Annotated in this window: 42 protein-coding genes and 1 tRNA gene (1 of these 43 only partly in view); 20 read left to right on the top strand and 23 right to left on the bottom strand. The window is 76.3% G+C overall.

The features are described 5' to 3' along the window. Positions 1 to 340 precede the first annotated feature (340 nt). The 6 genes from Q0848_RS13315 to Q0848_RS13290 all read right to left on the bottom strand — a co-directional run bounded on the left by Q0848_RS13315 (position 341) and on the right by Q0848_RS13290 (position 7,187). Entirely contained in the window at positions 341 to 826 is a 486-nt protein-coding gene (locus Q0848_RS13315) for a hypothetical protein (protein WP_299038328.1), read from the bottom strand. Between the two features lie 163 nt (positions 827 to 989). Then, positions 990 to 2,231, bottom strand: a complete 1,242-nt coding sequence (locus Q0848_RS13310; protein WP_299038326.1) for a DUF4032 domain-containing protein — start codon at positions 2,229 to 2,231, stop codon at positions 990 to 992. A gap of 182 nt (positions 2,232 to 2,413) precedes the next feature. Further along, positions 2,414 to 3,484, bottom strand: a complete 1,071-nt coding sequence (gene ugpC / locus Q0848_RS13305) for an ABC transporter ATP-binding protein (protein ID WP_299038324.1) — start codon at positions 3,482 to 3,484, stop codon at positions 2,414 to 2,416. Positions 3,485 to 3,877: 393 nt separating this feature from the next. After that, on the bottom strand, positions 3,878 to 4,717 hold the full coding sequence (locus Q0848_RS13300) for an SDR family oxidoreductase (RefSeq protein ID WP_299038323.1): 840 nt from the start codon (positions 4,715 to 4,717) through the stop codon (positions 3,878 to 3,880). 158 nt (positions 4,718 to 4,875) lie between these two features. Then, the gene (gene otsB, locus Q0848_RS13295; RefSeq protein ID WP_299038321.1) at positions 4,876 to 5,679 is read right to left on the bottom strand and encodes a trehalose-phosphatase; all 804 of its coding nucleotides are present in this window, start codon (positions 5,677 to 5,679) and stop codon (positions 4,876 to 4,878) included. Continuing rightward, on the bottom strand, positions 5,676 to 7,187 hold the full coding sequence (locus Q0848_RS13290; protein ID WP_366146604.1) for a trehalose-6-phosphate synthase: 1,512 nt from the start codon (positions 7,185 to 7,187) through the stop codon (positions 5,676 to 5,678). The genes otsB and Q0848_RS13290 overlap by 4 nt, the downstream gene beginning before the upstream one ends. 443 nt (positions 7,188 to 7,630) lie before the next feature. Here Q0848_RS13290 and Q0848_RS13285 point away from each other — a divergent pair, with 443 nt between their 5' ends. The 3 genes from Q0848_RS13285 to Q0848_RS13275 all read left to right on the top strand — a co-directional run bounded on the left by Q0848_RS13285 (position 7,631) and on the right by Q0848_RS13275 (position 11,069). After that, positions 7,631 to 9,772, top strand: a complete 2,142-nt coding sequence (locus tag Q0848_RS13285) for a serine/threonine-protein kinase (RefSeq protein WP_299038318.1) — start codon at positions 7,631 to 7,633, stop codon at positions 9,770 to 9,772. Positions 9,773 to 9,839: 67 nt separating this feature from the next. Further along, the gene (locus Q0848_RS13280; protein ID WP_299038316.1) at positions 9,840 to 10,181 is read left to right on the top strand and encodes a hypothetical protein; all 342 of its coding nucleotides are present in this window, start codon (positions 9,840 to 9,842) and stop codon (positions 10,179 to 10,181) included. Between the two features lie 135 nt (positions 10,182 to 10,316). After that, positions 10,317 to 11,069, top strand: a complete 753-nt coding sequence (locus Q0848_RS13275; RefSeq protein WP_299038314.1) for a thioredoxin domain-containing protein — start codon at positions 10,317 to 10,319, stop codon at positions 11,067 to 11,069. Positions 11,070 to 11,611: 542 nt separating this feature from the next. On the opposite strand, the gene Q0848_RS13270 is transcribed toward Q0848_RS13275, so the two are convergent. The 7 genes from Q0848_RS13270 to Q0848_RS13240 all read right to left on the bottom strand — a co-directional run bounded on the left by Q0848_RS13270 (position 11,612) and on the right by Q0848_RS13240 (position 19,608). Beyond that, entirely contained in the window at positions 11,612 to 12,640 is a 1,029-nt protein-coding gene (locus Q0848_RS13270) for an Lrp/AsnC family transcriptional regulator (RefSeq protein WP_299038333.1), read from the bottom strand. Continuing rightward, positions 12,640 to 14,904 (bottom strand): M20/M25/M40 family metallo-hydrolase, encoded by a 2,265-nt coding sequence (locus tag Q0848_RS13265; protein WP_299038312.1) that lies wholly within the window; start codon positions 14,902 to 14,904, stop codon positions 12,640 to 12,642. The genes Q0848_RS13270 and Q0848_RS13265 overlap by 1 nt, the downstream gene beginning before the upstream one ends. Next, a complete protein-coding gene (locus Q0848_RS13260) occupies positions 14,901 to 15,671 on the bottom strand; it encodes an SDR family NAD(P)-dependent oxidoreductase (protein ID WP_299038311.1) in 771 nt (256 codons plus the stop codon). Before Q0848_RS13260 ends, Q0848_RS13265 begins: the two co-directional genes overlap by 4 nt. Beyond that, positions 15,668 to 16,993 carry an MFS transporter gene (locus Q0848_RS13255; RefSeq protein ID WP_299038309.1) on the bottom strand — a complete coding sequence of 442 codons (1,326 nt, stop codon included), beginning with the start codon at positions 16,991 to 16,993 and terminating at the stop codon, positions 15,668 to 15,670. Before Q0848_RS13255 ends, Q0848_RS13260 begins: the two co-directional genes overlap by 4 nt. Next, a complete protein-coding gene (locus Q0848_RS13250) occupies positions 16,990 to 17,901 on the bottom strand; it encodes a polysaccharide deacetylase (RefSeq protein ID WP_299038307.1) in 912 nt (303 codons plus the stop codon). Before Q0848_RS13250 ends, Q0848_RS13255 begins: the two co-directional genes overlap by 4 nt. Before the next feature lie 125 nt (positions 17,902 to 18,026). Further along, positions 18,027 to 18,767 (bottom strand): PIG-L deacetylase family protein, encoded by a 741-nt coding sequence (locus Q0848_RS13245; RefSeq protein WP_299038305.1) that lies wholly within the window; start codon positions 18,765 to 18,767, stop codon positions 18,027 to 18,029. Between the two features lie 70 nt (positions 18,768 to 18,837). After that, the gene (locus Q0848_RS13240) at positions 18,838 to 19,608 is read right to left on the bottom strand and encodes an SDR family NAD(P)-dependent oxidoreductase (RefSeq protein WP_299038303.1); all 771 of its coding nucleotides are present in this window, start codon (positions 19,606 to 19,608) and stop codon (positions 18,838 to 18,840) included. A 235-nt stretch (positions 19,609 to 19,843) separates the two neighbouring features. On the opposite strand from Q0848_RS13240, the gene Q0848_RS13235 reads away from it, so the two are divergent. Together Q0848_RS13235 and Q0848_RS13230 are read left to right on the top strand one after the other, a co-directional pair. Further along, complete coding sequence (locus Q0848_RS13235; RefSeq protein WP_366146603.1) at positions 19,844 to 21,325, top strand: GntP family permease; 1,482 nt, start codon at positions 19,844 to 19,846, stop codon at positions 21,323 to 21,325. A gap of 87 nt (positions 21,326 to 21,412) precedes the next feature. Continuing rightward, positions 21,413 to 22,072, top strand: a complete 660-nt coding sequence (locus Q0848_RS13230; RefSeq protein WP_299038299.1) for a hypothetical protein — start codon at positions 21,413 to 21,415, stop codon at positions 22,070 to 22,072. Here Q0848_RS13230 and cynS read toward each other — a convergent pair. Both cynS and Q0848_RS13220 read right to left on the bottom strand, forming a co-directional pair. Beyond that, the gene (gene cynS, locus Q0848_RS13225) at positions 22,060 to 22,512 is read right to left on the bottom strand and encodes a cyanase (RefSeq protein ID WP_299038297.1); all 453 of its coding nucleotides are present in this window, start codon (positions 22,510 to 22,512) and stop codon (positions 22,060 to 22,062) included. The genes Q0848_RS13230 and cynS overlap by 13 nt on opposite strands. Before the next feature lie 107 nt (positions 22,513 to 22,619). Then, the gene (locus Q0848_RS13220; RefSeq protein WP_299038295.1) at positions 22,620 to 23,909 is read right to left on the bottom strand and encodes an endonuclease/exonuclease/phosphatase family protein; all 1,290 of its coding nucleotides are present in this window, start codon (positions 23,907 to 23,909) and stop codon (positions 22,620 to 22,622) included. 221 nt (positions 23,910 to 24,130) lie between these two features. Here Q0848_RS13220 and Q0848_RS13215 point away from each other — a divergent pair. Next, positions 24,131 to 24,203 (top strand) — tRNA-Thr (locus Q0848_RS13215). 23 nt (positions 24,204 to 24,226) lie between these two features. Here the strand turns inward: Q0848_RS13215 and corA are convergent. After that, positions 24,227 to 25,243: a magnesium/cobalt transporter CorA gene (gene corA, locus Q0848_RS13210; RefSeq protein ID WP_299038293.1), complete on the bottom strand. Its 1,017-nt coding sequence runs from the start codon at positions 25,241 to 25,243 to the stop codon at positions 24,227 to 24,229. A gap of 139 nt (positions 25,244 to 25,382) precedes the next feature. Here corA and Q0848_RS13205 point away from each other — a divergent pair, with 139 nt between their 5' ends. Further along, entirely contained in the window at positions 25,383 to 26,243 is an 861-nt protein-coding gene (locus Q0848_RS13205) for an aldo/keto reductase (RefSeq protein WP_299038291.1), read from the top strand. A gap of 3 nt (positions 26,244 to 26,246) precedes the next feature. Then, positions 26,247 to 27,179, top strand: a complete 933-nt coding sequence (locus Q0848_RS13200; protein ID WP_299038289.1) for an aldo/keto reductase family oxidoreductase — start codon at positions 26,247 to 26,249, stop codon at positions 27,177 to 27,179. A gap of 63 nt (positions 27,180 to 27,242) precedes the next feature. On the opposite strand, the gene Q0848_RS13195 is transcribed toward Q0848_RS13200, so the two are convergent. Then, positions 27,243 to 27,854 (bottom strand): hypothetical protein, encoded by a 612-nt coding sequence (locus Q0848_RS13195; RefSeq protein ID WP_299038287.1) that lies wholly within the window; start codon positions 27,852 to 27,854, stop codon positions 27,243 to 27,245. 241 nt (positions 27,855 to 28,095) lie between these two features. Between Q0848_RS13195 and Q0848_RS13190 the strand changes: the two genes are divergently transcribed. The 6 genes from Q0848_RS13190 to Q0848_RS13165 all read left to right on the top strand — a co-directional run bounded on the left by Q0848_RS13190 (position 28,096) and on the right by Q0848_RS13165 (position 36,491). After that, a complete protein-coding gene (locus tag Q0848_RS13190; RefSeq protein ID WP_299038285.1) occupies positions 28,096 to 29,466 on the top strand; it encodes an MFS transporter in 1,371 nt (456 codons plus the stop codon). 80 nt (positions 29,467 to 29,546) lie between these two features. Continuing rightward, positions 29,547 to 31,823 (top strand): molybdopterin-dependent oxidoreductase, encoded by a 2,277-nt coding sequence (locus Q0848_RS13185; protein WP_366146602.1) that lies wholly within the window; start codon positions 29,547 to 29,549, stop codon positions 31,821 to 31,823. Further along, positions 31,820 to 32,167 (top strand): molybdopterin oxidoreductase, encoded by a 348-nt coding sequence (locus tag Q0848_RS13180; RefSeq protein WP_299038283.1) that lies wholly within the window; start codon positions 31,820 to 31,822, stop codon positions 32,165 to 32,167. Before Q0848_RS13185 ends, Q0848_RS13180 begins: the two co-directional genes overlap by 4 nt. Then, positions 32,167 to 34,836, top strand: a complete 2,670-nt coding sequence (gene nirB / locus Q0848_RS13175) for a nitrite reductase large subunit NirB (RefSeq protein ID WP_299038280.1) — start codon at positions 32,167 to 32,169, stop codon at positions 34,834 to 34,836. The genes Q0848_RS13180 and nirB overlap by 1 nt, the downstream gene beginning before the upstream one ends. Next, positions 34,833 to 35,237, top strand: coding sequence for a Rieske (2Fe-2S) protein (locus Q0848_RS13170; protein WP_299038278.1), 405 nt, complete (start codon positions 34,833 to 34,835; stop codon positions 35,235 to 35,237). Before nirB ends, Q0848_RS13170 begins: the two co-directional genes overlap by 4 nt. 78 nt (positions 35,238 to 35,315) lie before the next feature. Further along, complete coding sequence (locus Q0848_RS13165; protein WP_299038276.1) at positions 35,316 to 36,491, top strand: uroporphyrinogen-III synthase; 1,176 nt, start codon at positions 35,316 to 35,318, stop codon at positions 36,489 to 36,491. 96 nt (positions 36,492 to 36,587) lie between these two features. Here Q0848_RS13165 and Q0848_RS13160 read toward each other — a convergent pair whose 3' ends face one another. The 4 genes from Q0848_RS13160 to Q0848_RS13145 all read right to left on the bottom strand — a co-directional run bounded on the left by Q0848_RS13160 (position 36,588) and on the right by Q0848_RS13145 (position 39,972). Further along, positions 36,588 to 37,814 carry a phytanoyl-CoA dioxygenase family protein gene (locus Q0848_RS13160; RefSeq protein ID WP_299038274.1) on the bottom strand — a complete coding sequence of 409 codons (1,227 nt, stop codon included), beginning with the start codon at positions 37,812 to 37,814 and terminating at the stop codon, positions 36,588 to 36,590. Positions 37,815 to 37,914: 100 nt separating this feature from the next. Beyond that, positions 37,915 to 38,085 carry a hypothetical protein gene (locus Q0848_RS13155; protein ID WP_299038272.1) on the bottom strand — a complete coding sequence of 57 codons (171 nt, stop codon included), beginning with the start codon at positions 38,083 to 38,085 and terminating at the stop codon, positions 37,915 to 37,917. 55 nt (positions 38,086 to 38,140) lie between these two features. Then, positions 38,141 to 39,172, bottom strand: coding sequence for a Gfo/Idh/MocA family protein (locus Q0848_RS13150; protein WP_299038271.1), 1,032 nt, complete (start codon positions 39,170 to 39,172; stop codon positions 38,141 to 38,143). 14 nt (positions 39,173 to 39,186) lie between these two features. After that, positions 39,187 to 39,972, bottom strand: a complete 786-nt coding sequence (locus Q0848_RS13145; RefSeq protein ID WP_299038269.1) for an SDR family oxidoreductase — start codon at positions 39,970 to 39,972, stop codon at positions 39,187 to 39,189. 173 nt (positions 39,973 to 40,145) lie between these two features. On the opposite strand from Q0848_RS13145, the gene Q0848_RS13140 reads away from it, so the two are divergent. Further along, a complete protein-coding gene (locus tag Q0848_RS13140) occupies positions 40,146 to 41,297 on the top strand; it encodes an alkene reductase (protein WP_299038267.1) in 1,152 nt (383 codons plus the stop codon). 120 nt (positions 41,298 to 41,417) lie between these two features. Further along, positions 41,418 to 42,155, top strand: a complete 738-nt coding sequence (locus Q0848_RS13135) for a DsbA family oxidoreductase (protein ID WP_299038266.1) — start codon at positions 41,418 to 41,420, stop codon at positions 42,153 to 42,155. Between the two features lie 207 nt (positions 42,156 to 42,362). Here the strand turns inward: Q0848_RS13135 and Q0848_RS13130 are convergent, their stop codons facing one another. Then, a complete protein-coding gene (locus tag Q0848_RS13130; protein WP_299038264.1) occupies positions 42,363 to 43,625 on the bottom strand; it encodes an MFS transporter in 1,263 nt (420 codons plus the stop codon). Between the two features lie 137 nt (positions 43,626 to 43,762). After that, positions 43,763 to 43,984 carry a hypothetical protein gene (locus Q0848_RS13125; protein ID WP_299038261.1) on the bottom strand — a complete coding sequence of 74 codons (222 nt, stop codon included), beginning with the start codon at positions 43,982 to 43,984 and terminating at the stop codon, positions 43,763 to 43,765. A 190-nt stretch (positions 43,985 to 44,174) separates the two neighbouring features. On the opposite strand from Q0848_RS13125, the gene Q0848_RS13120 reads away from it, so the two are divergent. The 4 genes from Q0848_RS13120 to Q0848_RS13105 form a co-directional block, all read left to right on the top strand. Beyond that, complete coding sequence (locus Q0848_RS13120) at positions 44,175 to 45,578, top strand: FAD-dependent oxidoreductase (RefSeq protein ID WP_299038259.1); 1,404 nt, start codon at positions 44,175 to 44,177, stop codon at positions 45,576 to 45,578. A 225-nt stretch (positions 45,579 to 45,803) separates the two neighbouring features. Next, positions 45,804 to 46,565 carry an SDR family oxidoreductase gene (locus Q0848_RS13115; RefSeq protein ID WP_299038257.1) on the top strand — a complete coding sequence of 254 codons (762 nt, stop codon included), beginning with the start codon at positions 45,804 to 45,806 and terminating at the stop codon, positions 46,563 to 46,565. Between the two features lie 101 nt (positions 46,566 to 46,666). Next, the gene (locus Q0848_RS13110) at positions 46,667 to 47,557 is read left to right on the top strand and encodes an alpha/beta fold hydrolase (RefSeq protein ID WP_299038255.1); all 891 of its coding nucleotides are present in this window, start codon (positions 46,667 to 46,669) and stop codon (positions 47,555 to 47,557) included. A 41-nt stretch (positions 47,558 to 47,598) separates the two neighbouring features. Further along, positions 47,599 to 47,810: the beginning of a RimK family alpha-L-glutamate ligase gene (locus tag Q0848_RS13105; RefSeq protein WP_299038254.1), read on the top strand. Its footprint extends 700 nt past the window's final position; only the first 212 of its 912 coding nucleotides appear in the window; it begins with the start codon at positions 47,599 to 47,601; its stop codon lies beyond the right edge, outside the window.

The following is a 47,810-nucleotide window of genomic DNA, read 5'->3' as shown; positions in this document are numbered from 1 at the left end:
CCCCAGCCCGGGGGGGGGGCGCGGGGGGGGCCCCGCGCCGGGGGGGGGGGGGCCCGGGGCCCCGGGGCCCGGGGGGGGGGGGGGGGGGGGGGGGGGGGGGGGGGGGGGGGGGGGGGGGGGGGGGGGGGGGGGCCGGTCCCGCGGGGCACTGCCTCCGCGCTGCCGCGGGGTCTCCGCCCCGCGGCATCTGCTCGGCTCACGTGCCCCGCGGGCCGCCCACCCCGCCCGCCGCGGGCGCACCTCGGACGCGGGTCCTGTCGGTCCTGACCTCGGACGCGGGTCCTGCCGGTCCTGACCTCGGACGCGGGTCCTGGCGGGTGGTCGCGGTGCCGGGATCCCGTCAGGCTCGCGCCGCCTCGTGCGGCGGCCCGTCGTCGGGCGCCTCGCGCCGCTGCGCCCGCCGCTGGAGGACCCGGTGCAGGACCGCGGCCAGCGCGAGCGTGACGAGGGCGACCAGTCCCAGGTAGACCGGCAGGAAGAGGAAGAGCAGGCCTGCGGTCGAGGACTCGCTCGTGACGAACGAGACCAGCAGCACGGCGGTGAGGGCGGCCAGCGCCACCACCCCGAGCGCGGCCGCCGGCGCTCCTCGCTGGAGGACGCGGGCGACGAGGACCACCACGGCCGCCATCGCCGCGAAGGGGGCGAGGTTGAAGGCCGTGAGGCCCACGCTGAACAGCAGGCTCCCCGCGCTCCACGCGCCCTGCGTCCACATCCCGGTCCAGACCATCACCGCCAGGAGGCCGGCTGCGGTCAGCGCCACCACGAGGAGCAGCCCCTGCGTGAGTCGTCGGGGCGGGCGGGTCGGCGGGGCCGCATCCGTGCTCATGGACGGATCATGCTCGCGCACCGGGGGACGCGTCATGCAGATCATCACCACACCCGGCTGCGCTGGCCTGCAGCGCGGAGGCAGTGCCCCCAGAGGCTCCCGCCCCACCCGTCCCAGCCACAGCTCCAGCCCGGGCCCGGCGCTGACCCGAGGACCCGGCGACTCAGCTCTCGACGGAGTCCAGCGGCGAGGTGTCCTGCCCGAGGAAGGCGGCCTCGTCGCGGCGGTGCACCAGGACGCCGGCGACGTAGGCGCCGACGGCCTCCAGGAGCGGGACGTCGCGGCGCTGCTGCTCGCTCATGAACCAGCGGTGCTCGAGGACCTCGTGGAAGACCTCGGCCGGCTCGAGCTTGCGGCGCAGGTCGCGGGGGACGGCGCGCACCACCGGCTCGAACACCGAGCTCACCCACTCGTGGGCGACGATCTCCTCGTCCTCGTTCTGCTGGTCGGTGGCCGCGCCGTAGCCGTCGAGGTCGTTGAGCAGCCGGCGCGCCTGGTTCTCCTGCGCGTCGATGCCGGTGAGGCGCAGGAGCCGGCGGCTGTGGTGGCCGGCGTCGACGACCTTGGGCTGGATGCTGACCCGGGTGCCGTCGAGGTCGGTGGAGATGGAGAGCTCGTCGACGTCGAAGCCGAGGTCGTTGAGGCGCTCGATGCGCGCGGCCACCCGCCAGCGGTCGCCCGACTCGAAGGACTCGGTCTCGGTGAGCTCGACCCACAGGGAGCGGTAGCGGCTCATGATGTGCTCGCTGATCGACAGGGGGTCGACGTCGATCTCGAGCAGCTCGCCGGCCTGCAGGTCCATGAGCTCGCCGGCGATGTTCACGCGGGCCACCTCGAGGTCGTACTCGCGCTGGCCGGTGGAGAGCTCCTGGTGCAGCTCGCCGGTCTCGGCGTCGACGAGGTAGGCGGCGAAGGCGCCCGCGTCCCGGCGGAACAGGGTGTTGGACAACGAGACGTCGCCCCAGTAGAAGCCGGTGAGGTGCAGGCGCACCAGGAGCACGGCGAGGGCGTCGATGGCGCGCGTCGCGGTGTCCGGGCGCAGCACCTGGCTGAACAGGGCGCGGTAGGGAAGCGAGAACTGCAGGTGGCGCGTGACGAGCGCCGCCTCGAGCGGCTCGCCGTCCCGCCCCTCACGACCGGAGATCACTGCGACCGGGTGCACGGAGGGGACGTCGAGCCGCCCCAGCATCCGCAGCATCTGGTACTCGCGGCGGGCGACGTGCTCGGAGATCTCCTTGATGGCGATGACCTGGTCGGACATCCGCACGAAGCGCACCACGTGGCGCGAGATGCCTCGCGGGAGGGCGGCGATGCGGCTGGCCGGCCACTCCTCGAGCGGCAGCTCCCACGGGAGGTCGAGCAGCGCCGGGTCGGGTGCCGCGGCGGTGATCTGCAGGCCGGCCATGGCGGGATCCTCCCACTGCTTCGGACGGGGACGGGACGCCCTCGGCGTCCTGGTCGGGTGGTCGCGCACGGCGAGCGTCCGCGCCCGCCGGGAGGGCGGGCGCGGACGGCTCCCGACGCGGCGGAGGGGCCGGCCCGACGAGCGGACCGGCCCCTCCTGGTGCGGCGACGGCCGCGCTCGGCTCAGCCGAGGCGCTCGCCGGACGAGGCCGAGAACAGGTGCACGTGGTCGGCCTTGGGCGCGAGCCGGATGCTCGAGCCCTTCTCCGGGGGACGGCGGCCGTCGACGCGGGCGATGATCTCGCCCTCGGTGCCGTCCATGAGCGCGCGGCCGTAGATGTAGGCGTCGGCGCCGAGCTCCTCGACGACGTCCACCTCGACCGGGAGGCCGACGTCGGCGATGTCGAGGTCCTCCGGGCGCACGCCGACGACGGCGCGCTGGCCGGCGCCCGCGAGCAGGTCGCGCGGCACGGGGAAGGTGTAGTCGCCGAAGACGATGCCGCCGTCGGTGACCGGGACCTCGATGAGGTTCATCGCCGGGGAGCCGATGAAGCCGGCCACGAAGACGTTCTTCGGGCGGTCGTACATCTCGCGCGGCGTGGCGACCTGCTGCAGCAGGCCGTCCTTCAGCACGGCCACTCGGTCGCCCATGGTCATGGCCTCGACCTGGTCGTGGGTGACGTAGACCGTCGTGACGCCGAGGCGGCGCTGGAGCTGCGCGATCTGCGTGCGGGTCTGGACGCGGAGCTTGGCGTCGAGGTTCGACAGCGGCTCGTCCATGAGGAAGACCTGGGGCTGGCGCACGATGGCGCGGCCCATGGCCACGCGCTGGCGCTGACCGCCGGAGAGGGCCTTCGGCTTGCGGTCCAGGTACTCCTGCAGGTCGAGGATCTTGGCGGCCTCCTCGACGCGGGTGCGGATCTGGCCCTTGTCGACGCCGGCGATCTTCAGGGCGAAGCCCATGTTGTCGGCGACCGTCATGTGCGGGTACAGCGCGTAGTTCTGGAACACCATCGCGATGTCCCGGTCCTTCGGCTGCACGTCGGTGACGTCGCGGTCGCCGATCATGATCCGGCCGGCGTTGATGTCCTCGAGGCCCGCGAGCATCCGCAGGGACGTGGACTTCCCGCAGCCCGAGGGGCCGACGAGGACGAGGAACTCGCCGTCCTCGATGTGCAGGTCCAGCGCGTCGACGGCCGGCTTGTCGCCGCCCGGGTAGATGCGCGAGGCCTTGTCGTAGGTGACCGTTGCCATGGTGTGTCCTCCCACCGGCAGGTACGTGCCGGACGATCCGTCGTAGGGGTTGGCGGCGACCTGCGGAGCGGGTGCCCTCGGTGCCGTGGTGCGCAGTGGTGTGCGGCTGCGCGGCTCTGCTCCGAGCGCGCGACCGCGACCGGTCCGGCGGGCGCCTCGACCTCGAGGCGGTGGTGCCGGGCGGGCACGACGCCGTGCAGTCCACCAGGGACGGACGGCAGCGTCGCCGTGCGGGCTCATCATGCACCACGGGAGGGGCCCGCGGGGCGCCTCACGACGAGCTCGTGCCAGGGCGCCCGGTGGGGGCACCCGGTCACCCGGACGTGGGGGCGTCACCGGGCCGCTCCCGCCCCCGGGCCGGTGGCGCCGGGGGAGGGGCGGTCGGGGAGGGCGTCAGAGGATCGGCTTGCCGCCGGTCACGGCGATGCGGGCGCCGGAGACGTAGCTGGCCTCGTCGCCCGCGAGCATGACGTAGACGGGCGCGCACTCGGCGGGCTGCGCCGGACGGCCCATCGGCACCTGCTGGCCGAAGGTCTCGACCGCCTCGGCCGGCATCGTCGCCGGGATGAGCGGGGTCCACACCGGGCCCGGGGCGACGCTGTTCACGCGGATGCCCCGCTCGGCGAGCATCTGCGCCAGGCTGGCCGAGATGTTGGCGATGGCCGCCTTCGTGCCCGCGTAGGGCAGCAGCTGCGGGCTCGGGTTGTCGGAGTTCACCGACGAGCTGTTGATGATCGAGGCGCCCTCGCCGAGGTGGGGCAGCGCGGCCTTCGTGACGTGGAAGAGGGCGCTGAGGTTCACGGCGAGCGTGTGGTCCCACTCCTCGTCCGGGATCTCCTCGAGCGTCTCGTGCGACATCTGGAAGGCGGCGTTGTTGACCAGGACGTCCAGCTTCCCCAGCTCGGAGACCGTCCGGGCGACGACGTCGCGGCAGTGCTGGGGGGAGGCGAGGTCGCCCGGCAGCAGGACGACCTTCCGGCCGGCCTCCTCGACCCAGCGGGCCGTCTCCCGGGCGTCCTCGTGCTCGTCGAGGTAGGAGACGGCGACGTCGGCGCCCTCGCGGGCGTAGGCGATGGCGACCGCCCGGCCGATGCCGCTGTCGGCGCCGGTGATCAGGGCCACCTTGCCGGCGAGGCGCCCGGAGCCGCGGTAGCTCTCCTCGCCGTGGTCGGGCTGCGGGTCGAGCTCGGCGCTCGAGCCGGGGGGCGTCTGCTGCTGGGGGGGCTGGCTCACGGGAGGTCTCCTCTGGTTCGCGGAGGGACGTCGCCGGGCCCGCTGGCCCGACGGGGCCGGTGCTCGACCGCCTCCACCCTGGCGCTCGCCGCCGGCCCCCGCATCCCCGGGCGAACCGGGCGGGCGCCCGCCGTGAGGCGCCCGTCCGGGGACCGGGCTCAGGCCCGACGCGCCCGCAGGAGGTGCTCGAGGAGCGCGCTGACCGCCTCGGGGCCGGCCACGCGGAAGCCCGCGGCCGTGGCGCCCGGGCCGACCTTGACGCCCACGTCACCGGCCGCGCCGTCCAGGACGGCGAAGGCGTGCTCGTCCGTGACGTCGTCACCGACGTACAGGACGGCGGACGCGGCGACGGCCTCGCGCAGCATCTGCACCGACCGGCCCTTGTCGACGTCGAGCACGGCGAGCTCGACGACGTCCTTGCCGCGCAGGGCGCGCACGCCGGGCAGCCGCCCCGGGCCGTCGTGCACGGCGCGCTGGGCGGCGGAGGCCGTGGCGACGTCCGCGCGGCGGGTGTGCAGCACGGCGCCGGCGGGCTTGGTCTCCAGGTCGGTCCCCGGGTGCTCGGCCACGACGGCGGCCACCCGGTCGACGACGTCGCCGAGGAGGGCCTGCTGCGCGGCGTCCAGCGGCGCGCTCGTGTCGTCCGCGCCGGGCAGGCGCACCTCCGCGCCGTGGCTGCCGACCAGGCCCGCCCGGTCGGGCGGCCCGGCGAGCCGGACGAGGGAGTCCAGCGGGCGGCCGGAGACGAGCGCGACCTCGAGGGCGCGCTCGCCCTCGAGGGCGGCCAGCGCCGCCACCGCGGCCGCCGAGCGCTCCAGCGGTCGCGCGGCGTCGCGGTCGTCGACGAGGGGAGCCAGGACCCCGTCGAAGTCCAGTGCGACGAGCGGGCGCGGCGACGCGGCGAGGGCGTCCAGCGCCAGGACCAGGGCACCGTCCAGGGGGGCGGGGGGCGGCGTCGTCACGACGATCCCTCCTGGGCCGCCGGGGCGTCGGCGTCCGGGGCGGCCTCGCCGCCCTCGGGGACCTCGGCGCCCACGTCCGGCCGCAGCGCCCGCAGGAAGTCGCGGGCCCAGCGCTGGACGTCGTGCTCGAAGACGCGCCGGCGCATCGAGCGCATCCGGCGGCGCTGCTCCTGCGGCGCCATCACGACGGCCTGGACGACCGCGGCCTTCAGCCCGTCGATGTCGTGCGGGTTGACGTGCAGGGCCTGGCCCAGCTCGTCGGCGGCGCCCGTGAACTCCGACAGCACCAGCGCGCCGCGCTCGTCGTGGCGGGCGGCGACGTACTCCTTGGCGACGAGGTTCATGCCGTCGCGCAGGCTCGTCACGAGCATGACGTCGGCCACCTGGAAGAGCGCGGCCATCTCCTCGCGCCCGTAGCTGTGGTGCAGGTACTGCACGACCGAGTGCCCGAGCGTGCCGTGGTCGCCGTTGACGCGCCCGACCTGCAGCTCGATGTCCTCGCGCAGCAGCCGGTACTGCTCGACGCGCTCGCGGCTCGGGGTGGCCACCTGGACCAGGACGGTCTCGTCGGCGCGCAGGAGGCCGTCGTCGAGCAGCTCCGCGAAGGCCTTGATCCGGTGGCCGATGCCCTTGGTGTAGTCGAGGCGGTCCACGCCGAGGACGACCGTGTCCGGGTCGCCGAGGTCGGCCCGGATCTGGCGGGCTCGCTCGCGCACCTCGGGGCTGCGCGCGAGCTCGTCCATCGCCGCCGCGTCGATCGAGATGGGGAAGGCCGTGGCGCGCACGCGGCGCCGCCCCCCGGTCGGGTCCTGGACCTCGACGGCCTGCTGGCGGGGCACGAGCTGCAGCGAGCGGCGGCACGCGCGCAGGAAGTTCTGCGCGTCCGAGGGCCGCTGGAAGCCGAGCAGGTCGGCGCCCAGCAGGCCCTCGAGCACCTGCCGGCGCCAGGGCAGCTGCGCGAAGATCTCGTACGGCGGGAAGGGGATGTGGTTGAAGAAGCCGATGCTCAGGTCGGGGCGCGCGGCGCGCAGCATCGCCGGCACCAGCTGCAGCTGGTAGTCCTGCACCCACACCACGGCCCCCTCGGAGGCCACCGCCGCCGCCGCCGCCGCGAAGCGCTCGTTGACGGCGACGTAGTCCTCCCACCAGTTGCGGTGGTACTCCGGGGCCACGATGACGTCGTGGTAGAGCGGCCACAGCGTGCCGTTGGAGAAGCCCTCGTAGAAGCCCTGGACCTCCTCGGCCGACAGGCCCACCGGCACCAGGTGCATGCCGCCCCAGTCGAACGGCTCGCTGACGGCGTCCTCGGCGTCGCTGGGAGCGCCGGGCCACCCGACCCAGGCGCCGTCCTGGGACTGCATGACCGGCTCGAGGGCGGTGACGAGCCCGCCGGGCGAGCGCTTCCAGCGCGGCTTCCCGTCCTGGCCGGTGCCGTCGCGGTCCACGGCCAGGCGGTTCGCCACGACGACGACGTCGTACCCGTCGGCCGGGACGGGGGTCCGCTCCACCGGGGTGGGCAGGTCGTCCGCGGCGGCCTCCGGCACGTCGTCGGGGAGGCCGTCGGGGAGCCCGGCACCGGCGGTCGCGGGCTCCTGCTGGTCCGTTCGCGCGCTGGGCACCGGGGCCTCCTGGGGTCGTGGTGCGCGCCGCGGGGCGCGCAGCGGCGCCGGTGGGGCCGGCCCCGCTCGTGTCTGGCGACTGCGCTCGAACCTACTGCCCGGACCCCGTCGTCGGCATCCCGCCGCGGCCGCGCTGCGCGGCGGCGGGACGGGCGCGAGCCGGTCGTCCTGCGGCCCGGTCCCCGTGCCCGCGCGGACGTCGAGAGGGACGCGTCGTCGTCCGCCCACCGGTCTCGCGCGCGCGCACGGCTCCCGCAGCCCGAGCCCGTACCGTGGCGGGCCGGTGACGGCGCCGCGGCCGGCCAGGTCGCGGCCGGGTGGGGAGGGCGTGCGTGGAGCAGCGGGGTCCGGGGGCGCGGCTGGGGCCCTACCGGCTGGTGCAGCAGATCGGCGAGGGCGGCATGGGTGTGGTGCACCTGGCCCTCGACCCCACCGACCGCGCCGTCGCCGTGAAGGTGCTGAGGCCCCACATCGCGGGCGACCCCTCGGCGCGCGAGCGGCTGCGCCGCGAGGTCGCCGTCCTGCAGCGGGTGCGCCACCGCCTCGTCGCCGAGGTGCTCGACGCCGACCCCGACGGGCCGCAGCCCTACGTGGTCACCCAGTTCGTGCCCGGGCGCAGCCTCGAGGAGCACGTGCGCGAGGAGGGGCCCCTGGCCCCCGCCGCCCTGGCCCGCCTCGCCGACGGCCTCGGCCAGGCGCTCGCGGCCGTGCACGACGCGGGCGTCGTCCACCGGGACCTCAAGCCCGCGAACGTGCTGATGCTGGACGGCGACCCGGTCGTCATCGACTTCGGGATCGCCAAGGTCGCCGACGACCCGCGGCTCACGAGCGCCGACCTGGTGATGGGGACGCCCGGGTACCTGGCGCCGGAGCTGGTCGAGGGCGCGGAGGTGGGTCCGGCGGCCGACTGGTGGGGCTGGGCGGCGACCACCGCCTTCGCGGCCACGGGGCGCCCGCCCTTCGGCCGCGGCCCGTGGCCCGTCGTCCTGGACCGGGTCCGCCGCGGTGCGGCCGACCTCGAGGGCGTGCCCGCCCCGCTCGTGCCCGTGCTCACCGCCGCCCTCTCGACCGACGTCGACGCGCGCCCCCGGGAGGGCTGGCTGCGCCGCGCGGTGCAGGACCTGGCCGCCTCCGCGCGGGCCGGCGCCCCCGACCGGGCGGGCGCCTCCGTCGGCGACGCCGCCGCCACGTCGGCCCTGGCGCGCATGGCCGGGACCGGGCTCGACGACGACATGGCCGCCGCGCCGGCGGCGCCAGCCGGGGTCGAGGGGGCGCCGGCCCCGGACGAGCACGAGGCGACCCCGGCAGGAGGCGCCAGGGACGCGCCGCGCGGCGACGACGCGGCCACGACCGTCGTCCCCGCGGTCGGTCGGGTCGACGACGCGGACGACCAGCTGGACGACGGCGCACCGGACGACGGCGAGCCGGACGACGACGACCTGGACGACGGGCTCGACGACCGGGAGGGCGGCCGCTGGTCCGCCGACGAGCAGGCCACGTCGGCGCTGCCCCCCGCGGCGTCGTCCCGGGACCGCTCCGCCCGCGAGGGGCACGACGAGCCCACCTCCGCGCTGCACGTGGGCGCGACGAGCGCGCTGCCGCGGCGCGAGGAGCCGTCGGGACTGCGGTGGGAGCAGCCCTCGGGACTGCGGGGCGACGGGCCCTGGGGGGACCCGTACGTCGCGCGGTCGGCGGAGTCCTACGCCCAGCCCGTCGCCGAGCACCCCGCGCCGCACCACCTCGACCAGCGGGCGGCGACGGTCCCGCAGCGGCACGTCCCGCAGGACCCGTGGGGCGCCGGGGGCTCCCAGCCCGCGGAGTGGCACCTCGGGCGCGGCGGCGCCGGGGACTGGCCGCCGGGCCCCGGGGCGTCTGCGCCGCACGGCGCGGCGCCGGCCGTGGTGCCCCGCCGCCCCGACCGCCCGGGGCTCCGGGCGGCCTGGGCGGCGGCGCTGGTGGGCACGACCGCGCTCGCCCCGGTCGTCGGCGTCCTCGTCGGGCTCGTCGTGGTGGTGCTCGCCCGCACCGTCGAGCGCAGCCACCGCTGGGTGCTCCGCCGCCGCGAGCTCCTCGGGCCGCGGCGCGGTGACGTCCCCCTGGCGGTGCTGCGCTCGCCGCTGCCCCTGCTCGCGGGGCTCGTGACCGGCGTCCTCTCCCTGCTGCTGCCGCTCGCGGTGGCCGCCGCCGTCGTCTTCCTCACCGGCGTGCTGCTCGCCGACGCCTCGGTCGTGCCGGGCGACCCGGTCTCCCTCGCGGCCGGCGGGGCGGCCGGCGTCGTCACCGCCTGGTGGGGCCCGGGGGGCGCGCGGCTGCGCCGCGGCTCCGTCGTCGTGAGCCGGGCCGCCCCCCGAGGGGTGGTCGGCACGGTGCTCGTCGTCGCGGGCCTGCTCGTGGTCCTCGCCGCCGTGTGGCTGGCCGTGAGCGGCACCGCGCCGGACTGGAGCCCGCTGCCGAGCCCGCCGCTCGACCTCTGAGGCCCCCGGGCGACTCCTCGCTCCCCGTCCCCGGGAGCGCCCAGGGACGCGACGTAGCCTCGTGGACGTGCCCGCCGCCCCGCTCGCCCGCCGCGCCCTGCTCCTCCTCGGAGCCCTGCTGGTCGCCGGAGCCGTGCTCCTGGGCTCCCCGCTCCCGAGCCCCTCGGGCTCGACGGCGGCCCCTCTCGGGACGAGCCGGGCAGCCGCCGCGCCCCCGGCCGCTCCCTCGCCGTCGCCCACGCCGGCCGTGACCCCGTCCAGCCCCACGGGCGAGATGGTCGTCCGGGACGAGACGGGCACGGGGCTGGTGCTGCCGATCCTCCTCGGCACCGTCGTGGTGATCCTCGGCGGGGCCGCGCTCTTCGCCTCGGCCGTCACCCGTCGCCGGTCCGAGGAACGCCGGCTGTAGCCCGACCGTCGGAGAGGGCGGGGGCACGCCGGCTCCGCCGACCGACGGCGAGGGCGGCGCCGGCCCCGGCGGCGCGCGCCCCGTGCTCCGCGCCCGCGACGACCCGCCACCGACCCGCCCCCAGGAGCAGCCCCGATGAGCCCCGACCCCCGCAAGCCCACGAAGGCGCAGCGCCAGGCCGACGCCCGCACCAGGGCCCGTGCCATGCGCGAGCAGCGCGAGCGCGCCGAGCGCCGCCGCCGCGCCGGCCTGGTGACGGCGGCCGCGCTCGCGGCGGTCGCCGTGGTGAGCGTGGTCGTCGTGGCGATCCTGGCGGGCGGCGACGACGAGGTGCCCCAGGCGGTCCCGGCCTCCTTCTCCGAGAGCGGGGGCTTCACCGTCGGGGACCCGGGGGCCCCCGTCGCGGTGAGCATCTACCAGGACTACCAGTGCCCGTTCTGCGCCCAGTTCGAGGCCGCCAACACCGACTTCCTCGAGGAGCGGCGCGAGGCCGGCGACGTCGCGGTCACCTACTACCCGCTGGACCTCCTGCGTCGCCTCGGCGACTACTCCGAGCGCTCCGCCAGCGCCGCGGTCTGCGTCGCCGAGGAGGCGCCCGAGCAGTTCCCCGCCTTCAACGACGCCCTCTTCGCGAACCAGCCGCAGGAGGGGGCCGGCGGTCTCACCGACCAGCAGGTCGCGGCCCTCGCGGCCGAGGCGGGCGTCCCCGACGAGGTGGAGAGCTGCATCACGAGCGGCCGGTACACGGACTGGGTCACCCAGGTCACCGACGCCCGCGACGAGCGGGTCGAGGGGACGCCGACCGTGCTCGTGGACGACGAGGTCGTCCCGGCCGACCAGTTCCAGGCCGCCGTCGACGCCGCCCTCGCGGGAGCGCCCACCTCCTGAACGCGTACCGCCGACCCGGGGAGGTCACGGCGTGGGCCTGAGCGGTCGTGTCGGGCGCGCAGGGTGGCGAGCGCGGGCGTGCGCCCCACCTCGCTGCCTCGCCGCGGGGCACGGCTCCCGCTCCGCGCGCTCCCGACGCCCCGCGAGGGGGTCTCCGTGGCCCCCACCCCGCTCACGGAGGCCGAGCGGCACACCCGCGCGGACGGCGCAGGACACCGAGCACGAGGACGCCGTCCGTCCCGCGCCTGGCCGCGGTGGTCTTCCTCCGCCACCGCGGGTCCCGGCGAGAGGTCCCTCCGGCACGCGATGCGCGTCGTCCAGGTGCATCAGTCACATCGCTGACGACGGTCGGCACCGGCCTGCGGACCTGTGCAGGTTTTCGGTCGTCCGACCTCCCGGCAGGGTCGGGCGGCACCGACAGCCGTCGCCGACGGGCGCCGCTCTGCTCTCAGTGCCGCACGTCCGGCTGCGCGCGCCGTAGTCAGCGCTGTCTCCGGGCTCGCGCGAAGCGGGCTGACGTGCGGCGGGGGAGGGCCCCGGCCTCACCCGGCCAGCCAGTCGAGGGCGCGCGTGACGCCCGTGATGCGTCCGTCGGTGCGGCGGACCCAGTAGCGCTGCAAGACGTCCACGACGACGGAGACGCCTACCCCGTCGACGCCCGGGAGGGCGGCCAGGTCTTCCTCGAGGAAGGCGGCGAGGTCCTCCGCGCCCGTGAAGGCCCCCTGGTGGATGACGGAGGACGAGCCCGCTACCACCGAGACGTACCGGGCGGAGCGATGGCGCGCGAGGTGGTCCGACACCTCGGCCGTGCTCCCCGGGCGGACTTGCAGGGCGACGATGACCTCGAGGGCGAAGCCGACGACCGATGGCTCCACCTCCACGCGGGGGGCGACGGCGCCACGGCTCAGCAACGAGGTGACGACGCGGTGCGCCGTGGAGCGGCTCACGGACAGCGCCCGGCTCATCTCCGCCGCGGAGGCGCGACCGTCGACGTGCAGTAGGCGGACGGCGGCGCCCTCGAGGTCGCTCAGGCGCCACGTGTGCGGAGCGCCGGGTGCCCCGGGGGGGACCACCTCGGCCTCCAGGGCCCGGACCTGCTCCTGCGTGAGGCGGTCCAGGCGCCAGCGGTCGGCCTTGCTCGTCGCGCGCAGGACGAGCTCGGTGTGGGTCGCCACGACGCCCGGCGTGCGGGGGACGGTCTCGGTGAGCAGCACCCCTGCCCCGCGCCGCGTGCGCGCCTGGACGGTGAGGTGCACGTCGGCGCGGCCGGTCGTGACAGCGGTGAACTGTGCCTCGGGGAGCTCGGCGAGCCGTTCGGCGACCTCCCGGGCCGCTCCCGGAGCGGTGGTCACCCACACGTGGTGCGGGTGGCTGTCCGAGAGCAGCGACCAGTCGACCTGGCCCACCACGCGGAGGAGCTGGCGCCCGAGCAGGCGGTCGATCCGCCGGCCCACCGTGCTGGGCGAGGTGGACAGCACCTCGCCGAGGGTCGCCAGGCTCGCCCGCGGGGACACCTGCAGCGCCGCCACGAGGTCGAGGTCCGCCTCGTCGAGCAGCGCCGCCGTGCTCATCACGGACGGCCACCACCGGCAGCCGCGAGCAGCAGCGCGAGCAGAGCCGTCCGCTCCAGCAGTCCGCTGACTGTGGCGTGCTCGTGGCGGGCGTGCGCGCCGCCACCCACGGCGCCGAGCCCGTCGAGGACGGCGGCACCCACCGCTGCGGCGAAGTTGCCGTCGCTCGCGCCGCCCACCGACGTCTCCTCGAGCTCTAGCCCGAGCGCCGCACCGGCCGCCCGCGCTCGGGCGAAGAGCTCGCCCGTCGCGGCGCTGCGCTCCATCACCGGGCGGTTCCACCCCCCGCGCACCTCCAGGGCGACCCGGGGGTCGCCGGTGTCGAGGTCGGCGAGGACGCCCTCGACGCGCCGCTGCTCGGCCTCGCCCGTGACGCGGACGTCCAGACGTCCCCACGCCCGCCCGGCCGTCACGTTGGAACCGGTGCCGCCGCCCACGAGACCCACGTTGATCGACGTCCCCGCCTCCAGGTCCACGGCGTCGTCGAGCTGCGCCACCACGCGCGCGAGGGCGCTGACGGCGCTCGCCCCGGCGGTCGGGTCGAGGCCCGCGTGGGCCTCGACCCCGGTGAGGTGGACCTCGAAGAGACCGACGCCCTTGCGCGCCGTCTTCAGCGCGCCGCCGGCGCTCGCCTCCAGGACGAGGACCTCGCGCGCCAGCCGGGCCTCCTCCTCGATGACCGGGCGGCTCGCGGGCGAGCCGATCTCCTCGTCGCCGTTGAGGAGCAGGCGCAGCGGCGGGTGCGGCACGCCCAGGTGCCGCAGCGCGCGGACCGCCCAGACGAGCTGCGCGAGACCCGACTTCATGTCGAAGACGCCAGGGCCGGTGATGATGTCTCCGTTCACGGCGAAGGGCATGTCCGCGAGGGTCCCCCGCGGCCACACGGTGTCGTAGTGCGCGAGCAGCAGGACCGGTGGCCCCTCACCGGCACCGGCGACGTCGCGGACGAGGACGTCCCCGTGCTCGCCGCCGTCCACCCGACGGGGCGTCGTGGCGGTGGGCCCCAGACGGGCGTCGAGCCAGCGCTCCACGTGGGTCAGGCCCGCGTTGAGCGCCGCCCGGTCCTGGCTGGGCGTCTCGACCTCGACGTACGCGCGCAGGTCCTCGAGGACCTCGGGGAGGTGGTCCTCGAGCCAGCAGCGGAGGTCGGCGACGACCTCTCCGTCGTCCGCCCTCTCGGTGGCCTCGGTGACGAGCGCGTCGAGCCGCTCCAGCCGCGCCGGCGACATCGACGACGGGTCGTCCTCGACCTGGGCGAGCTGGTCCAGCAGGGCGCGCAGCAGCGGGATCGCGAGCCCATGCGCCTCCGCCGCCGCGAGCACGGGGGCGTAGTGCGTCGTGACCTCCGCCGGGCGCCGCCGCACGGCGATGTCACGCCAGATGCCGCTGCGGTCCTTGCTCTGCATGCGCAGCCACGCGACGAGGGCGTCCGTCGCGGCGTCCGCCCGCCCGGGCTGCTCCGCCTCGGGGGCCTCGTAAGCCTCGGGGTCGAAGGCGTCGAAAGGGGCGGGGGAGACGCCCTGCGCCCGCGCGACCGCAAGCACCTCCCGCACGAGCGCGTGGGCGCTGGGGCGGTGGCGGTCGAGGAGGTCGGCCATCGGTGCGTCGGCGAGCGCCGTCTCGGTGAGGACGGCGCCGAAGGCGAGCTTGGCCCACAGGAAGGCTGCGACGTCGTCGGTCTCGCGGGCGTCGCCCCAGGCGCGCAGGTCGGCGACCACCCGGCGGACGCGCTCGCTCGCACGGCCGTCCACCTCGCCGACGACGAGCGCGCCCGCGCCCCCGTCGCGCACGACCCCCGGAGCGACGACGTCGGCGAAGAGGTCGACGAACGCGCCGACCGTCCGCCCAGCGCCCACGTGCCGGGCGATGAGCTCCTCGTTGAGCCCGTTCTGGAGGCTGACCACGAAGCCGTCCTCGGCCAGGCGGGGGGTGAGCCACGCCGCCGCCGCATCGGTCGCCTGCGCCTTGACGGCCAAGAGCACCGGACCGAGCTCTGCGCCCTCCGGCACCTGCACCGGGAGAACCGCGCGGACGGCGACCGACTCGCGCGAGGCGCCCCGCTCGAGCGCGAGCCCGTCGCGGTTGATGGCACGCACGTGCTCCTCGTCGGCGTCGACGAGGAGCACGTCGCAGCCTGAGCGCACCAGGTGCCAGGCCAAGGTGCCGCCGATGGCCCCCGCACCGACGATCGTGTAGCCCACCCGGCCCGCTCCCCGCACCTCGCGCACTGCGTCCTCCTCGCTCGTCGACCTCTCCCGGCTCACGCGGCCCCCGTCCCGTTCGCCGCGGACCAGTGCAGCGGCAGGGTGGTGCTTCCCGCCGACGAGCCGCCGTCGACGCGCAGGACAGTGCCGGTGATCCAGGAGGACTCCTCGGAGAGCATGAACGCCACCGCGGCCGCGACGTCCTCTGGGGTGCCGGCTCGCTCGAGCGGCGCCCGGGAGACCTCCGCGGCGTACTCGGGCGTCACGGGGTTGACGTCGCTGTCGACGCGGACGAAGCCGGGGCTCACGGCGACGACGCGGATGCCGTGCGGGCCCAGCTCCAGGGCCGCCGATCGGGTCAGGACCTCTAGGGCCGCCTTCGCGGTGGAGTAGTGCGCGGCCCCGGGCCTCGAGCGCAGCGCCGCGCCCGAGCTGATGTTGACGACCACGCCGCCACGACCCGCCGCCACGGCGGCCGCGGCGAAGGCGCGCGTCAGCAGCATCGGCGCCCGTAGGTCCACGGCCATGACGTGGTCCCACGCCGCGGCGTCCAGGTCGAGGAAGGGACGTGCGGGGTAGACGCCGGCGGCGTTGACGACGGCGTCGAGCGGGGCGGGGGCAGCCGCGGCCGCGAGAAGCTCTTCCGGCCCCTCGACGGTCGCGAGGTCGACGACCTCGGCCCGTGCCGACGGCAGGGGGGCCATGGCCTGCGAGAGGAGCTCGGCGCGGGAGTCGGCCCCCGTCACCGTCCACCCGTCCCGGCTGAGCCTCTCGGCGACGGCGCGGCCGATGCCGCCCGCCGCGCCCGTGACGAGGACGTGCCTCACGGCATCTCACCGTCCTTGGTCTCAGGCATCGTCGCGTAGACGGCGATGCCGACGACGGCAGCCGCCGCGACGTACAGCCAGATGAGGTCGCCGTAGCCGCTCGTGGTCATCCATGTCGTGATGTACGGCGCCGTGCCCCCGAAGAGGGCCACGGACAGGGCGTAGGGCAGGCCGATGCCGGTGGTCCGCACCTCGGCGGGGAACTGCTCCGCCATGACGACGGCGCAGTTCGCCGAGTACCCCACGAGGAGGACGACGCCGACGAGCTCGACGGCCAGCAGGGTCCAGAAGTCCGCCGTCTGGAGCAGGCGGAAGGCCGGCCAGGCGATGACGAGGAAGCCGATGGCGAAGGCGAGCATGGTCGGGCGTCGCCCGACCCGGTCCGACAGGCGGCCGCCGAGGGGCAGCAGCACGAGGAAGACGGACACCGCGATGGTGTTGGCCAGGAAGGCGTCGGCGAGGGGGATGCCCGAGGCGCTGTTCGCGAAGCCCGGCATGTAGCTGACCCAGATGTAGTACGTCAGCGTGCCGGCCACGGTGATGCCGGCCACGCGCAGGGCGGCGCGCGGGTGGTCCCGCAGCATCGTGACGATGGCGCCGCGACGGCGCCCGCCCTGCTCCTGCGCCGAGGCTGCCTGCACCTGCGTGAAGGCGTCCGTCTCCTCCACCGAGATCCGCAGCCAGAGGCCGACGAGGCCGAGGAGCGCGCCCACGGCGAACGCGATGCGCCACCCCCACGAGCTGAGTGCCTCCTCGCTGAGGGTGTTGGTGAGGAGCACGCCCATGAGCGAGGCGATCAGCACCCCCGCACCGACGGAGACCTGCTGCCAGGAACCGGCGAAGGCCCGCCCGCCCCGGGCCGCGGACTCCACGAGGAAGGCCGAGGACGCCCCGAACTCCCCTCCCGCGGAGAAGCCCTGGACCAGCCGGGCCAGGAGCAGGACGAGCGGGGCCGCCAGCCCGATGACGGCGTAGGAGGGCACCACCGCGATGACGGCTGCGGAGCCGGCCATGAGGCCGATCGTCAGCGTCAGCCCGGCCTTGCGGCCGTGCCGGTCGGCGTAGGCGCCCAGCACCGCCCCTCCGACGGGACGCATGACGAATCCGACGGCGAACACGGCGAGCGTGGCGAGGAGGCTGGCGGCGGGGTCGTCGGAGGGGAAGAACTGGCCGGCGAACACGGCGGAGAACGTGCCGTAGACGGCCCAGTCGACCCACTCGACGGCGTTGCCGACGGCGCCCGCGACCAGCGCCTTGCGCTGGCGGGGCGTGAGCCGTTCGCGGACGGGCGCTGCGGGGGTGGGGCTGCTGGACGCGCTCATGCCGGCGCTCCTTCGTGCTCGGGGGCGAGTGCGGTGGCGACGTGCTGAGCCACCTGGGCGTGGGTGGCGAGCCACACGTCGTCGTGGGCTGTGATGTGGTCCAGCAGCTCGGCCAGGACCACGAGCCGGGAGCGGTGGCCGATGACGTGCGGGTGCATCGTCAGCTGGAAGAGGCCGCCGGCCTCGCGCGCGGCGTCGAACTCGTCGCGCCACATGCCCAGCACCGCCCGCGGCGGCGTGTGGGGGCGCACGGCGTTGAAGCGCTCCATCGTGAAGTAGGGCGCGTCGTCGCGGATCCACTCGACGGGGATCTCCACCATCCCGGTGGCCCGCCCGTCCTGGACGAGCTCGTAGCACTCGTCGTCGGCCATGAGGGAGGAGTCGTAGGCGAGGCCCGCGTCGAGGGCGAGGTCGAGGGTGGCGTCCGAGAAGTCCCACGACGGCGTGCGCATCCCGGTGGGCCGGGTGCCGGTGAGCTCCTCGAGCGCGTCCAGGCTCCTGTGCAGCAGCTCCCTCTCGTCCTTGCGCGCCAGCAGGGCGTTGCGCTCGTGGATCCACCCGTGCGCGGCCACCTCGTGGCCGGCGCGGGCGACGTCGCGCACCTCCTCCGGGTGCAGGAGGGCCGAGACGGCGGGGACGAAGAAGGACGCGGGCGCCCGGTGCCGCTCGAGCAGGTCGAGCACCCGGGGGGTGCCCACCCGCGAGCCGTACTGGCCCTGGGAGAGGCGGCCGGGCCTCGTCTCGGCGTCGCGCAGGGGGATCGTCTCGTGGTCGGCGTCGAAAGACAGGGCTACCGCCACGCGCGCCCCGTCCGGCCACGGGGGCGCCAGCGTCCGCCCCGCCCGAACCCGTTCGACGTGGGTCCTCCACGTCTGCTCCGTCCACTGCCACGGCTCTGTCTCGCTCATGCCACCACCAGTGCTGGTTCGTCCCATCCAGCGCCGTCAAAGCGCTCGATCGTGTCAGGGCGAGACGGTAGGGGGTGTCGCGGCCGAGCGGAAGGGGGGTGCGGCGCGCTGGGGCGAGGAGCCGCTCAGCCGCCGACGACCTCGAAGCGGACGACGCCGCGGCCGTCGAGCTGCTCGCCCGCGCCGGTCGACATGGCGACGACGGCGCGGGCCTGCTGCTCGACCGGGTCGTCGGAGAGCGCCTCCAGGTACCGGCGGTGCTCGCGCAGCGAGGCGACGGCGTCCTCCAGGTGCGCGGTGACGTCGACCTGGTGGGTGGCCCGCGGCGACGCCGCGACGGCGGTCCGGCGGACGCCGCGCCACGGCGCGAGCCCGGCGGCGGCGAGGTCGCGGTGGACCCACTCGTTCGCGGCGTCGGCGACGGCGTCCAGCACGCAGCGGCCGAGCGCGCGGTGGTCGGCGGTGTTCCAGCCGCCGAAGGGCCAGGAGTCGTGGTGGTTGAGCGTCACGACCAGCTCGGGGCGGTGGCGGCGGATCGCCGAGGCCACGTCGCGGCGCAGCGCCGGGCCCTCGACGAGCACGCCGTCGGGGAGGTCCAGCAGCTCCAGGGAGCTGACGCCGACGCGCTCGCACGAGGCCCGCTGCTCGCGGGCGCGCAGGACGGCGGACTCGCGCGGCTCCAGCCCGGCGATGCCGGCCTCGCCGTGGGTGGCGAGCACGTAGCGCACGTCCCGGCCCTCGGAGGTCCACCGCGCGACGGCCGCGCCCACGCCGTACTCCGGGTCGTCCGGGTGGGCCATGAGCACCAGGGCCCGGCTCCAGTCGTCGGGCAGGTCGGGCAGGTCGGCGTCCGTCTCGGCGTCCATCGGGGCATCGTGCGGGCCGGCGCCCGCACCCGCCTCCCGGTGACCGGGCGCCCGGCCGTGCGACGGGCGGTCAGGACATGTGCAGCCCGCCGTTGACGTCGTAGGTGGCGCCGGTGATGTTGCCGGCGTCCGGGCCGAGCAGGAACGCCATCAGCGCGGCGACGTCGTCGACGGTGCCGACGCGGCCGACGAGGCCCGCGGAGGCCAGGTCGGCGCGGCGCTGGTCGTCGAGGGGGCCGCCCATGATGTCGGTGTCGACCGGGCCCGGGCTCACGCAGTTGGCGGTCACGCCGAGAGGGCTCAGCTCGCGGGCGACGGCGCGCATGAGGCTCACCACGGCGCCCTTGGAGGCGCTGTAGGCCGACTTGGAGAAGGTGCCCCCGCCCCGCTGGGCCGAGACCGACGAGATCGACACGACCCGGCCGAGGCCGCGCCCGGCCATCCCGCGGGCGAAGGCCTGGGTGGTCAGGAAGACGCCGCGGGCGTTGACGGACATCACGCGGTCCCAGACCTCGGGGGTGGTGTCGAAGAAGGCCGCGGGCGAGCTGATGCCCGCGGCGTTCGCCAGGGCGACGACGGGGGGCAGCTCGGCCTCCACGCGCTGCACGGCGGCCTCCACCGACGCCGGGTCGGCCACGTCGACGCCGACGCCGATCGCCCGGCCCCCGGCCTCGGTGATCTCCCCGGCGACGGCTGCCGCCGCCTCCTCGTCGAGGTCCAGGACGGCGACGGCCCAGCCCTCGCGCGCCAGGCGGGTGGACAGGGCCCGGCCGATGCCCCGGGGGGAGCCGCCCCCGGTGACGACGGCGGTGCGCTCGGCGGGGAAGGTCTGGCTGCTCACGGTGGCCTCCGGGTGCTCGCTCGGCGTCGGCGGCGACGCCTCCCGCCGGCGCCTGCGCGCCGCCGTGCGCCGCCGAGGGGCGCGAGCCGGTCCCGCGCGCACCTCGCCCGGGTGTCGAGGTTCCCCCCCCGGGTGCCGCAGACGGTAGACATCGCGCGTGCGCCGGGCATCCCGGCGCAGCGCCGGGTGCGAGCGAGCGCTCGGCGCGGACGACGACGTCCGCGGGAGGACCGCCATGGACCTGCAGCTGCTCGCCGCCCTCGTGCTCGGCATCGCGACCATCGTCGTGCTGGTGCTGCGCACGCGGCTCGACGCCTTCGTCGCGCTGCTCGTGGCCGCGCTCGTCACGGGGTCGGTGGCGGGGTCGGCGCCCACCGACACCCTCGACTCCATCACCACGGGCTTCGGGAGCACGCTCGGCTCGATCGGCATCGTCATCGGGCTCGGCGTCGCGGTCGGGAAGATCCTCGAGGTCTCGGGCGCCGCGGACGCGCTCGCGCGGGCCTTCGTCCGGGCGCTCGGGCGCGGGCGGGAGCCCTGGGCGATGGGCGGCACGGGGGCGCTCGTGTCCATCCCCGTCTTCTGCGACTCCGGCTACGTGATCATGAACCCGCTCGCGCGCTCCATCGCGCGCCGCCAGCGGGGCGGCTACGTCACCCTCGCCCTGGCGCTGGGCTGCGGGATGACCCTGACCCACCACCTCGTGCCGCCCACGCCCGGGCCGCTGGCCGTGGCCGGGATCGTCGGCGCCGACCTCGGCGGCTTCATCCTCGTCGGGCTGCTCTTCACCCTCGTCCTCCTCCCGGTCGTCGTCCTCTACGCCCGCTGGATGGGGCCCCGGCTGGAGGCGGAGGTGACCCCGCAGGTCCGCGAGGCCGTCTACGGCGCCGCGGGCCGCGGGACCGGCCGGGGGGCCGGTGCGGCCACCGCGCTCGCCGACCGGGACGACGACGTCGACGAGAGCCCGGAGGACGACCCCGCGGCGGCGCTCGGCGAGCCCCCGGCCGGCGCTGCGCGGCACCGCGTGGGGACCCTGCGCGCGTCGCTGCCCCTGATGGTGCCGCTCGCGCTGATCGTGGCCAACACGGTGGCGAACGCCGTCGACCGCAGCGCGCAGGGCGTCCTGTCCGGCGACGAGGGCTACGAGCCGTCGGCCTGGGCCGCGGTGCTGGCCTTCGTGGGCAGCCCGGTGGTCGCCCTCGTCATCGGCGTCGTGATCGCCGTCTACGGCCTGCTGCCGCGCTGGACGACGCGGGACCAGGTGAGCGGCTGGCTCGCCGAGGCGGCCGCCTCGGCCGGTCTCATCATCCTGATCACCGGCGCGGGGGGTGCGCTCGGGCAGGTGCTGCGCGACTCCGGCGTCGGCGCGGCGCTGGCCGAGGGCGTCGCGTCGCTGGCGCTGCCCGGCGTGCTCGTGCCCTTCCTCATCGCCTCGCTGGTCCGGCTCGCGCAGGGGTCGGGCACGGTCGCGATGATCACCGCGGCCTCCGTCTCGGCGCCCCTGGTGCCCGAGCTGGGCCTCGCGCCGCTGGCCGCCGCCCTCGCCTGCTGCGCGGGCTCCATGGTGCTCAGCTACTTCAACGACTCCTACTTCTGGGTCGTCACCCGCTTCACCGGACTCGAGGGCACGGCCGCGCTCAAGGGCTGGTCGGGCATCACCACCGCGGTGTGGGTCGGCTCGATCCCCCTCGTGCTCGTCGCCGGCGCGGTGCTCTGACCCGCGGACCGTCCGCGGGCCGCGGCCGGCCGCGCCCCGGGGACCCGTTCGCGTGACGCCCGCTCACTCCTGGTTCATGCTGGGGGTGTGGGGGGCCGCACCGACGACGTGGACGGCAGGGCGCGCCGGGGCCTGCGGCGCCGTCGTGCCCCCGAGGCGCTCGACGAGGCGGCGCAGGCGCGGGTCGCGGCCTCGCGGGCCCGCACCGACGCGTTGTGCCGAGCCGCCGTCGAGGAGCTGCGCGGGGCCGGCGCGCCCCACGACGTCACGCACGCCGGCCTCAAGCCGGTGGCGCTCGGCACCGACGTGCTCACGGTCCACGGCTCGGGCTGGGACCTCGGCCGGTACGTGCTGTGGCCGGACGGCACCCTGCGGGAGGCCGGGGAGCGCATCGGCTGGGTGGACGAGGCCACCGGGGACGTGCGCCTGCGCACCGACGGGACCTTCCGGCTCGCGCCGGGCGGGGGGACGGCGGCCGCCTGCGGCGGCGTCTGGCGGACCTGCGCGGTGGTGCCGCACCTCGACGTCGGGGCGGTGGGGGAGCGCGCCGGGGTGGTCGCGGACGAGGGCGTCTCGCGCTGGGCCGACCACGGGCACGCCGCGGCGGGCCGCCGTCGGCGCAAGGGGGCGCCTTGCGAGCGGTCGGTCGCCGAGTGGCCGGACCTCGCCGTCGACCTGCCGGAGCGGGTCCGCCGACGGGTGGCCGCCGCCCGCGGCGCGGGCGGCGGCCCTCCTCACCAGCGGTAGTCGAGGAACTTGCCGTCGAAGGTGACCACGACGCGGTCCCCGTCGGGGTGGGACCTGCGCGCGACGTCGACCTGGAAGTTGATGGCGCTCATGATGCCGTCGCCGAACTCCTCGTGGATGAGCTCCTTCAGCGCCGGGCCGTACACCGCGAGCGCCTCCGAGAAGCGGTAGATCGTCGGGTCGCTCAGGAGGGCCGGGTCGATCCCGCGGGCGGGCTGCTGCTGCAGGGCCTCGACGACGGCGTCGTCGAGACCGAGCAGGGCGCAGGCGGTCTGGGCCTGCTCGGCCGTCAGGGGGTGCTGGCCGAGCAGCGCCGCGGTCGTCCAGACGAGCGGGGCGTCGAGCGCCTCGGCGATCGCCGCCCAGGTCTGGCCCTGGCGGACCCGGGCGGTGCGCACCAGCGCCGCGGCGTCGCTGCGGCTCATGATCGGAGTGGTCATGCGTGTCCTGCCTGGTCGGGGCGCCGGGTCGACGCGCTGAAAGGTGGGGTCGGCGCGGGTGCGGTCGACCGGCGCGGGCCCGAGCCGTCGGCCGGCCGGGGCGGACCTCAGCCGCGCGGACCCCGTCGGCCGGCGCCGGGCACGGTCGCGTCCACCCAGACGAGCCGGTGGTCGGAGGTGGGGAACGGGTAGGTGCCGACGAGGCCGAACAGCGGGTCCTCCTGCAGCGGCCAGAAGACGCCCGAGCCGGTGATGCGCATGCCGATGCGCGGCAGCACGTAGTCGACCCGCAGGTTGCCGGGCGGCTCGGAGAAGTCGGCCGTGTCCGTCGTCGCGGAGCCCGTGTGCTCGAGGTTCGCCCCTCCCTGCAGGAGGGCCTGCTCGAGACCGCCGCGGCTCTCCGGCACGGCGTTGTCGTTGACGCGGGGCGCCTTCAGCAGCTGGTCGATCGCGCCGGGGACGCTGTCGCCGTCCTCGGGGTCGGCGTTCAGGTCGCCGGCCACGACGAAGAGCGCACCGCCGCGCAGCCCGCCGCGACCGCCCTCGTCGTCGTAGACGTACTGGCTGCGCGCGGGGGAGATGTAGTCGGCCCAGAACCGGATCTCGTCGGCGTTGCGCAGGCCGTTGCGGTCCTCGGGCCCGTCGAAGGTCGGCGGGGTCGGGTGGCTGACGAGCAGGTGCACGTCGCGCTGGCCCACCCGGACCGGCACGTCCCAGTGGCTCTTGCTGGACAGGGGCAGGACCTCGAGCGCCTCGGGGGAGTAGAAGTCCCCCCGCTCGGGCGTGCCCGGGTCGTCGGGGAGCCGGGCGCCGGGCATGTCCGCCCAGCGGAAGTCCTGGAAGGTGCGGACGGCGTCCTCGACGACGGGGTGCTGCGACAGCACGGCCATGCCGTACTGGCCGGGGAAGGCCCCGAAGCCGAGGGCGTCGCCGGGCCCGCCCACCGCGCCGTCGCCGTCCAGGTCGACGCCCGAGGGGACGCCCGTGTTCACCTCGCCGGTGAAGGTGTACGGGTAGGAGATGGCCTCGGCGCCGCCCTGGGGGACGCCCAGGTAGTCCTCGACGAAGATCCGGAGCGCCTCGGGGTCGTGGTCGAGCTCGTTGAGCAGCAGCACCTCCGGGCGGGTGCGCTGGACGACCTCGGCGACGGCGCGGGCCTGGGCGTCGCCCGCCAGAAGGTCCGCGCGCAGCTCGCCGGCGCTCGCCCGGTTGAGGGAGACGTTGTACGTCGCGAAGCGCACGACCGTGCGGCCCGGGACGTCGGCCTTCGGGGGAGCCGCCTCGGCCGGCCCGGCCCGACCGCCCGAGGGGCCTCCGGCGGCGGCAGCGGACGGGAGCGCGGTCGCGGGGACCAGGAGCGCCAGGGCGACAGCCAGGCTGGTGGGGCGACGGCGCACGGCGGCGCACCTCCTCGAGAGGGCGGACGCCGGGCGGGGCCGCCGGCGCTGTCGGGGTCAGCCTGCCGCTCCGTCGGTCCGGGCTCAACCCCCGGCGGCCGGGTGGGGACGGAGCGTCGCCGCTGCTCACCGCGGCGTCGTGCGCCGGCCACCCCGCGGCGGGCGCCGCCGGGCGGCCGCGTCGGTAGTCTCGCCGGAGGGGTGCACGCCGCGGCCCCACCGCCAGCATGGCGCAACTGGTAGCGCACCCGACTTGTAATCGGGCGGTTGCGGGTTCGAGTCCCGCTGCTGGCTCTCCGTCTCCTCGCGGCCGGGGCTCACAGCCAGCCGCGGCGCCTGAAGGCGGTGTGGAGCCCGATGCCGCACAGGACCATGAGCGCGAGGGCGAACGGGTAGCCGTACCGCCACCCCAGCTCGGGCATCGCCTCGAAGTTCATGCCGTAGACGGTCCCGACCAGGGTGGGGGCGAAGAGGATGGCGGCCCACGAGGAGATCCTCTTGACCTCCTCGCTCTGGGCCAGGCTGGCCTCGGTCAAGCGCTGGGTCTCCTCGTTCTGGCGCTGGCCGACCAGGGTGGCGTTGACGGTGAGGATGTTGTGCAGCAGCACCCGGAAGGCGTCCGCGCGCTCGACGACGCGGACGGCGTGGTCCTGGACGTCGCGCAGGTAGCGCTGCAGCTCCTCGTCGAGGCCGTCGTCCCCCGAGCCGGCCTCCAGCGCCTCGAGCATCCCGACCAGGGGGTGGGTGGCGCGCTGGAAGTCCACGACCTCGCGCAGCAGCTCGTAGATGCGGCGGGAGACGGCGGGGTCGCCGCTGAAGACCTGGTCCTCGATCTCGTCGATGTCGTTCTCCAGGCCGGCCACGACGGGGGCGTAGTCGTCGACGACCTGGTCCAGGACGGCGTAGAGGACGGCCTGCGGGCCGAAGGCCAGCAGGTGGGGGTCGGCCTCCACGCGCCGCCGCACCCGGGCGAGGTCGGGGGCCTCGGCGTGGCGGACGGTGACGACGAAGTCGGGGCCGGTGATGACGTGGACCTCCCCGAACTCCACCCGCTCCTCGGCGTCGACGTAGCGCGCCGGGCGCAGCACCGTGAACAGCACGTCGTCGTAGCGCTCGAGCTTCGGGCGCTGGTGGGCGGTGATGGTGTCCTCGACCGCGAGCGGGTGGATGCCGAACTCCTCGGCGACCGAGCGCACCTCGGCGTCCTGCGGCCGGTACAGCCCGATCCAGGCCATGCCGCGGTGGTCGCGGACGAGCTCGTAGGTCGCCTCGAGGGAGGCGGGCTCGGTGGCTCGCCGCCCGTCGACGTAGACCGCGTTGTCCACCACGCCCATGCCGTCCTCCTCGCGCTCCCGGTGTGCCGGACGGCGACGCTAGCCGGGGACGACCCGCCGCCGGTGCGAGGCTGCGGCCGCCCTCCGGGGAGGGGCGGCGAGGTGGCGCGCCCGCGCGGTGGGGGCCAGGGTCGGGGGCATGGAGCAACGGAGCCTCGGACACCGCACCGTCTCGGCGATCGGTCTCGGCGCCATGCCGATGTCGATCGAGGGACGCCCCGACCGCGAGCGCAGCCTCGCCACCATCCACGCCGCCCTCGACGCGGGGGTGACCCTCGTCGACACCGCCGACGCCTACCACCTCGAGGCGAACGACGTCGGCCACAACGAGGAGCTCGTCGCCGAGGCCCTGCGCGCCTGGGGCGGGGACGCCTCGCAGGTCCTCGTGGCGACCAAGGGCGGGCACCTTCGCCCCGGTGACGGCTCGTGGACGAAGGACGGCCGGCCCGAGCACCTCAAGGAGGCGGCGAGGGCCTCGGCGAGGCGCCTCGGCGTGGAGGCGATCGGGCTCTACCAGTTCCACCGCCCCGACCCCGACGTCCCCTACGCCGACTCGGTCGGCGCGCTCGCCGAGCTGCTCGACGAGGGCGTCATCCAGATGGCCGGCATCTCCAACGCGGACGTCGCGCAGATCGACGAGGCGAACTCCGTGCTGGGCGGGCGCCTGGTGTCCGTGCAGAACCAGTTCTCGCCGGCCTTCCGCTCGAGCCGGGGCGAGCTGGACCACTGCGCGCAGCTCGGCATCGCCTTCCTGCCGTGGAGCCCGCTGGGCGGCATCGCGAAGGCCTCCGAGCTCGGCAGCGAGCACGCGGCCTTCGCCCGGGTCGCCGAGGCCCACGGCGTCAGCCCCCACCAGGTGGTGCTCGCCTGGGAGCTCTCGCTCGCGCCCGTCGTCATCCCCATCCCGGGCTCCTCGCGCCCGGCGTCCATCACCGACTCGCTCCGGGCGGCTGAGCTGCAGCTCAGCGCGGACGAGCTCGACCAGCTCTCGGAGGCCTGAGACGTGAAGACCGTCCCCCTCGGCACCAGCGGCCTGCAGGTGCCCAACGTGGTCCTCGGCGTCATGCGCGTCGCCGACCTGCCCGACGAGGAGATCCGCGAGTGGTGGGCCGCGGCCCGCGACGCCGGCATCACCTTCCTCGACCACGCCGACGTCTACGGCGGTTCGATGCACCGCTGCGAGCAGCGCTTCACCGAGGCCGTGCAGCTCTCCTCGTCCGAGCGCGACGCGGTGACCATCCAGACCAAGTGCGGCATCGTCCCCGACGGCCCGTACTTCGACTTCTCCTACGAGCGGATCACGCAGTCCGTCGAGGGCTCGCTCGAGGCGCTCGGCACCGACCGCCTGGACGTCCTCCTGCTGCACCGCCCCGACGCGCTGGTGGAGCCCGACGAGGTCGCGCGCGCCTTCGACGAGCTCCACGCGGCCGGCAAGGTCCTGCACTTCGGCGTCTCGAACCACACGCCGGGCCAGGTGGAGCTGCTCAAGCGGTCGGTGCGCCAGCCGCTGGTCGCCAACCAGCTGCAGCTGTCGATCACCCACGCGCCGCTCGTCGCGCAGGGCGTGGCCGCCAACATGCAGGCGCTCGACCAGTCGGTCTCCCGCGACGTCGGCACGCTCGACTACTGCCGCCTGCACGACATCACCGTCCAGGCGTGGTCGCCGTTCCAGGCCGGCTTCTTCTCGGGGGCCTTCCTCGACGACGACCGCTACCCCGAGCTGAACGCCGTCCTCGACCGGCTCGCGGAGCAGCACGGCGTCCCGAAGCTGGCCGTGGCCACGGCGTGGATCACGCGCCACCCGGCGCAGATGCAGGTCGTCCTCGGCACGACGAACCCGGAGCGCGTGCGGGCTGCGGCGCAGGGCTCGGACCTGCCGCTCACCCGCGCCGAGTGGTACGAGCTCTACCGCGCCGCGGGGTACACCGTCCCCTGAGGTCCGGCAGCAGACGTCTCCACCGCAGCCGCGGTCGCCCCGGGCGACCGCGGCTGCGGTGCGTCAGAGGAGGTCGTCGGCGTCGAGGTCGTCCTCGCCGTCGAGGTCGATCTGGCTGCCCAGCTCGTCCAGCTCGTCGGTGGGGAGGTCCAGCTCGACGCGGATCTCGGCGCGGTCGGCGAGCAGCCCCGGCAGGGCGTCCATGCCGGGCGGGGTGGAGCCGTCCTCGGCCTCGCGCAGCACGCGGGAGGCCGCGAGCGTGTACCAGCGGTGAGCCTCGGTCAGCCGGCCCCGGTCCCACAGGGTCGTGGCGACGTCGCGCAGGGCCTGCGCCGGGGTCGGCTTCTCGCGGCGCAGCTCCTCGGCCACCGCCTGCGCCTCCTCGTCCCGCCCCGCGGCGACGAGCAGGTGGTGGAGGTCGCCGCGCGGGTCGGCCCACGCCTCGCCCTCGGTGGACAGGGCCCGCTGCAGCAGCTCCACGCCCCCCTCGGCGTCCCCGCCCGCCCCGCGGAGGTTGCCGGCCATGGCGATCAGCTCGCGGGGGCTGACGTCGTCGTCCGGGTGGGGCGCCTCGGCCCACGCCAGCAGCGTGGCGGCGCCGGCCAGTGCGCCCTCGGGCGTCGAGGCGCGCTCGGCGAGCTGCGTGAACTGGTCGAAGGTCAGCGGAGAGCGCATGGCGACGACGCTAGCGGCGTCCTCCGACGTGCCCGGGCCCTGAGCGCGGCACGGGCCGCTCGCCCCTCGTCCGCCGACCTCTCGCCCGGCCGCGGTCGCTGTGAGGGGGAGTTCGCGCCGACGTCACACAGCGCGACTCCCGCGCAACACGGTGTTCCTAGCGTCCTCCCCACTGGCGCCGGGGCCGGGTGCCGAGGCGCTCGCCCCGGTCCCCGGACGGCCGAGGAGGAGGAGACCGCGCATGGCGCTGCAGACGCAGGAGACCGACCGCGAGCCACGCGGCCCCGTCGGGACGATCGACGCCCCCCGACCGGGTCGGTGGGTGGACCGCTTCGACCCCGAGGACGCGGCGCAGTGGTCCGGGGGCGGCGGCCGCCGCATGGCGCGCCGCAACCTGTGGTGGTCCATCGCGGCGGAGTTCCTCGGCTTCACCGTCTGGCAGCTGTGGTCGATCGCCACGCCGGTGCTCGTGGCGGCCGGCTACGCGATCACGCTCGACCAGCAGCTGTGGCTGACCGCGGTCCCGGTGCTGGTCGGCGCCACCCTCCGCTTCCCGTACTCCTTCGCGGTCGGGCGCTTCGGCGGCCGCAACTGGACGATCATCTCGGCGCTGCTGCTCGTGGTCCCCTGCGCGGGACTGGCGTACGTGGCCCACAACCCGCAGACCCCGTTCTGGGCGATGCTGCTCATCGCGGCGACCGCGGGCTTCGGCGGCGGGAACTTCGCCTCCTCGATGAGCAACATCGCCTTCTTCTTCCCGGAGAAGGAGAAGGGCGCGGCTCTCGGCCTCAACGCCGCCGGCGGCAACATCGGGGTCGCGGTGGTCCAGGCCGTCGTGCCCTTCGTCATCGTCGCGGGCGTCGCCGCCACCACCGCCCGCCCGGCGCTGTTCCTGGTCCCCCTGGTGGTGCTGGCCGCCCTCGGCGCCTGGCGCTTCATGGACAACCTGTCGGACGCGCAGTCCGACACCGCCGCCTGGCGCGTCGCGCTGCGCGACCGGCACACCTGGCTCATCTCGTTCCTCTACATCGGCACCTTCGGCTCCTTCATCGGCTACGCCGCGGCGTTCCCCACGCTGCTGAAGAGCCAGTTCCCGGAGGTGACCCTGAGCATCGCCTTCCTCGGCGCCCTCATCGGGTCCCTGGTGCGGCCCTGGGGCGGCCGGCTCTCCGACCGCGTCGGCGGGGCGCGGGTGACCGTCGCCGCCTTCGCGGTGCTGGCGGTCGGCGCGGTGATGGCGGTCGCCGCGCTGCGGATGAGCAGCCTGCCGCTCTTCTTCGTCGCCTTCATGGTGCTCTTCGTCGCCAGCGGCGTCGGCAACGGCTCGGTCTACCGGATGATCCCGGCGGTCTTCCGGCGCACCGTGGCGAGCGGCGACGTCGAGGCCCTGCGCTACGCCAAGCGCGTCACGGCGGCCTGCATCGGCATCGCCGCGGGCATCGGCGCCTACGGCGGCTTCCTCATCAACCGCGGCTTCGCGGAGAGCTCCACCGCCTTCGGCTCCCTGCAGCCGGCGCTGTGGGCCTTCACCGCCTTCTACGTCCTCTGCGTCGCGCTGACCGCCGCCGTCTACGCCCGTCGCGGCGCCCTCGGCACGAGCGAGCGGATCTGACCGTGACGGCCCCCACCCGCGAGGTCCAGCGCACAGGTCCCTCCGCGCCGTCCTCCGCCCCGCGACCGCTCCTGCCGGTCGTGGGGGCGGGAGGCGCGCCCCGCGCCGGTGGGGGCCGTCGCACCACGCGCACCCACTGCCCGTACTGCTCGCTGCAGTGCGGCATCCGCCTCACCGCCGGGGAGCGCCCGGCCGAGCTCGAGCCGGACGACTTCCCGACCAACCGCGGCGGCCTGTGCTCGAAGGGCTGGACGGCGGCCGAGCTGCTCGACCACCCCGACCGCCTGCTCACCCCCCTCGTCCGTGAGGTCCCCGGCGACCGTGGCAGCGCGCTGCGCCCGGCGTCGTGGGAGGAGGCGCTGGAGCGCGTCGTCGACGGGATCCGCAGCAGCCAGGAGCGGTACGGCCGCGACGCCGTCGGCTGCTTCGGCGGCGGGGGCATGACCAACGAGAAGGCCTACGCCCTGGGCAAGTTCGCCCGCGTGGTGCTGCGGACGTCGGCGGTCGACTACAACGGCCGCTTCTGCATGTCCTCGGCCGCCGGCGCGCTCAACCAGGCGTACGGCGTCGACCGCGGGCTCCCGTTCCCGCTCGAGGACCTGGCGCGGGCCGACGCCCTGATGGTCGTGGGCGGGAACCCGGCCGCCACCATGCCCCCGGCCATGCAGCACCTCGACGAGGCCCGCTCCCGCGGTGCGTCTCTCGTCGTCGTCGACCCGCGGCGCAGCGCCACCGCGGCCGGCGCCGCGCTGCACCTGGCCCCCGTCCCGGGCACCGACCTGGCGCTCGCGCTCGGGATGCTGCACGTCGCCCGGCGCGACGGGCTCGTCGACGACGCCTACGTCGCCGAGCGCACCCTGGGTCACGACTCCGCGGTCGCCGCCGCGAACGGCTGGTGGCCCGACCGGGTCGAGCGCACCACCGGCGTCCCGGTGCCCGACCTCGAGCGCGCCGTCCACCTGCTGGCGGCGGCGAGCAGGGCCGTCGTGCTCACGGCCCGCGGCGCCGAGCAGCACGCGGGCGGCACCGACGCCGTGCTCGGCTTCTCCAACCTGGCTCTCGCGCTGGGGCTCCCGGGGCGCCCCGGCTCCGGCTTCGGGACGACGACGGGCCAGGGCAACGGCCAGGGCGGGCGCGAGCACGGCCTGAAGGCCGACCAGCTGCCGGGCTACCGGATGCTCGCCGACCCGGCGGCCCGCGCCCACGTCGCCGGGGTCTGGGGCGTCGACCCCGACGACCTGCCGTCCCCGGGCCTGTCGGCCTTCGAGATGCTCGACCGTTGCGGCACGGACGGCGGGGTGCGCACACTGCTCGTCCTCGCGTCCAACATCGCCGTCTCCGCGCCGGACTCGGGGCGCGTCCGCGCCCGGCTCGCGGCGCTGGACACGCTCGTCGTCGCCGACTTCTTCCTCTCCGAGACGGCGGCTCTCGCCGACGTGGTGCTGCCGACGGCGCAGTGGGCCGAGGAGGGCGGCACGATGACCAACCTCGAGGGGCGGGTCATCCTGCGGCGCAGCGCGATCGATCCTCCGGCCGGCGTCCTGGACGACCTCGGCATCCTGCGCGCGCTGGCGGACCGCCTCGGCGTGGAGCGCGGCTTCCCCACGGATCCCCAGGAGGTCTTCGCCGAGCTCGGGCGCGCCAGCGCCGGGGGCCGGGCGGACTACTCCGGCATCACCTACGAGCGCCTGGACGCCGAGCAGGGCGTCTTCTGGCCGTGCCCCGCGACGCCCGAGGGCGAGCCCGCGCACCCCGGGACGCCGCGGATGTTCCTCGACCGCTTCCCCACGCCGGACGGCCGGGCGCGCTTCGTGCGCGTGGACTTCCGGCCCCGCAGCGAGCAGCCGGACCGCTCCTTCCCCTACGTCCTGACGACGGGGCGGACCACGAGCCAGTACCAGTCCGGCGCCCAGACCCGGCGCGTGCGCCAGCTGCTGCTCACCGACCCGGACGCGCGCGCCGAGATGCACCCGGACGTCGCCGCCCGGCACGGCGTCGCCGACGGCGACCTCGTCGCGCTCGAGACCCGGCGTGGCAGAGCGGTCTTCCGGGCGCGGGTGACCACCGGCGTCGTGCGGGGCACGGTCTTCGTCCCCTTCCACTGGGCGGGGAGGTCGGGGGCCAACGCCCTCACCGACGCGCGCCTGGACCCGACGTCGCGGATGCCGGACTTCAAGGCCTGCGCCGTCCGGCTCGAGCGCGCCGGCGGGCCCGACGACCTCGACCTCTGGGCCGACCCGGAGCCACCGGGCAGTCCCTCACCCACCACCACAGCGAGCACCGCTCCCGCCAGCACCTCCACCGCCAGCACCCCTACCGCCAGCACCACGGGCACCACCGACGGAGGACACCGATGAGCTCCACCTTCCGCTTCCTGCAGGGCGTCCACGCCTTCGCGGGCTCTGGCCTGGAGAAGCCCTCGCCCCTGGACGCCGCGCTCACCTACGTCGTGCCCGACGGCGCCCGCGCCCAGGTCCTCTACTTCCGCGGGGGCAACTCCTCCGGCGAGCTCGTCGTCGCGGTGCTCCTGCGCGACGGCGTGCCCATGCGGTACTTCCCGATCGGGGCCCGCAGCGACGTGCACGTGCCGCTGCGCGTCGTGGAGGACGTGGAGTCGGGGGAGTCGATCGAGCTCCAGGTCGCCGCCCCCGAGGGCGTCAGCGGCTCGGTCGTCGTCGACCTGGGGCTGGTGGAGGTCTGATGGCCGCCCCGGTGGACACGAGCGCCAGCCAGCGGACGGCGGAGCCGGCGGCGGCCGAGGTCCCCGCCCCCCGACGCGGCGGCACGAGCGGGAGGCGGCGCCTCGTCGTCGTGGGCAACGGCATGGCCGGCGCCCGCACCCTCGAGGAGCTGCTCGAGCGCGGCGGCGGGGAGCTGTTCGACATCACCGTCTTCGGCGACGAGCCCTACGGCAACTACAACCGGATCATGCTCAGCCACGTCCTCGCGGGCGAGGACGACGAGTCCGGCATCCTCCTCAACCCGCGGGAGTGGTACTCCGAGAACGGCATCGACCTGCGCTGCGGCGTCCGGGTGACGTCGGTCGACGTCCACGCCAAGGAGGTCGTCGACGCCTCGGGCGCCGTGACCCCCTACGACGTCCTGCTGCTGGCGACGGGCAGCTCCCCGCGCATCCCGCCGATGGACGGGGTGCGGCGCGAGGACGGCAGCCTGCTGCCGGGCGTCACGGGCTTCCGCGGGCTCGACGACACCCGGGCGATGCTCGCCGACGCGAAGGCGCACCAGCGGGCGGTCGTCGTCGGCGGAGGTCTGCTCGGCCTGGAGGCCGCGTACGGGCTGCGCGCCCACGGCCTGGACGTGACCGTCGTCCACTCCGCGGCGCACCTGATGAACCAGCAGCTCGACGCCGCCGGGGGAGCGGTGCTGCGCGGGTCCATCGAGGACCTCGGCGTCACCGTCCACACCGGCACCCGCACCACGGCGGTGACCGGTGCGGAGCGGGCCACGGGGGTCGTGCTGACCGACGGCACGCACGTCGAGGCGGACATGGTCGTGCTGACGGCGGGCATCACGCCCAACTCCGAGCTGGCGCTGCACGCGGGCCTGACGGTGGAGCGCGCGATCGTCGTCGACGACCAGATGCGCTGCGTCGACTCCGGCGTCGCCGAGGGCGGCGGCGGCGCACCCGACGGCGTGTACGCGGTGGGCGAGTGCGTGCAGCACCGCGGCGTCGTCTACGGCCTGGTGGCGCCGCTGTGGGAGCAGGCGAGCGTGCTCGCCGACGTCCTCACCGGCGCCGACCCGACGGCGGAGTACCACGGCTCGCGGACGTGCACGAAGCTCAAGGTGGCCGGCGTCGACGTCACGTCGATGGGGCTGTCCGAGCCCGAGCGCGCCGGGGACGAGCTCGTCGTCTTCTCGGACTCCGCGCGGGGCGTCTACCAGTCCGTGGTGGTCCGGGAGGACCGCCTGGTCGGGGCCACCCTGCTCGGTGACGTCCGCAAGACCCCCGTGCTGCAGCAGGCCTTCGACCGCCAGCTCCCGCTGCCCGCGGAGCGGCTGCGCCTGCTGTTCGACCTCGGCGACGGCGACGGCGACGAGGCGAAGGGCGCCGCGGACCTGCCCGACGACTCCCAGGTCTGCAACTGCAACGGGGTCACCAAGGGCGACATCGTCTCGGCCGTCGAGGGGGGCTGCACGAGCGTCAAGGGCGTCATGGACGCCACCCGCGCCGGCAAGGGCTGCGGCTCGTGCAAGAGCCTCGTCGGCCAGGTGGTCGAGCTGGCCGCCGACGGCGCGCTCACCGAGGACCCGTCGGTGCACTGGTACGTGCCCGGCGTGCCGCTCCGCAAGGACGAGCTCGTCGCCCAGATCCGCGAGCGCCGTCTCCTGAGCGTCTCGGCCGTCTTCGAGGCCCTGGCGCCCGGCGGCGAGCACGACGCCAAGAGCACCATGGGGCTGACGTCGCTGCTGCGGACGCTGTGGGCGGACGACTTCGTGGACGAGCGCGGAGGTCGCTTCATCAACGACCGCGTCCACGCCAACATCCAGCGCGACGGCACCTTCTCCGTGGTCCCGCAGATGAAGGGCGGGGTGACGACGCCGGCCCAGCTGCGCACGATCGCCGACGTCGCCGAGAAGTACGACGTCGGCATGGTGAAGGTGACCGGCGGGCAGCGCATCGCGCTCCTCGGCATCACGAAGGAGGACCTGCCGGAGGTCTGGAAGGACCTCGGCATGCCGTCCGGGTACGCCTACGGCAAGAGCACGCGCACGGTGAAGACCTGCGTCGGCACGGACTTCTGCCGCTTCGGCCTCGGGGACTCCACCCAGCTCGGCATCGACCTCGAGACGCGCTTCCAGGGGCTGGAGACCCCGGCCAAGCTCAAGCTCGGCGTCGTGGGGTGCCCCCGCAACTGCGCGGAGGCCTACGTCAAGGACATCGGCGTCGTCGCGGTGGGATCGGGGCGCTGGGAGGTCTACGTCGGGGGCGCCGCCGGGGCGAGCGTGCGCAAGGCCGACCTGCTGGCCACCGTCTCCTCGCCGGAGGAGGTCCTCACCCTGGTGGGCAGGTTCATCCAGTTCTACCGGGTCTGGGGCAACTGGCTGGAGCGCACCTACGACTTCGTGCCGCGGCTGGGGATCGAGCGGCTCCAGAAGGTGCTGCTGGAGGACTCCGACGGCCTGGTGGCGCAGCTGGACGCCGAGATGGAGGAGGCCGTGGCCGCCTACCGCGACCCGTGGGCGGAGGGGGAGGAGCCGCGGACGCCGGGCCAGTTCCGCACCGCGCTGCCCCTGCTGCCCCTGCCGCTGGTGCCCTCGCGGCCCATGGGCGCCCCCGGCGGGATGCAGGCCGACGCGCACTCGAGCTCCGCGGCGACGCCCGTCGCGGCCGGGGCGCCGGCGTGAGCGCCACGACCAGCGGGGGCGGCGGCGTGGTGACGGCCGAGCCCGCGGCGGGCGTCGACGTCGGCCCGCTCGAGGACTTCGCCGTGGGGGAGGGGCGCGCCGTGGTCGTGGACGGCCGGCAGGTGGCCGTGTTCCGCCACCGCGACGGGCGCCTGTCGGCCCTGGACGCCGTCTGCCCGCACGCCGGCGGGCCGATCGCCGACGGGCAGATGGACGACCGCGTCGTCGTGTGCCCCCTGCACCTCAACGTGTTCGAGCTGAGCACGGGCCGCTCGTGCAGCGGGCAGCGAGACCTCGCCCGGCACGAGGCGGTGGTCGAGGACGGCCGGGTCGTCGTGCGGCTCGCGGGTAGGTGGGCGGCCCCCGGTGGCCCCGGGACACGGCGCGCAACACGGCTGTAGCACGGAGCGGGACATCATGGCCGGGCACGCCGAGCGCGGCGGGCCCCGGCCGCCGCGCACCGACGCCGGAGGACCGCCATGACCAGCCCCACGACCCCCGCACCCGTCGACGGCGGCCCCGCGGTGCGCGAGCTCGACCGCGCCCAGCTGCTGGGGGTGACGATCGGGGTGACGAGCGACCGGCGGTCGGACGAGCTCATCGGCACCTTCACGCGCCGGGGCGCGCAGGTCGTCCACGCCCCGACGATGCGCATCGTGCCGGTGACCGAGGACGAGGACCTGCTCGCGGACACGCGCGCGGCCGTCGCGGACCCGCCCGAGGTGCTGCTCGTCACCACGGGCATCGGGATGCGCGCCTGGGTGGAGGCGGCGGAGGCCGCGGGCCTGGCCGAGGACCTCCTCGCCTCCCTGCGGGGAGCCCACGTCGTGGCCCGCGGCCCCAAGGCGCGCGGGGCGCTGCGCGCGGCGGGCCTCCCCGAGCACTGGACCGCGGCGAGCGAGCAGACGGCGGAGGCCGTCCAGCACCTCGTCGCCGAGGGCGTGGCGGGCCGCTCCGTGCTGGTGCAGATGCACGGCGCCGCGGGCGCGGAGGAGCTCGAGCCGCTCGTGGCCGCCGGAGCCCGGGTGCGCACGGTGACGCCCTACCACTGGCGCGCCCCGCGGGACCCGGCCGCCGTCGACCGGCTCGTGGACGCCGTCGTGGCGCGGACGCTGGACGCCCTCACCTTCACGGCCGCCCCGGCGGCCGTCGCCCTGCTCGACGCCGCGGCCGCGCGCGGGCTCCGCGAGGAGGTCGTCGCGGCGATGGTCGCGGGGCGGCCGGGCGCCGGCGAGGGGGGCGTGCTCGCCTGCGCGGTGGGTGACGTCACCGCGGCGCCGCTGCGCGCCGCCGGCGTGGAGCCCCTCGTGCCCGCGAGGTGGCGCCTCGGGGCGCTGATGCGCGAGCTCTCCCAGCACCTCGCGACCGAGCCGCGCGCCCGGGTGGCCACCAGTGCCGGAGAGCTCGTCGTGCGAGCCCGCGCCGTCGTCCTCGACGGGCGCGTGGTCGAGCTCGCGCCCGGGCCGCTCGCCGTCCTCGCCCGGCTGGCCGCGGCCGGCGGTGGCGTGGTGCCCCGCGCCGAGCTGCTCGCCGCCCTGCCCTCGGCCGAGGGCGACCACGCCGTGGACGTCGCCGTCGGGCGGGTGCGCGCCGTCCTGCCGGACGGCGTCGTCAGGACGGTCGTCAAGCGCGGCTACTGCCTCGCGACCGCCTGAGCGGACCCGCGTCCCAGCACGGCGCGGTCCGCCCCGGTCGACGTCGTGCCGCAGGGCCGGGGCGGGGGCAGGGGCAGGAGATGGGGCGGAGAGGCGTCAGGCGGTGGAGGACGTGCGCACGTGCGGGCGGCGTCGGCTCTCCTGGGCGCGCAGGGCGTCGGTGAGGCGCTGGGCGTCCCAGCCCTCGTCGAGGGCCTGGACCACCAGCTCGGCCTGGGTCTGCGGGGCCGTCCCGCCGACCGGCTGGTCGGCGTCGAGGTCGGTGGGGAAGGAGTAGCCCTCGGCCGAGGCCGCGACGACGTTGCGCAGCGCGCGCTCGTCGTCGCCCTCGGCCCAGCGTCGGGCCAGGACGGGGAAGAGGGCCTCGCTCATCGCCGTGCGGTCCACCGACTCCATCGCGCGCCCGAAGGCCGAGGAGACCTGCAGCAGGTTGGCCGTGCGGCGCACGTCGGCGGTCCGGTTGGTGCCGGCGCCGTGGAAGAGCGCCGGGTTGAAGAACGCCGCGTCGCCCTTCGCCAGCGGGAGCTGCACGTGGTGGTCGTCGAAGTACGCCCGGAACTCGGGCTGGTGGAACGCCACGTAGCCGGCCGGGTGCTTGTGCGAGTGCGGCAGGTAGAGCGTCGGCCCCGTCTCGACCGGCATGTCGCAGTGGGCGACGGCGCCCTGCAGCGTCAGGAGCGGGGAGAGCGCGTGCACGTGCGCGGGGTAGGCGAGCGCCTGGTCCTGCGACATGAAGCCCAGGTGGTAGTCGCGGTGCGCCGTCTGCGCCTGGCCGCCGGGGTTCACCACGTTGACCTGCGACGTCACCTGGTAGCCGCGGCCGAGCCACGCCTCGCAGACGAGCGCGAGCACGTCGCTCGCGTAGTACTCGGCGAAGACCTCGGGGGCGCGCACGGCGAGCTTGTCGGCGGCGCCCCACACGCGGTCGTTGGCGCCGGGCTTGGCGAAGTGGTCGCCGCCCTGGACGCCGGCGGCCCTCTGGTCGGCGATCATGGCCTCGAAGACGGCGGTGGCGCGGTCGACGACGTCGGGGGCCAGTGCGCCGCGGAAGACCACGATGCCGGGCCCCGCGGACAGCGCTCGCGCCAGCTCGGCCTGCACCTCGCGGCGGCCCTCCTGCGTGCCCGCCCGCTCGGCCAGGCCCGGCCCGTAGACGAGGACGCCCTGCTCGAGCGCCTCGGCGCACGGGTACTGCTCCAGGTCGGTCGTCACCTCGACGAGGGCGCGGAAGTCCTCGAGCCGGCAGTCCTGCGGGGTGAACCAGACGGGCCCACGCCCTCCCGCGGACGGGGCGGGCGTCGACGTCGTGGTGGGAGCGCTCATGGGTCGAGTCCTCTCGCGTGCGTCCTCGCTGGCGGCGCCCGCGACCGCGCGAGCACGCCCGGACGGTAGTCCGCGCCGGCCGGGCGCGTCGCGGCGCGGCTCAGGGACGTCGATCAAGGGCGCCCGCCACGGGGGCCGCCATCCCCACGGCGGCACCCGCGACGACGAGGAGGGCGCCGAGCACGAGGAGCAGACCCCCGCCGGTGCTGGCCCCGCCGCCCTCCTCTGCGGTGAGCGCGATCAGTCCGAGCGCCGCGCCGCGAGACACCACCCCGGCGGCCGTGAGGCCGGCGCCACCCTCGCCAGCACCCGGGCCGTGCTCACGGTCAGAGCACGGCGGGTCGCGGCCCGAGACCTGCTGCCTCGTAGCAGGAGTCGACGAGCTCCATCGTCGCCACGGCGTCCTCGGGGCCGAGGTCGGGGTCGTCCTGCGCTGCCGCGCCGCGCAGCAGGCGCGCCAGCGCGTCGAGCTGGTGGTCGTAGGAGGACCGCGTGCCGAGGTGCTCGGTGCGCTCGCCGTCGCCGGTGCGGACGACGACGCGGTCGTCCCACTGCGGCTTGATGAAGCACGGCGCGAGGGCCTCGCCGCGGCTGCCGACGAGGCGCGCGGAGAAGCGCACCTCGTCGCCGCCCATGAGGCTGCGCACGACCGCGGTGGCGCCCGAGGGCAGCGCCAGGTCGGCGACGAGCTCGGCGTCGACGCCGGGGAAGGCGGGGTGCTCGACGGCGCGGGCGCCCGTGACGACCGGGTCGCCGCCGACCAGCGGCGCGAGCGCGCGCAGGGTCCGCAGGCCGTAGCACCCGAGGTCCATGAGGGCGCCGCCGCCGAGCTCGAGCGACCAGCGGGGGTCGCCGTCGCCCGGAGGGGGCACGAGCACGTCCACCTCGACGCGCTGCAGCTCGCCGAGCTCCCCGGAGGCCAGCAGCTCGACCAGCCGGCGGTGCACGGGGTGGTGCAGGTGGTGGAACGCCTCGACGACGTGGACGCCCGCCTCCGCGGCCGCAGCGGCGACGACGCGCGCGTCGGCGGCGCAGGCGGCGGCGGGCTTCTCGGTGAGGACGTGCTTGCCGGCGCGGACCGCGGCGAGGTTCCAGACGCCGTGGAGCGCGTTGGGCGTCGGGTCGTAGACGACCTCCACCTCGGGGTCGGCGAGGACCTCCTCGTAGGTGTCGAGCACCCGCTCGACCCCCGCCCGCTCGGCCAGCTCCTCGGCGCGCCCGCGGTCGCGCGCGGCGACGGCGACGAGCCGGTGCCCGGTGCGCCGCGCCGGCTCGGTGAGCGCCTCCTCGGTGATGCGCGCGGCACCGAGGACGCCGAGGCGCAGCCGGTCGGTCGTGGGGGTCGGGGCGTCGCTCATGGCGCCATCCTGGATCAGTCCATGCCGCCGAGGACGTTCTGGTCCCAGTCGATGACGGAGCCGGTGACGACGCCGCTGCGGTCGGACAGCAGCAGCACGACCACGTCGGCGATCTCGTCCACCTGCCCGAGCCTGCCCATCGGCAGCTGCTGCGCGGCCCGCTCGCGCCAGTCGTCGCCGGCGCCGTGGAAGACGCGCTGGGTCGCGTCCTCGCCCTCGGTGTCGGTCCAGCCGATGTTCAGCGCGTTGATCCGCACCCGGTCGAAGCGGTGGGCGTGCGCGGCGTTGCGCGTGACGCCCGCGAGACCGGCCTTGGCGGCGACGTAGGGGGCCAGGTACGGCTGGCCGCCGTGCGCCGAGGTGCTCGTGACGTTGACGACGGCGCCGGGCTCCCCGCGGCGCACCATGTCGGCGACGGCCGCCTGCATGAGGAAGAACGGCCCGCGGAGGTTCACCGCGACGTGGGCGTCGAACAGCTCGGGCGTCGTGTCGAGCAGCGTGCCGCGGCTGGTGAGCCCGGCGGCGTTGACGAGGCCGTCCACCCGGCCGAAGCGCTCGACCACGGCGGCCACGGACGCCTGCGCGCTCGCGACGTCGGCGACGTCGGCCGCCACGTAGTGCGCGGCCCGGCCCTCGGCGAGGAGCCCGCGCAGCTCCGCGACCAGGGCCTCGCCGACCTCGGGCCGGCGCCCGGTCACCACGACGTCGGCGCCCTCGCGCGCGGCGGCCCGCGCGACGCCGGCGCCCACCCCCTGCGTGCCGCCGCTGACCAGCACGACCCGTCGCTCCAGCAGCCCCATGCCGCCCATCCTCCCCGCGCTCGTCCTGCCCGCGCCCGCGCGCTCGTCCTCCCTGCTCCTGCGACCGCCGGGGCCGCGACTGCGTGAGCGCTGGAACACCCGCCCCCGGTCGGCGGTTGCGGCTGCCGACACCCCGGCGCCCGCGCCGGGCCGCTCAGCGAGAGGCAGCACCCATGGACTCCACGACGACCACCTCCCCGGTCCCCGCCCAGAGCACCGGTCCCGGCGCCCCGGGCGTCTCCGACGAGGTCCGCAGCCTGTTCACGCCCGTGGACCTCGGCGACCTGCACCTGCGCAACCGCGTCGCCATGGCGCCGCTGACCCGCACCCGCTCCGGGGAGTCCGGCGTCCCCGGCGACCTCGTCGTCGAGCACTACGCGCAGCGCGCGAGCGCGGGGCTCATCGTCACCGAGGGCACCTACCCGACGCAGGACAGCCGCACGTACCCCGGCCAGCCGGGCATCGTCACGGACGAGCAGGTCGCCGGCTGGCGCCGGGTCGCCGACGCCGTGCACGAGCGCGGCGGGCTGGTCGTCATGCAGGTCATGCACGGGGGGCGCGTGGCGCACACCGCGGTCACGGGCACCGAGCGCGTCGTGGCGCCCAGCGCCATCCGGCTCTCCGGCGAGGCGCACACGGCGCAGGGGAAGCTGCCCTACGACGAGCCGCACGCGCTGACGACGGACGAGGTCCGCCAGGTCGTGGCCGACCACGTCGCCGCAGCCCGCCGCGTGGTCGACGCGGGCCTGGACGGCGTCGAGCTGCACAGCGCCAACGGGTACCTCCTGCACGAGTTCCTCTCCCCGGTGTCGAACACGCGCACCGACGCCTACGGCGGCAGCCCCCAGGCCCGCGCCCGCCTGGGCGTGGAGATCGCCACGGCCGTCGCCGCCGAGATCGGGGCCGGACGCGTGGGCATCCGCATCTCGCCCGCCCACGGGATCCAGGACGTCCTCGAGGAGGACGCCGAGGACGTCGCGGCCACCTACGGCGCGCTCATGGACGGCATCGCCCCGCTCGGCCTGGCCTACGTCAGCGTGCTGCGCGCCGACCCGGCCGACGACCTCGTCGCCGACCTGCGCGGCCGCTCGGGCGCCCCGCTCATGGCCAACAGCGGCTTCAGCACCGCGACGACGCGCGACGAGGCGGGCCACCTCGTCGCCTCGGGCCTCGCGGACGCGGTGGCGGTGGGGCGCCCCCTCATCGCCAACCCCGACCTCGTCGAGCGCTGGCAGGCCGGCGCGCCGGAGAACGAGCCGAACGCGTCGACCTTCTACGGCACGGGCGCCGAGGGCTACACGGACTACCCGCGCCTGTCCGCCTGACCCACCCTCCGACGGCCCCGCCCCCTCGCCGGGGGCGGGGCCGTCGTGCGTCCGGCCCGGCGGGGGCCAGGCGCGTCGGGCACCGGGAAGCCGGTGCGGCGCCGCGGTGTTGGAGCGGGCATGCAGGTTGAGGTCTGGTCCGACGTCGTGTGCCCGTGGTGCTACATCGGCAAGCGCCGGCTCGAGGAGGCGCTCGCGCGCTTCCCCCACGCCGACGAGGTGGAGGTGGTCTGGCGGGCCTTCGAGCTCGACCCGTCGGCGCGCTCGGCGGCCCCCGGTGACGCCGCCCGCGAGCCGGGCGACTACGCCCGTCGCCTGGCCGCCAAGTACGGCACCTCGGTCGAGCAGGGCCAGGGGATGGTCGACTCGATGACGGCCGCCGCCGCCGCGGACGGCGTCGAGATGCGCTTCGACCTCGCGGTCGCCGCGAACACCCTGGACGCGCACCAGGTGCTGCACCTGGCGGCCGAGCGCGGCCTCCAGGACGCCGCCAAGGAGCGCCTGCTGCGCGGGTACTTCACCGAGGGCGAGGCCGTGGGGGACCACGAGGTCCTCGTGCGCCTCGCGGTCGACGCCGGCCTGGACGCCGACGAGGTGCGCGCCGTCCTCGCCGAGGGCCGCTACGTGGACGCCGTCCGCGCCGAGGAGGCCGAGGCCGCCGCGCTGGGTGCGACGGGCGTGCCCTTCTTCGTCGTCGACCGTCGGTACGGCGTCGCCGGGGCGCAGCCGGCGGAGCAGCTGCTCGCCGTGCTGCAGCGCGCGTGGGACGAGCGCTCGCCGCTCACCCTCGTCGGCGCCGCTGCCCCCGGCGCCGGTGCGGCCGACCACGCCTGCGGCCCGGAGGGCTGCGCGATCTGACCGAGGTGCCCTCGGCGGCACTCTGTCGACGTAGTGCCGCTGAGGGGCACCCTTCGCGGCAAGGTGTCGACACAGTGCGCTTGAGAAGTGCCTTCGGCGGCACTGTGTCGACACAGTGCGCCTCAGGGGGCCCCTCAGCGGCAGGGTGTCGACAGAGTGCGCCTCAGGGGTGCCCTCGGCGGCACGGTGCCGACAGAGTGCGGCTCATCACGGGACGGCGGCGGCGACGTCCCGTCGTGCCCAGGACGGCTGGGCGGTGAGCGCGAGGACGACGGCGACGGCGAGCGCGCCGGAGCCCGCCCCGAGCGCGAGGGCCGGGCCGCCGCGGTCGACGAGGAGGCCGGCGATCGCCGTGCCGGCGGCCCCGCCGGTGACCGTGGCGGTGGACAGCCACGCCTGGCTCTCGCCGCGGCGCCCGTCCGGCGCCAGGGCGTCGACGAGCGCCTGCAGGAGGATCAGCGACGGGGCGATGGTCAGCCCCGTCGCGAACAGCACGGGCATGGTCAGGTGGAGCGGGGCTCCGCCGTCGACGATGACGGCCAGGGCGGCGAGCCCGGCGGCGAAGCCGGCGAGCAGGACGGGCAGGCGCCGCCGCTCCGCCGGTGAGTGGGCCAGCAGCCCGTAGGCGAGGCCCCCGATGACGCTGCCGCTCGCGATCGACCCGAGCAGGACCCCCAGCCGCGCCTCGTCCTGCAGCACCTCCCGCGCGGTCGCGGCCAGCGAGGTGTCGACGAAGCCGAACGAGACGGCCATGGCGAGGCCGACGGCGAGCACCGCGACCAGCGGCGGGGTGAGCACCCGCGCCGCCCGCCGCGCCGGGTCGTCCGCGGCCAGGGCGCCGAGGGCGCCGTCGAGCGGGACGGCGGCCTCGGGGGGCAGCCGCGCGGGACGGCTCCCGGCGTAGAGCAGGCCGCCCGTCACGTGCAGGACGGCGGTCGCGAGCAGCGGACCCGCCGGGGGCAGGTGCGGGAGGAGGACGGAGAGCAGCAGTGGGCCGCCGACGAAGAGGGCCTCGACGGCCGAGGCGTCCAGGGCGTAGCCCGTGCGCCACAGCCGGGGCGGCAGCACGACCCGCCAGCTCATCCGCATGGCCGAGCTGAACGGCGGGGAGGTGGCGCCGGCCGCCGCCACGAGCGCCACCAGGAGGGGCAGCGGAGCCAGCGCGGCCGTCGCCAGGGCGAAGAGGGCCAGCAGGACGGCGCTCGCCGTCACCGTCGGCGCGATGACCCTCGCCTGGCCGTGGCGGTCGATCAGCCGGCCCCAGACGGGGGAGCCGACGCCCACCCCGACCGCGTAGGCCGCCGTGACGAGGCCGGCGACGAAGTAGGACCCCCGCGTCTCCTCGACGAGCAGCAGCGTGCCGAAGGGCGCCATCGCGATGGGAAGGCGGGCTACCACCGCCGCCGTGAAGGGACGGGCCGCGCTGCCGGTGCGCAGGACCTCCCGGTAGTCCTGCCACCCGCTCGTCACGGCTGGACCCTACGAGGTCGGCCGCGCGACGCCCCGCCGCCGGCGCGCCTCGGGCGCCGGCCCGGGGTCGTCACCGCGGGCGTGCAGGCCCCCGGGGGGTCAGTCGGTGCCGGAGTGGTGCCGCACGGACGGGCGGGTCAGAGCTTGAAGAGGCGCCGGTTGTTGTTGACGCGCACCAGGCCCTGGGAGAACCGGACGGTGACCTGCGCCTGGGCCTCGCCGTCGACGGAGACGACGCGGCCGAGGCCGTGGACGTCGTGGTTGACGCGGTCGTCGATCTCGTAGTGCTCCGCGGGAGCGACGACGCGCTCCGCGAAAGGACTCGTCTTCAGGTGGCGCTTGGGAGCGGAGGAGGCCATGCACCCAGTGTCACCCCGATCGGCGGCAGTGGGAACCACGCCCCCCGGACGGCTGCGGTCGGTGAGGGCCGGACTCGTCGGTGCCGCCGCCGCGCACCACGCCCACCAGCTCCTCCAGTCGCCGGTGCGCTCGGCCACGGAGGTCGGCGCAGCCCGCCGCTGAGGGGGCGGCGGTGGCAGGATCGCCGACGTGAGCAGCGACGCCGCACCTGCCACCGACCCCGGCCCGCCCGGGCCCGCTCGTCCGCCCCTGAGGGTGGCGGTCGTGGGCTCCGGGCCGGCGGGGGTCCACACCGCCGGGTCGCTCGTCGCGGCCGGTCTGGCCCGCGGCGCGCGCGTCGACGTCCTCGAGCGGCTGCCGGTGCCCTTCGGGCTGGTCCGCTACGGCGTCTCGCCCGACCACCCGGAGATGAAGGCCGTGGTCTCGACCCTCGCCGACGTCCTCGACCACCCCGACGTCCGCCTCGTCGCCAACGTCGAGGTGGGCCGCGACGTCACCCTCGACGAGCTGCGGGCGGCCTACGACGCCGTCGTGCTCGCGACCGGCTCGAGCACGGACGCACCGATCGAGCTGCCCGGCGTCGACCTGCCCGGGTGCTGGGGCGCCAGCGAGCTCGTCGCCTGGTACCAGGGCCACCCGGAGGCGCCCCGCGACTGGGACCTGTCGGCCCGGGAGGTCGCCGTCCTCGGCGTCGGGAACGTCGCGCTGGACGTCGCGCGCGTGCTCGCCCGGCCCGCGGAGGACCTGCTGGCCACCGAGGTGCCCGCCGCCGTCCACGCCGGCCTCGCGGCGTCGGCGCTCACCGACGTGCACGTGGTGGGCCGCCGCGGGCCCGAGCACGCGCGCTTCTCCCCGCTGGAGCTCCGCGAGCTCGGCTCCGTGCCCGGCGTGGACGTCGTCGTCGACCGCGCCGACCTCGTGCTCCCGCCCGAGGCGGTCGAGCACCTGGAGCACGACCGGCGCGCCCGGCAGGTGGTGGAGGCGCTCGCGTCCTTCGCCGAGCGCGCGCCGACCGGCGCCCCGCGGCGGGTGCACCTGCACTTCTCGCGGGCGCCCGTCGAGGTCCTCGGGCAGGCGGAGGGCCGCGTGACCGGGCTGCGCACCCGCCGCGCGCACGCCGGCGCCGCGGGCGTCGTGGAGGACCTGCCCGTGCAGGCCGTCTACCGCGCGGTCGGCTACCGCAGCCGGCCGGTCCCCGGGGCGCCGTTCGACGAGTCCCGCGGCGTCGTCCCGAACGACGCCGGTCGCGTCCTGTCCGCCGACGGGGAGCCGGTGCCCGGCCTCTACGTGGTGGGCTGGCTGAAGACCGGCCCGGTCGGCCTGGTGGGGAGCACGCGCAAGGACGCGCGCGCCACGACCGCGAGCCTGCTCGCCGACCTCGAGCACGAGCCCGCGGGCGCCGTCCCGCCCGCCGACCCGCTCGACCTCGTGGCCCGCCTGCGCGAGGGCGGCCTGCACGTCGTCGACCTCGACGGCTGGCGCAGCATCGACGCCGCCGAGCTGCGCGCCGGCGTCGACGCCGGTCGTCCTCGCGTGAAGCTGGTCAGCCGGGACGACCTGCTCGCCGCCGCCCGGGAGAGCCGTCCCCGGTAGGCGCCCCCGGCGATCTGACGCCCCGGCGATCTGGCGTCGAGGTGCCGGGAGCAGGAGCGCCGGGACGGCGAGGTGTCGACGGAGTGCGGGGAGAGGGGCCCTCGAGCGGCGATGTGCCGACAGAGTGCGGGGAGAGGGGCCCTCGAGCGGCGATGTGTCGACAGAGTGCGGGGAGAGGGGCCCTCGAGCGGCGATGTGCCGTCGGAGTGCCGGGAGGAGGTCGTCGTGAGGGTGGCTGTCGTCGGGGGCACGGGGCGCGTCGGGCGCCCGCTGGTCGAGGTGCTGCGCCGCGGCGGGCACGACGCGGTGGTGGTGGCGCGCTCCACCGGGGCGGACGTCGTGACCGGGCGCGGGCTCGACGGCGCGCTCGCGGGGTGCGGCGCGGTGGTGGACGTCAGCGGTCCGTCCTGGCTGTCGGCGCGCAGCCCGCGCGACCTCGAGCGCTTCTTCGCCGCCGGCACCGACCGCGTCGGCGCCGCGGCCCGGCGCGGGGGCGTGGAGCACCACGTCGTCCTGTCGGCCGTCGGCGTCGACCGCCTCACGGGTCCGCCGCTGCTCGCCGGCAAGCGCGCGCAGGAGGAGCGCGCCCGCCGGGGACCCGTGCGCACGACGGTCGTCCGCGCGACGCCCGCGCACGAGGCCGGGGCCGACCTCGCGGCGCTGACCCGCACGGGCGACAGCGCGCTGGTGCCCCCGGTGCTCCTCCAGCCCCTCGCGGTGCAGGACCTCGCCGTCGAGCTGGCGCGCGTCGCCGTCGGACCCCCGCGCGGCCTCCTGGAGGTGGCCGGCCCCCGGCCCGAGGACCTCGTGGACATGGCCCGCCGGACGCTCGCCGCCCGCCGCGAGCCCCTGGACCTGCGCGCCAGCTGGCGCGGCACCCCCTTCGGCCCCGAGGCCGCGGGGGAGGTGCTGCTGCCCGGCCCGCGCGCCCTGCTGCTGCCGACGACGTTCGACAGCTGGCTCCTGGACGTCTGGGTGCCCGCGTAGGCACCGGGCGCGAGGGGCAGGGCGAGGGCAGGGCGCTCGGGCGTGCGGCGCGGCAGGATGCCGACGAGCTCCCGCCCCGCCCCACCGCCCCGGAGGACGACATGACCACCGAGCCCGTCACCACCGCGTTCACCTCCCCGAGCGACGGGCTGGCGATCGCCACCTACCGCTGGGACGACGTGCCGGGGGAGCCGCGCGGCGTCGTGCAGGTCGCGCACGGCCTGGCCGAGCACGGACGCCGGTACGCCCGCCTCGCCGGGTCCCTGACGGCGGCGGGCTTCCTCGTCCGCGCGGTCGACCACCGCGGGCACGGCGCGTCCACCGGCGACGGGGTGCCGCTCGGGAGCTTCGGCGAGGCGGGAGCCGCGGGCTTCATCGGGGACGTCGCCGGCCTCGGGGAGGCGCTGCGGGCCGAGCACCCCGAGCTGCCGCTGTTCCTCCTCGGCCACTCGCTCGGGTCGATGGCGGCGCAGAGCGTGCTGCTGGAGCGGTCCGACCTCTACGACGGCGTCGTGCTCAGCGGGTCCACGGCGATCGACGGCCTCGCCGCGCTCGTGCAGCAGCTCCCCGCGGACGCCGACGGGCTCGCGGCGTTCAACGCGCCCTTCGCGCACCGCACGGGCTTCGAGTGGCTCAGCCGCGACGAGGCGGAGGTGGACGCCTACGTGGCCGACCCCCTGTGCGGCTTCGCCACGGAGGACGCCGTCCTCGGCGGGGTCCTGGCGACGGCGCCGCGCACGGCCGACCCGCGGGCGCTCGCCGGCATCCGGCCGGACCTGCCGCTGCTGGTCGTCAGCGGCGACCAGGACCCGGTCGGCGGACCGGGCGGCGAGCTCGTCGTGCGCCTCGTGGAGCGCTACCGCGCCGCGGGGCTGCGCGACGTCACGCTGGCGCTCCTGCCGGGCGCGCGCCACGAGGTCCTCAACGAGACGAACCGCGACGAGGTGACCCAGCTGGTCGTCACCTGGCTCGAGGAGCGCGCGGCGCGCTGAGGCGCCGGAACAGCGCCCGGCGGCGGAGCGCTGGTGCGGGCGTGACCGTCTACGCGCTGCACGAGAACCCCGAGTGGTGGCCGCCCTTCGCCGCGGCCTTCGACGCCGAGGGCGTCCCGGTCGAGCAGTGGCTGCTCACCGGGGACGGCGAGCTCGCGCTCGACGAGGTGCCGCCGGAGGGGCTCTTCTGGTCGCGGATGAGCGCCTCGGCCCACACCCGCGGCCACGTGCTCGCCAAGGAGCAGACCCGCGC

The sequence above is a fragment of the uncultured Pseudokineococcus sp. genome, assembly GCF_947495735.1.
Taxonomy (GTDB): Bacteria; Actinomycetota; Actinomycetes; order Actinomycetales; family Quadrisphaeraceae; genus Pseudokineococcus.
Note: the sequence above shows the minus strand (reverse complement) of the source record. Positions and strands in the feature narration are given on the sequence as shown.

What these genes read in the sequence shown, in the direction of transcription:
- Q0848_RS13315 (WP_299038328.1), bottom strand. Translation starts at nt 826, where the DNA reads ATGAGCACGGATGCGGCCCCGCCGACCCGCCCGCCCCGACGACTCACG.
- Q0848_RS13310 (WP_299038326.1), bottom strand. Translation starts at nt 2,231, where the DNA reads ATGGCCGGCCTGCAGATCACCGCCGCGGCACCCGACCCGGCGCTGCTC.
- ugpC (WP_299038324.1), bottom strand. Translation starts at nt 3,484, where the DNA reads ATGGCAACGGTCACCTACGACAAGGCCTCGCGCATCTACCCGGGCGGC.
- Q0848_RS13275 (WP_299038314.1), top strand. Translation starts at nt 10,317, where the DNA reads ATGAGCCCCGACCCCCGCAAGCCCACGAAGGCGCAGCGCCAGGCCGAC.
- Q0848_RS13270 (WP_299038333.1), bottom strand. Translation starts at nt 12,640, where the DNA reads ATGAGCACGGCGGCGCTGCTCGACGAGGCGGACCTCGACCTCGTGGCG.
- Q0848_RS13255 (WP_299038309.1), bottom strand. Translation starts at nt 16,993, where the DNA reads ATGAGCGCGTCCAGCAGCCCCACCCCCGCAGCGCCCGTCCGCGAACGG.
- Q0848_RS13250 (WP_299038307.1), bottom strand. Translation starts at nt 17,901, where the DNA reads ATGAGCGAGACAGAGCCGTGGCAGTGGACGGAGCAGACGTGGAGGACC.
- Q0848_RS13245 (WP_299038305.1), bottom strand. Translation starts at nt 18,767, where the DNA reads ATGGACGCCGAGACGGACGCCGACCTGCCCGACCTGCCCGACGACTGG.
- Q0848_RS13235 (WP_366146603.1), top strand. Translation starts at nt 19,844, where the DNA reads ATGGACCTGCAGCTGCTCGCCGCCCTCGTGCTCGGCATCGCGACCATC.
- cynS (WP_299038297.1), bottom strand. Translation starts at nt 22,512, where the DNA reads ATGACCACTCCGATCATGAGCCGCAGCGACGCCGCGGCGCTGGTGCGC.
- corA (WP_299038293.1), bottom strand. Translation starts at nt 25,243, where the DNA reads ATGGGCGTGGTGGACAACGCGGTCTACGTCGACGGGCGGCGAGCCACC.
- Q0848_RS13205 (WP_299038291.1), top strand. Translation starts at nt 25,383, where the DNA reads ATGGAGCAACGGAGCCTCGGACACCGCACCGTCTCGGCGATCGGTCTC.
- Q0848_RS13195 (WP_299038287.1), bottom strand. Translation starts at nt 27,854, where the DNA reads ATGCGCTCTCCGCTGACCTTCGACCAGTTCACGCAGCTCGCCGAGCGC.
- Q0848_RS13190 (WP_299038285.1), top strand. Translation starts at nt 28,096, where the DNA reads ATGGCGCTGCAGACGCAGGAGACCGACCGCGAGCCACGCGGCCCCGTC.
- Q0848_RS13180 (WP_299038283.1), top strand. Translation starts at nt 31,820, where the DNA reads ATGAGCTCCACCTTCCGCTTCCTGCAGGGCGTCCACGCCTTCGCGGGC.
- nirB (WP_299038280.1), top strand. Translation starts at nt 32,167, where the DNA reads ATGGCCGCCCCGGTGGACACGAGCGCCAGCCAGCGGACGGCGGAGCCG.
- Q0848_RS13165 (WP_299038276.1), top strand. Translation starts at nt 35,316, where the DNA reads ATGACCAGCCCCACGACCCCCGCACCCGTCGACGGCGGCCCCGCGGTG.
- Q0848_RS13160 (WP_299038274.1), bottom strand. Translation starts at nt 37,814, where the DNA reads ATGAGCGCTCCCACCACGACGTCGACGCCCGCCCCGTCCGCGGGAGGG.
- Q0848_RS13150 (WP_299038271.1), bottom strand. Translation starts at nt 39,172, where the DNA reads ATGAGCGACGCCCCGACCCCCACGACCGACCGGCTGCGCCTCGGCGTC.
- Q0848_RS13145 (WP_299038269.1), bottom strand. Translation starts at nt 39,972, where the DNA reads ATGGGGCTGCTGGAGCGACGGGTCGTGCTGGTCAGCGGCGGCACGCAG.
- Q0848_RS13140 (WP_299038267.1), top strand. Translation starts at nt 40,146, where the DNA reads ATGGACTCCACGACGACCACCTCCCCGGTCCCCGCCCAGAGCACCGGT.
- Q0848_RS13135 (WP_299038266.1), top strand. Translation starts at nt 41,418, where the DNA reads ATGCAGGTTGAGGTCTGGTCCGACGTCGTGTGCCCGTGGTGCTACATC.
- Q0848_RS13125 (WP_299038261.1), bottom strand. Translation starts at nt 43,984, where the DNA reads ATGGCCTCCTCCGCTCCCAAGCGCCACCTGAAGACGAGTCCTTTCGCG.
- Q0848_RS13110 (WP_299038255.1), top strand. Translation starts at nt 46,667, where the DNA reads ATGACCACCGAGCCCGTCACCACCGCGTTCACCTCCCCGAGCGACGGG.